General features: G+C 71.6%; 50 protein-coding genes and 1 pseudogene (1 of these 51 cut by a window edge). 17 read left to right on the top strand and 34 right to left on the bottom strand.

Annotation, left to right across the window (positions count from 1 at the left end):
- The 6 genes from AQI95_RS15885 to pulA all read left to right on the top strand — a co-directional run.
- Window positions 1–92: the 3' end of an extracellular solute-binding protein gene (locus AQI95_RS15885; RefSeq protein ID WP_067123364.1), read on the top strand. Its footprint begins 1183 nt before the window's first position; only the last 92 of its 1275 coding nucleotides appear in the window; its start codon lies off the left edge, out of view; it ends in the stop codon at window positions 90–92.
- Between the two features lie 97 nt (window positions 93–189).
- Window positions 190–1194, top strand: coding sequence for a carbohydrate ABC transporter permease (locus AQI95_RS15880; RefSeq protein ID WP_067123362.1), 1005 nt, complete (start codon window positions 190–192; stop codon window positions 1192–1194).
- Window positions 1195–1213: 19 nt separating this feature from the next.
- A complete protein-coding gene (locus AQI95_RS15875; protein WP_067123360.1) occupies window positions 1214–2119 on the top strand; it encodes a sugar ABC transporter permease in 906 nt (301 codons plus the stop codon).
- Between the two features lie 174 nt (window positions 2120–2293).
- Window positions 2294–3979, top strand: a complete 1686-nt coding sequence (locus tag AQI95_RS15870; protein ID WP_067123358.1) for a glycoside hydrolase family 13 protein — start codon at window positions 2294–2296, stop codon at window positions 3977–3979.
- Between the two features lie 155 nt (window positions 3980–4134).
- Complete coding sequence (locus AQI95_RS15865; RefSeq protein WP_208614186.1) at window positions 4135–5508, top strand: alpha-amylase; 1374 nt, start codon at window positions 4135–4137, stop codon at window positions 5506–5508.
- Window positions 5509–5864: 356 nt separating this feature from the next.
- Window positions 5865–11246 (top strand): pullulanase-type alpha-1,6-glucosidase, encoded by a 5382-nt coding sequence (pulA, locus tag AQI95_RS15860; protein WP_067123356.1) that lies wholly within the window; start codon window positions 5865–5867, stop codon window positions 11244–11246.
- Window positions 11247–11259: 13 nt separating this feature from the next.
- On the opposite strand, the gene AQI95_RS15855 is transcribed toward pulA, so the two are convergent.
- The 4 genes from AQI95_RS15855 to AQI95_RS15840 all read right to left on the bottom strand — a co-directional run bounded on the left by AQI95_RS15855 (window position 11260) and on the right by AQI95_RS15840 (window position 15915).
- Window positions 11260–11949 carry a TetR/AcrR family transcriptional regulator gene (locus AQI95_RS15855; protein WP_107121658.1) on the bottom strand — a complete coding sequence of 230 codons (690 nt, stop codon included), beginning with the start codon at window positions 11947–11949 and terminating at the stop codon, window positions 11260–11262.
- Window positions 11950–11985: 36 nt separating this feature from the next.
- Window positions 11986–13008, bottom strand: coding sequence for a PDR/VanB family oxidoreductase (locus AQI95_RS15850; protein ID WP_067123352.1), 1023 nt, complete (start codon window positions 13006–13008; stop codon window positions 11986–11988).
- Window positions 13008–13886, bottom strand: a complete 879-nt coding sequence (locus tag AQI95_RS15845; RefSeq protein WP_067123351.1) for a metal-dependent hydrolase — start codon at window positions 13884–13886, stop codon at window positions 13008–13010. The genes AQI95_RS15850 and AQI95_RS15845 overlap by 1 nt, the downstream gene beginning before the upstream one ends.
- A gap of 109 nt (window positions 13887–13995) precedes the next feature.
- Window positions 13996–15915, bottom strand: a complete 1920-nt coding sequence (locus AQI95_RS15840) for a hypothetical protein (RefSeq protein ID WP_067123349.1) — start codon at window positions 15913–15915, stop codon at window positions 13996–13998.
- Between the two features lie 182 nt (window positions 15916–16097).
- On the opposite strand from AQI95_RS15840, the gene AQI95_RS15835 reads away from it, so the two are divergent.
- A complete protein-coding gene (locus tag AQI95_RS15835) occupies window positions 16098–16499 on the top strand; it encodes a hypothetical protein (protein ID WP_067123347.1) in 402 nt (133 codons plus the stop codon).
- A gap of 94 nt (window positions 16500–16593) precedes the next feature.
- Here the strand turns inward: AQI95_RS15835 and AQI95_RS15830 are convergent, their stop codons facing one another.
- The 9 genes from AQI95_RS15830 to AQI95_RS15795 form a co-directional block, all read right to left on the bottom strand.
- Window positions 16594–18117 carry a DUF1996 domain-containing protein gene (locus AQI95_RS15830; RefSeq protein WP_067123345.1) on the bottom strand — a complete coding sequence of 508 codons (1524 nt, stop codon included), beginning with the start codon at window positions 18115–18117 and terminating at the stop codon, window positions 16594–16596.
- A gap of 149 nt (window positions 18118–18266) precedes the next feature.
- Entirely contained in the window at window positions 18267–18920 is a 654-nt protein-coding gene (locus AQI95_RS15825) for a LuxR C-terminal-related transcriptional regulator (protein WP_067123343.1), read from the bottom strand.
- Window positions 18905–20179 carry a sensor histidine kinase gene (locus AQI95_RS15820; RefSeq protein ID WP_067123341.1) on the bottom strand — a complete coding sequence of 425 codons (1275 nt, stop codon included), beginning with the start codon at window positions 20177–20179 and terminating at the stop codon, window positions 18905–18907. Before AQI95_RS15820 ends, AQI95_RS15825 begins: the two co-directional genes overlap by 16 nt.
- 31 nt (window positions 20180–20210) lie before the next feature.
- A complete protein-coding gene (locus AQI95_RS15815) occupies window positions 20211–21299 on the bottom strand; it encodes an NAD-dependent epimerase/dehydratase family protein (protein ID WP_208614185.1) in 1089 nt (362 codons plus the stop codon).
- A gap of 68 nt (window positions 21300–21367) precedes the next feature.
- Complete coding sequence (locus tag AQI95_RS15810; RefSeq protein WP_067123339.1) at window positions 21368–21988, bottom strand: winged helix-turn-helix domain-containing protein; 621 nt, start codon at window positions 21986–21988, stop codon at window positions 21368–21370.
- Between the two features lie 120 nt (window positions 21989–22108).
- On the bottom strand, window positions 22109–22231 hold the full coding sequence (locus AQI95_RS49825) for a hypothetical protein (RefSeq protein ID WP_023551297.1): 123 nt from the start codon (window positions 22229–22231) through the stop codon (window positions 22109–22111).
- A gap of 270 nt (window positions 22232–22501) precedes the next feature.
- On the bottom strand, window positions 22502–23533 hold the full coding sequence (gene glnII / locus AQI95_RS15805) for a glutamine synthetase (protein WP_067123337.1): 1032 nt from the start codon (window positions 23531–23533) through the stop codon (window positions 22502–22504).
- A gap of 264 nt (window positions 23534–23797) precedes the next feature.
- The gene (locus AQI95_RS15800) at window positions 23798–24496 is read right to left on the bottom strand and encodes an RlpA-like double-psi beta-barrel domain-containing protein (protein WP_067123335.1); all 699 of its coding nucleotides are present in this window, start codon (window positions 24494–24496) and stop codon (window positions 23798–23800) included.
- Window positions 24497–24616: 120 nt separating this feature from the next.
- Window positions 24617–24985 (bottom strand): ArsC/Spx/MgsR family protein, encoded by a 369-nt coding sequence (locus AQI95_RS15795; RefSeq protein WP_067123333.1) that lies wholly within the window; start codon window positions 24983–24985, stop codon window positions 24617–24619.
- Window positions 24986–25150: 165 nt separating this feature from the next.
- On the opposite strand from AQI95_RS15795, the gene AQI95_RS15790 reads away from it, so the two are divergent.
- Window positions 25151–25465, top strand: a complete 315-nt coding sequence (locus tag AQI95_RS15790; protein ID WP_067123331.1) for a hypothetical protein — start codon at window positions 25151–25153, stop codon at window positions 25463–25465.
- 66 nt (window positions 25466–25531) lie between these two features.
- Here AQI95_RS15790 and AQI95_RS15785 read toward each other — a convergent pair whose 3' ends face one another.
- The gene (locus AQI95_RS15785) at window positions 25532–26290 is read right to left on the bottom strand and encodes an alpha/beta hydrolase (protein WP_067123329.1); all 759 of its coding nucleotides are present in this window, start codon (window positions 26288–26290) and stop codon (window positions 25532–25534) included.
- A 139-nt stretch (window positions 26291–26429) separates the two neighbouring features.
- Here AQI95_RS15785 and AQI95_RS15780 point away from each other — a divergent pair, with 139 nt between their 5' ends.
- Window positions 26430–26705 carry a hypothetical protein gene (locus AQI95_RS15780; protein WP_067123328.1) on the top strand — a complete coding sequence of 92 codons (276 nt, stop codon included), beginning with the start codon at window positions 26430–26432 and terminating at the stop codon, window positions 26703–26705.
- Window positions 26706–26721: 16 nt separating this feature from the next.
- On the opposite strand, the gene pspAB is transcribed toward AQI95_RS15780, so the two are convergent.
- From pspAB to AQI95_RS15760, 4 genes are all read right to left on the bottom strand, one after another.
- A complete protein-coding gene (pspAB, locus tag AQI95_RS15775; protein WP_067123326.1) occupies window positions 26722–27342 on the bottom strand; it encodes a PspA-associated protein PspAB in 621 nt (206 codons plus the stop codon).
- A 32-nt stretch (window positions 27343–27374) separates the two neighbouring features.
- Entirely contained in the window at window positions 27375–28295 is a 921-nt protein-coding gene (gene htpX, locus AQI95_RS15770; protein WP_067123324.1) for a zinc metalloprotease HtpX, read from the bottom strand.
- A 151-nt stretch (window positions 28296–28446) separates the two neighbouring features.
- Window positions 28447–28701, bottom strand: coding sequence for an SCO2583/SCO2584 N-terminal domain-containing protein (locus AQI95_RS15765; protein ID WP_067123322.1), 255 nt, complete (start codon window positions 28699–28701; stop codon window positions 28447–28449).
- Between the two features lie 125 nt (window positions 28702–28826).
- A complete protein-coding gene (locus AQI95_RS15760; protein ID WP_067123320.1) occupies window positions 28827–29417 on the bottom strand; it encodes a cysteine hydrolase family protein in 591 nt (196 codons plus the stop codon).
- A 107-nt stretch (window positions 29418–29524) separates the two neighbouring features.
- Here AQI95_RS15760 and AQI95_RS15755 point away from each other — a divergent pair, with 107 nt between their 5' ends.
- Complete coding sequence (locus AQI95_RS15755; protein ID WP_067124035.1) at window positions 29525–30514, top strand: GlxA family transcriptional regulator; 990 nt, start codon at window positions 29525–29527, stop codon at window positions 30512–30514.
- Between the two features lie 68 nt (window positions 30515–30582).
- On the opposite strand, the gene glnA is transcribed toward AQI95_RS15755, so the two are convergent.
- Window positions 30583–31992: a type I glutamate--ammonia ligase gene (gene glnA / locus AQI95_RS15750; RefSeq protein WP_067123318.1), complete on the bottom strand. Its 1410-nt coding sequence runs from the start codon at window positions 31990–31992 to the stop codon at window positions 30583–30585.
- Window positions 31993–32202: 210 nt separating this feature from the next.
- Between glnA and AQI95_RS15745 the strand changes: the two genes are divergently transcribed.
- Together AQI95_RS15745 and AQI95_RS15740 are read left to right on the top strand one after the other, a co-directional pair.
- A complete protein-coding gene (locus tag AQI95_RS15745; RefSeq protein WP_067123316.1) occupies window positions 32203–32670 on the top strand; it encodes an RDD family protein in 468 nt (155 codons plus the stop codon).
- A 257-nt stretch (window positions 32671–32927) separates the two neighbouring features.
- Window positions 32928–33428: a flavin reductase family protein gene (locus tag AQI95_RS15740; protein ID WP_279617005.1), complete on the top strand. Its 501-nt coding sequence runs from the start codon at window positions 32928–32930 to the stop codon at window positions 33426–33428.
- Between the two features lie 52 nt (window positions 33429–33480).
- Here AQI95_RS15740 and AQI95_RS15735 read toward each other — a convergent pair whose 3' ends face one another.
- The 4 genes from AQI95_RS15735 to lipB all read right to left on the bottom strand — a co-directional run bounded on the left by AQI95_RS15735 (window position 33481) and on the right by lipB (window position 36549).
- Complete coding sequence (locus tag AQI95_RS15735) at window positions 33481–34170, bottom strand: DUF4191 domain-containing protein (RefSeq protein ID WP_067123314.1); 690 nt, start codon at window positions 34168–34170, stop codon at window positions 33481–33483.
- Window positions 34171–34238: 68 nt separating this feature from the next.
- Window positions 34239–34436 carry an SCO2195 family GlnR-regulated protein gene (locus AQI95_RS15730; protein ID WP_067123313.1) on the bottom strand — a complete coding sequence of 66 codons (198 nt, stop codon included), beginning with the start codon at window positions 34434–34436 and terminating at the stop codon, window positions 34239–34241.
- A gap of 216 nt (window positions 34437–34652) precedes the next feature.
- Entirely contained in the window at window positions 34653–35618 is a 966-nt protein-coding gene (gene lipA / locus AQI95_RS15725) for a lipoyl synthase (RefSeq protein ID WP_067123312.1), read from the bottom strand.
- 133 nt (window positions 35619–35751) lie between these two features.
- Complete coding sequence (gene lipB / locus AQI95_RS15720) at window positions 35752–36549, bottom strand: lipoyl(octanoyl) transferase LipB (RefSeq protein ID WP_067123311.1); 798 nt, start codon at window positions 36547–36549, stop codon at window positions 35752–35754.
- Between the two features lie 247 nt (window positions 36550–36796).
- Between lipB and AQI95_RS15715 the strand changes: the two genes are divergently transcribed.
- Window positions 36797–38266: an NsdA family TPR-like regulatory protein gene (locus AQI95_RS15715; protein ID WP_067123309.1), complete on the top strand. Its 1470-nt coding sequence runs from the start codon at window positions 36797–36799 to the stop codon at window positions 38264–38266.
- A 70-nt stretch (window positions 38267–38336) separates the two neighbouring features.
- Here the strand turns inward: AQI95_RS15715 and AQI95_RS15710 are convergent, their stop codons facing one another.
- Window positions 38337–39701 carry an NAD(P)/FAD-dependent oxidoreductase gene (locus tag AQI95_RS15710; protein ID WP_067123307.1) on the bottom strand — a complete coding sequence of 455 codons (1365 nt, stop codon included), beginning with the start codon at window positions 39699–39701 and terminating at the stop codon, window positions 38337–38339.
- Window positions 39702–39905: 204 nt separating this feature from the next.
- A complete protein-coding gene (locus tag AQI95_RS15705) occupies window positions 39906–40799 on the bottom strand; it encodes a TIGR01777 family oxidoreductase (protein ID WP_067123305.1) in 894 nt (297 codons plus the stop codon).
- A 65-nt stretch (window positions 40800–40864) separates the two neighbouring features.
- Here AQI95_RS15705 and AQI95_RS15700 point away from each other — a divergent pair, with 65 nt between their 5' ends.
- The gene (locus tag AQI95_RS15700; protein ID WP_067123302.1) at window positions 40865–41344 is read left to right on the top strand and encodes a GNAT family N-acetyltransferase; all 480 of its coding nucleotides are present in this window, start codon (window positions 40865–40867) and stop codon (window positions 41342–41344) included.
- A gap of 12 nt (window positions 41345–41356) precedes the next feature.
- Here the strand turns inward: AQI95_RS15700 and AQI95_RS15695 are convergent, their stop codons facing one another.
- Window positions 41357–42541, bottom strand: a complete 1185-nt coding sequence (locus tag AQI95_RS15695) for a MarP family serine protease (protein WP_067123299.1) — start codon at window positions 42539–42541, stop codon at window positions 41357–41359.
- Between the two features lie 446 nt (window positions 42542–42987).
- Between AQI95_RS15695 and AQI95_RS44875 the strand changes: the two are divergent.
- Window positions 42988–43719, top strand: a pseudogene (locus AQI95_RS44875) (peptidoglycan recognition protein family protein); the annotation flags it as partial.
- A gap of 294 nt (window positions 43720–44013) precedes the next feature.
- The gene (locus AQI95_RS15685; RefSeq protein WP_067123296.1) at window positions 44014–44247 is read left to right on the top strand and encodes a hypothetical protein; all 234 of its coding nucleotides are present in this window, start codon (window positions 44014–44016) and stop codon (window positions 44245–44247) included.
- An 11-nt stretch (window positions 44248–44258) separates the two neighbouring features.
- Here AQI95_RS15685 and AQI95_RS15680 read toward each other — a convergent pair whose 3' ends face one another.
- Window positions 44259–44777, bottom strand: a complete 519-nt coding sequence (locus AQI95_RS15680; protein WP_067123294.1) for a DUF4240 domain-containing protein — start codon at window positions 44775–44777, stop codon at window positions 44259–44261.
- 66 nt (window positions 44778–44843) lie between these two features.
- A complete protein-coding gene (locus tag AQI95_RS15675) occupies window positions 44844–45830 on the bottom strand; it encodes a helix-turn-helix transcriptional regulator (RefSeq protein WP_067123291.1) in 987 nt (328 codons plus the stop codon).
- 95 nt (window positions 45831–45925) lie between these two features.
- On the opposite strand from AQI95_RS15675, the gene AQI95_RS15670 reads away from it, so the two are divergent.
- A complete protein-coding gene (locus AQI95_RS15670) occupies window positions 45926–47455 on the top strand; it encodes a serine/threonine-protein kinase (RefSeq protein WP_067123287.1) in 1530 nt (509 codons plus the stop codon).
- Window positions 47456–47524: 69 nt separating this feature from the next.
- Here AQI95_RS15670 and aceE read toward each other — a convergent pair whose 3' ends face one another.
- From aceE to AQI95_RS15640, 6 genes are all read right to left on the bottom strand, one after another.
- Window positions 47525–50227, bottom strand: a complete 2703-nt coding sequence (aceE, locus tag AQI95_RS15665) for a pyruvate dehydrogenase (acetyl-transferring), homodimeric type (protein ID WP_067123283.1) — start codon at window positions 50225–50227, stop codon at window positions 47525–47527.
- Window positions 50228–50496: 269 nt separating this feature from the next.
- A complete protein-coding gene (locus tag AQI95_RS15660) occupies window positions 50497–51120 on the bottom strand; it encodes a GntR family transcriptional regulator (RefSeq protein WP_067123280.1) in 624 nt (207 codons plus the stop codon).
- A 208-nt stretch (window positions 51121–51328) separates the two neighbouring features.
- Window positions 51329–53098, bottom strand: a complete 1770-nt coding sequence (gene sucB / locus AQI95_RS15655) for a 2-oxoglutarate dehydrogenase, E2 component, dihydrolipoamide succinyltransferase (RefSeq protein WP_067123277.1) — start codon at window positions 53096–53098, stop codon at window positions 51329–51331.
- Window positions 53099–53158: 60 nt separating this feature from the next.
- The gene (lpdA, locus tag AQI95_RS15650) at window positions 53159–54547 is read right to left on the bottom strand and encodes a dihydrolipoyl dehydrogenase (protein ID WP_067123274.1); all 1389 of its coding nucleotides are present in this window, start codon (window positions 54545–54547) and stop codon (window positions 53159–53161) included.
- Window positions 54548–54814: 267 nt separating this feature from the next.
- Complete coding sequence (locus tag AQI95_RS15645; RefSeq protein ID WP_067123272.1) at window positions 54815–56350, bottom strand: leucyl aminopeptidase; 1536 nt, start codon at window positions 56348–56350, stop codon at window positions 54815–54817.
- Window positions 56351–56777: 427 nt separating this feature from the next.
- Complete coding sequence (locus AQI95_RS15640; protein ID WP_067123269.1) at window positions 56778–57386, bottom strand: RDD family protein; 609 nt, start codon at window positions 57384–57386, stop codon at window positions 56778–56780.
- Window positions 57387–57671 lie beyond the last annotated feature (285 nt).

Below are 57671 nucleotides of genomic sequence, written 5' to 3'. Positions count from 1 at the left end.
CCAAGATCGCCGGCGGCAAGGAGTCCCTCGACAAGGGCCTGGGCAACGCCGAGGTGGCCATCGCCAAGCTGGTCCCCGACTTCAGCAAGTGAGCCCGCGTGGCCGTCGGAACCTCTCTGAGGGGGGAAGGTTCCGACGGCCGCCGGCCTGTGCCCAGGCCCGCCCCCTGAACTCCCGAAGGTGTCGAACATGACAGTCGCCATCGACCGCGCCACCGGCAGCCGCCGCGGTGACCGCGCGCCGCGGCCCGGCCTGGGCCAGCGCATCAGACACGGATTCCAGAAGCACTGGTACGCCTACGCGATGATCGCGCCGGTCGTCGTCGTGCTCGGCGTCATCGTGGGCTATCCGCTGCTGCGCGGTGTCTACCTGACCCTCACCGACGCCAACAGCCTCAACTCGGCGCGCACCATCGGCGTCAACCACATCGACGCCACGTACAAGTTCATCGGGTTCGGCAACTACAAGGACATCCTGTTCGGCCCGCTGGCCTACGACCGGTTCTGGTCGCACTTCCTGTGGACCGTCTTCTGGACGGTCGCCTGCGTCGCCCTGCACTACACCATCGGCCTGGGCCTCGCGCTCATGCTCAACCAGAAGCTGCGCGGGCGCACCTTCTACCGCCTGCTGCTGGTCCTGCCCTGGGCCGTGCCGACCTTCGTCACCGTCTTCTCCTGGCGGATCATGCTCGCCGACTCCGGCGCGCTCAACCAGTTCCTCGGCGCGCTCCACCTGCCCCAGCCGCAGTGGCTGGAGGACACCTTCTGGCAGCGCTTCGCCGCGATCATGGTCAACACCTGGTGCGGCGTGCCGTTCATGATGCTCTCCCTGCTCGGCGGCCTGCAGTCCATCGACTCCACGCTCTACGAGGCCGCCGAGATGGACGGCGCGAGCGCCTGGCAGCGCTTCCGGCACGTCACCCTGCCCGGACTGCGCTCGGTCAGCTCCACCGTCGTACTGCTCGGCGTCATCTGGACCTTCAACCAGTTCGCCATCATCTTCCTGCTGTTCGGCCCCACCGGCGCGCCCGACGCCCAGATCCTCGTCACCTGGGCCTACTACCTGGGCTTCGGACAGCAGCCGCGCGACTTCGCCCAGTCCGCCGCGTACGGCGTCCTGCTGCTGTCGATCCTCACCGTCTTCACCTCCTTCTACTTCCGCTGGCTGAAGCGCAATGACCAGCTCGCCGTCTGACGCCGCAGGAGCTGCCGCCATGAGCACCACGACCCTTGAGAAGTCCGAGGCCGGGCCCGCATCCGCCGCACGGACCGCGCGCCCTGCCCGCCGGCGCGGCGAACGCGGCCGGCTCGGCGTCGCCCTGCTGCACGGCGGCCTCGCCCTCGCGAGCCTGATCGCGCTGGCCCCGGTGGCCTGGCTGGTCTTCCTCTCGCTCGGCCCGGACAAGGACGACTACCTGCACCCGGGCAAGATCCTGGGCAAGCTCACCTTCTCCAACTACAGCTTCGTGCTGGAGCACACGGCCTTCTTCGACTGGTTCAAGTCGACGATGATCGTGGCCCTCGGCACCACCTTCATCGGTGTCTTCGTCGCGGCCACCACCGGCTACGCCGTCTCGCGCATGCGCTTTCCCGGCTACAAGTCGCTGATGTGGGTCCTGCTGCTCACCCAGGCCTTCCCGATCGCCATCCTGATCGTGCCGATGTACGAGATCTTCAGCGAGCTGGGCCTCATCGACACCTACTGGTCGCTGATCATCATCAACTGCACCACGGCCGTGCCCTACAGCGCCTGGCTGCTCAAGGGGTACTTCGACACCATCCCCTTCGAGATAGACGAGGCCGGACGCGTCGACGGGCTCACCCCCTTCGGCACCTTCTTCCGGCTGATCCTGCCGCTGGCCCGACCGGGCCTGGCCGTGGCCGCCTTCTACAACTTCATCACCGCCGTGGCCGAGGTCGCCTTCGCGACGACCTTCATGCTCGACGACTCGAAGTACACCTTCGCCGTCGGTCTGCAGACCTTCGTCAGCGAGCACGACGCCCAGTGGAACTACATGGCCGCCACCGCGGTGCTGATCGCGATACCCGTGTCCGTCTTCTTCTACCTCGTGCAGAAGAACCTCGTCACCGGTCTGACCGCCGGTGGCACCAAGGGCTGACCCCCTCTCCCGCACAAGGGCTCCCGCGCGCCGGTGCGCGCGGGTAGGCGGCCGCGGTGCGTATCCGACCCCGCTGTCACCGCGGCCGCCTCGCACACCCCCCGGTCCCGGCATCCGTCGCCGTACCAACGCCCACGCGCCCATGACCCGATTCCCTTCAAGATCAAGGACGCCATGAGCCAGCAGCACCCCGCCGCACCGGCCCCCCACTCCACCGCAGCCGCCGTGGCCGACCGCCGCGACTGGTGGCGGGACGCGGTCATCTACCAGGTCTATCCGCGCAGCTTCGCCGACAGCGACGGCGACGGCATGGGCGACCTGGAAGGCATCCGCGCCCGCTTGCCGTACCTGCGCGACCTCGGTGTCGACGCCGTGTGGCTCAGCCCCTTCTACGCCTCCCCGCAGGCCGACGCCGGTTACGACGTCGCCGACTACCGCGCCGTCGACCCGATGTTCGGCAATCTGCTCGACGCCGACGCGCTGATCCGCGACGCCCACGGGCTGGGGCTCAGGATCATCGTCGATCTCGTCCCGAACCACTCCTCGGACCAGCACGAGTGGTTCCGGCGCGCCCTCGCCGAGGGCCCCGGCTCCCCGCTGCGGGAGCGCTACCACTTCCGCCCCGGCAAGGGGGAGGACGGCGAACTCCCGCCCAACGACTGGGAGTCCATCTTCGGCGGCCCGGCCTGGACGCGGGTCACCGAACCGGACGGCACGCCTGGGGGAGAGTGGTACCTGCACCTCTTCGCCCCCGAGCAGCCCGACTTCAACTGGGAACACCCGGCGGTCGGCGACGAGTTCCGCTCGATCCTGCGCTTCTGGCTGGACATGGGCGTCGACGGCTTCCGCATCGACGTGGCCCACGGACTGGTGAAGGCCGACGGCCTGCCCGACCTCGGCGCGCACGACCAGCTGAAACTGCTGGGCAACGATGTCATGCCGTTCTTCGACCAGGACGGTGTGCACGCGATCTACCGGCAGTGGCGCCGCATCCTGGACGAGTATTCGGGCGAGCGCATCTTCGTGGCCGAGGCCTGGACCCCGACCGTCGAGCGCACCGCGAACTACGTCCGCCCCGACGAGCTCCACCAGGCCTTCAACTTCCAGTACCTGAGCACGGCGTGGGACGCGAAGGAGCTGCGCGAGGTCGTCGACCGCACCCTTGAGGCCATGCGCCCGGTCGGCGCCCCCGCCACCTGGGTGCTGTCCAACCACGACGTCACCCGGCACGCCACCCGCTTCGCCAACCCGCCCGGCCTCGGCACCCAGATCCGCAGCGCGGGCGACCGCGCCCTGGGTCTGCGCCGCGCCCGCGCCGCCACCCTGCTCATGCTGGCCCTGCCCGGCTCGGCGTACCTCTACCAGGGCGAGGAGCTGGGCCTGCCGGACGTCGTGGACCTGCCCGACGAGGTGCGCCAGGACCCGGCGTACTTCCGCGGCGCCGGCCAGGACGGCTTCCGCGACGGCTGCCGGGTGCCGATCCCGTGGACCCGGGAGGGCTCGTCGTACGGCTTCGGCAGCGGCGGCAGCTGGCTTCCGCAGCCGCAGGGCTGGGGGGAGCTGAGCGTCGAGGCGCAGACGGGTGTCCCCGGCTCGACGCTGGAGCTGTACCGCTCGGCGCTGAGCGTCCGGCGGACGCGGCCCGACCTCGGCGCGGGCGAGTCGGTGCAGTGGCTGCGCGCGCCCGAGGGCGTCCTGGCCTTCCGGCGCGGGGAGTTCGTGTGCGTCGCGAACACCACGGGAGAGCAGGTGACGACACCGCCGTACGGCCGGGTGCTGCTGGCCAGTGGTGAGCTGGCCGAGTCCGACGGTGGGACGAAGGTGCCCGCCGACACGACGGTGTGGTTCACCGCGATCTGACGACCCGTCGAGAAGTTCTTGCATCAACTTCACAACGGCCCGCTGCCTTTCAGGCAGCGGGCCTTTAACATCTGCGTCACCGCAAGTTTGCTGAAACCTTGCAGCAAGCGCCTTCAGCGGTCTCCCCAAGCCTTCAACGTCGAAGGAACCCCCACATGGCACGCAGAACCCTCTCCGGGGCGGTCGCCCTCACGGCCGCCGCCCTTGTCATGACCCCAACCACCGCGGACGCCTCCCCGCCCGGCACCAAGGACGTCACCGCCGTACTCTTCGAGTGGAACTACGCCTCGGTGGCCCGCGAGTGCACCACCACCCTCGGTCCCGCCGGCTACGGCTATGTCCAGGTCTCCCCGCCCGCCGAGCACATACAGGGCTCGCAGTGGTGGACCTCGTACCAGCCGGTGTCGTACAAGATCGCGGGCCGGCTCGGCGACCGCACCGCCTTCAAGAACATGATCGACACCTGCCACGCGGCCGGCCTGAAGGTCGTCGTCGACACGGTCGTCAACCACATGTCGGCGGGCAGCGGCACCGGCACCGGCGGCTCGTCGTACACGAAGTACGACTACCCGGGCCTGTACTCGTACCCCGACTTCGACGACTGCACCTCGCAGGTCACCAACTACCAGGACCGCTGGAACGTCCAGCACTGCGAACTCGTCGGCCTGGCCGACCTGGACACCGGTGAGGAGTACGTCCGCAAGACCATCGCGGGCTACCTGAACGACCTGCTCTCCCTGGGTGCCGACGGATTCCGCATCGACGCCGCCAAGCACATCCCGGCGGAGGACCTGGCGAACATCAAGTCCCGCCTGACGAATCCTTCCGCCTACTGGAAGCAGGAGGTCATCTACGGCGCGAACGAGGCCGTCCAGCCGTCCGAGTACACCGGCAACGGAGACGTCCAGGAATTCCGCTACGCCTACGACCTCAAGCGCGTCTTCACCTCCGAGAAGCTGGCGTACCTGAACAACTTCGGCGAGGGCTGGGGCTACCTCGCCGGCTCGGTGGCCGGCGTCTTCGTCGACAACCACGACACGGAGCGAAACGGCTCGACGCTGAACTACAAGGACGGCGCCGACTACACCCTGGCCAACGTCTTCATGCTGGCCTGGCCCTACGGCGCCCCGGACATCAACTCCGGCTACGAGTGGTCCGACGCGGACGCCGGCCCGCCGAACAACGGCCAGGTGGCCGCCTGCTGGCAGGACGGCTGGAAGTGCCAGCACGCCTGGCCGGAGATCAAGTCCATGGTCGCCTTCCGCAACGCGACCCGCGGTCAGCCGGTGGGCAACTGGTGGGACGACGGGAGCAACGCGATCGCGTTCGGCCGGGGGAGCAAGGGCTATGTGGCGATCAACCACGAGTCCTCGTCCCTGACCCGCACGTACCAGACGTCGCTGGCCGCAGGGACGTACTGCGATGTTCAGAGCAGCACGACGGTGGCGGTGAACTCCAGCGGGCAGTTCACCGCCACCCTGGGCTCGAACACGGCGCTCGCGATCTACGCGGGCAGGTCGAGCTGCTGAGCCGGGAGCACTGCTTCCAGGTCTCGCTCGTCGTGTAGCCGGACGAACCGCCCGTCGTGTACGAGCGGTTCGTGCCGGACTCCCAGGTCACGTTCCCGGAGGCGGGTGCCCGCCGCCGCCGCGCTCGCGCTGCGGCGGAGGAGACCCGGGGGGCGGTGTCTGCTCATGATGCGGCGCCGGGAGAAGGGGAAGCGTTCAACAACCCGTGACCGTGCGGCAGTCGAGAAGAGCACGTCAAGATTGACGTTGAAACTTCTTGCTATGAGTTTCAAGACTCTTGCTGTCATGCTTTCGTCGGGGATACGGTCGCGCGGGGTCGGACCCAAGAGAGCCGTATTCGCTAGGAGTTACCGCCTGTGCCCGTGATACCGAGAGCGAGACGGGCCGCGGCAGTCACCGCCGTAGCCCTCGCCGCCGCCCTGATCCAGCCACTCGCGGCACACGCCGCGCCCACCCCGCCCGCGCCTCCCCCGGACGCGGCCCTCGCCGCCCAGCCCGCCCGGCACGACGACACCCGCGAACAGTTCTACTTCGTCATGCCGGACCGTTTCGCCGACGGCGACACGTCCAACGACCGGGGCGGACTGACCGGCTCCCGCCTCAGCACCGGCTACGACCCCACCGACAAGGGCTTCTACCAGGGCGGCGACCTCAAGGGCCTGACGAAGAGGCTGGACTACATCAAGGGCCTCGGCACCACCGCCATCTGGATGGCCCCCATCTTCAAGAACCGGCCCGTCCAGGGCACGGGCACCAACGCCTCGGCCGGCTACCACGGCTACTGGATCACCGACTTCACCCAGGTCGACCCGCACTTCGGCACCAACCAGGACCTCACGACCCTCATCGCCCGAGCCCACGCCAAGGGCATGAAGGTCTTCTTCGACGTCATCACCAACCACACCGCCGACGTCGTGGACCACGCCGAGAAGTCGTCCGACTACCTCTCCAAGGGCGCCTTCCCGTACCTGACCAAGGACGGCAGGCCCTTCGACGACGCCGACTACGCCGACGGCGGCAAGAGGTTCCCGGCCGTCTCCGACGCCTCCTTCCCGTACACCCCGCGGGTCACCGGCCGCAGCAAGGTCCCGGCCTGGCTCGACGATCCGACGATGTACCACAACCGGGGCGACTCGACGTTCGCCGGAGAGTCCGCCACCTACGGCGACTTCTCCGGCCTGGACGACCTGTGGACCGAGCGTCCCGAGGTCGTCCGGGGCATGGAGAAGATCTACGAGCGGTGGGTGAAGGACTTCGCCGTCGACGGCTTCCGGATCGACACCGTCAAGAACGTGAACATGGAGTTCTGGACGCAGTGGGCGACCGCGCTCGACGCGTACGCAGCCGCGCACGGGCGGAAGAACTTCTTCATGTTCGGCGAGACCTACTCCGCCGACACCTCGGTCACCTCCGCGTACGTCACCCGGGGCCGCCTCGACGCCACCCTCGACTTCCCCTTCCAGGACGCGGCCCGCGCCTACGCCTCCCAGGGCGCCGGCGCCCACAGGCTCGCGAGCGTCTTCGGCGACGACTGGAAGTACACCACCGACAAGGCCAACGCCTACGAGCAGGTCACCTTCCTCGGCAACCACGACATGGGCCGCATCGGGTACTTCCTCAAGCAGGACAACCCCGAGGCGAGCGACGCCGAGCTGCTGAAGAAGGACAGGCTCGCCAACGAGGTGATGTTCCTCAGCCGGGGCAACCCGGTCGTCTACTACGGCGACGAGCAGGGCTTCACCGGCTCCGGCGGCGACAAGGACGCCCGCCAGACCATGTTCGCCTCCAAGGTCGCCGACTACCTGGACGACGACGAGATCGGCACCGACCGCACCCACGCCAGTGACTCCTACGACACCGGTGCCCCGCTCTACCGGGACATCGCCGACCTCTCCCGACTCCGCAGGGCCAACCCGGCCCTGACCGACGGCGTGCAGAGCGAGCGCTACGCGGCCGACGGCGCCGACGTGTACGCCTTCACCCGGACCGACGCGCGCACCGGCCAGGAGTACGTCGTCGCCCTCAACAACGCCACCGCGGCGAGGACGGCGGCCTTCGCGACCGGGTCCGCCGGCATGGCGTACCGGGGCGTCTACGGCACCACGGACACCGTGCGCAGCGACGGCGACCGGAACGTCACCGTCACCGTCCCGGCCGAGTCCGCCGTCGTCTACAAGGCCACCGGCCCGCTCGGCCGGCCGACGGCCGAGCCGACGCTCACCCTCCACGCCCCGGCCGCCGGAGCCACCGGCACGGTACAGATCACCGCGGACAGCGGCGGCGGACAGCTCGACCGGGTCGTCTTCGCCGCCCAGGTCGGCAACGGCACGTGGCAGGTGCTCGGCTCCGCCGACCACGCCCCGTACAAGGTCACCCAGACCCTCGGCGCGGGCGTACCCGCCGGGACCGCCCTGCGCTACAAGGCCGTCGTCGTCGACTCCGCCGGACGCACCGCGTCCGCCACGGCGAGCAGCACCACCGGCACCCCGCCCGCACCCCGAACCCCCACGGCCTCCGCCCGGGGCTACGCGATCGTCCACTACAAGCGCACCGACGGCGACTACGGCGACTGGGGCCTGTACGCCTGGGGCGACATCGCCGACGGCGAGGCCACCACCTGGCCGGCCGGACATCCCTTCGTCGGCCGGGACGCCTGGGGCGCCTTCGCCTACGTCAAGCTCAAGCCCGGCGCCTCGAACGTCGGTTTCCTGGTCGTCGACAAGGACGGCGACAAGGACGTCTCCACCGACCGGAGCATCGACGTCACCAGGACGGGTGAGGTCTGGGTCGAGCAGGGCAAGCCCGAGGTACTGACCCAGCGGCCCGACCGTCCCGCCCAGGACAGGACCAAGGCCGTCATCCACTACCACCGCACGGACGGGAACTACGCCGGCTGGGGCCTGCACGTCTGGGCGGGTGCCGCGCACCCCACCGACTGGTCGAAGCCGCTGGAGCCGGTGAAGACTGATGCCTATGGCGCGGTCTTCGAGGTGCCGCTCACCGCGGGTGCCACCAGCCTCAGCTACATCGTCCACAAGGGCGACGAGAAGGACCTGCCCGCCGACCAGTCCCTCGACCTCACGGCCGACGGCTACGAGGTGTGGCTGTTGAACGGCCAGGACGGGCATCTGCTCCCGCAGCCCACGGCCGACGCCGCCGCCCTCGACCTGACCACCTCCAAGGCGATCTGGATCGACCGCGACACCGTCGCCTGGAACGGCGTCGACGGCGCCGCCTCCACCCAGCTGCTCTCCTCCCACGACGGCTCGATCACCGTCAAGGACGGGACGCTGACCAGCGACGACGAGCGCTGGCTGCGCCTGGGCAGGACCACGCTCACCGACGCCCAGAAGGCGAGGTTCCCCCACCTGAAGGACTACACCGCCTGGCGTGTGGACCCGCGTGACCGGGATCGGGTGCGCACGGCGCTCACCGGCCAGCTCGTCGCCTCCCAGCGGGCCGCCGACGGCGCCGTGCTGGCGGCGACCGGCGTACAGATCGCCGGCGCCCTGGACGACCTCTACCCCCGTGCCACGCAGGCCGCGCTCGGCCCGGTGTTCCACGACGGGAAGCCGACGCTGTCCGTCTGGGCGCCGACGGCGCAGAGCGTGGCGCTCGACCTGGACGGCGCCACCGTGGCCATGCACCGCGACGCCGCCTCGGGCGTCTGGTCGGTCACCGGTCCCGCCTCCTGGAAGGGCAAGCCGTACCGGTACGTCGTGAAGGTCTGGGCGCCCAGCGTCCGCAAGCTGGTCGTCAACAAGGTCACCGACCCCTACTCGGTGGCCCTCACCGCCGACTCCGGGCGCAGCCTCGTCGTCGACCTGGACGACAGGTCCCTCGCCCCGAGCGGCTGGTCGGGCCTGCGCAAGCCCCGGGCCGTACCGCTGAAGGACGCGCAGATCCAGGAGCTGCACATCCGGGACTTCTCGGTCGCGGACAAGACCGTCCCGGCGCGCGACCAGGGCACCTATCTGGCCTTCACCGACAAGAACAGCGACGGCAGCAGGCACCTGAGGGCGCTCGCCGGGTCCGGCACCTCGTACGTGCACCTGCTGCCCGCCTTCGACTTCGCCACCGTGCCCGAGAAGAAGGCAGACCGGGCGAGCCCCGACTGCGACCTGGCGTCCTACCCGGCCGACTCCGACCGGCAGCAGGCCTGCGTGGCGAAGACCGCCGCGCGGGACGCCTACAACTGGGGCTACGACCCGTACCACTACACGGTCCCCGAGGGCTCGTACGCCACCGACCCGGACGGCACCGCCCGTACCGTCGAGTTCCGCAGGATGGTCCAGGCGCTGAACGAGGACGGCCTCAGGGTCGTCATGGACGTCGTCTACAACCACACCGCCGCGAGCGGCCAGGCCGACACCTCCGTGCTCGACAGGATCGTGCCCGGCTACTACCAGCGGCTCCTCGCCGACGGCAGCGTGGCCGACAGCACCTGCTGCTCCAACACCGCGCCGGAGAACGCGATGATGGGCAAGCTCGTCGTGGACTCGATCGTCACCTGGGCCAAGGAGTACAAGGTCGACGGGTTCCGCTTCGACCTCATGGGCCACCACCCGAAGGCCAACATCCTCGCGGTGCGCAAGGCGCTCGACGCGCTGACCGTGAAGAAGGACGGCGTCGACGGCAAGAAGATCATCCTGTACGGCGAGGGCTGGAACTTCGGCGAGGTCGCGAACGACGCGCGGTTCGTGCAGGCCACGCAGGCGAACATGGCCGGCACCGGCATCGCCACCTTCTCCGACCGGGCGCGGGACGCGGTACGCGGCGGCAGCCCCTTCGACTCCGACCCCGGCGTCCAGGGCTTCGCGTCCGGCCTCTACACCGACCCCAACACGTCCTCCGCCAACGGCACTTCCGCCGAGCAGAAGGCGCGGCTGCTGCACTACCAGGACCTGATCAAGGTCGGTCTGACCGGCAATCTGAAGTCCTTCGCCTTCACCGACACCGACGGCAAGGAGGTCACCGGCGCCGGCATCGACTACAACGGCTCGCCCGCCGGCTACGCGGACGCCCCCGGCGACGCCCTCGCCTATGCGGACGCGCACGACAACGAGTCGCTGTTCGACGCCCTGGCCTACAAGCTGCCCGCGAGGACGAGCGCGTCCGACCGGGCCCGGATGCAGGTCCTCGCGATGGCCACGGCCGGCCTCTCGCAGGGGCCGTCCCTGTCCCAGGCGGGCACCGACCTGCTGCGCTCCAAGTCCCTGGACCGCAACTCCTTCGACAGCGGCGACTGGTTCAACGCCATCCACTGGGACTGCGCCGACGGCAACGGCTTCGGGCGCGGCCTGCCCATGGCGGCCGACAACCGGTCCACGTGGGAGTACGCGAGGCCCCTGCTGACCACGGTGAAGGTGGACTGCGATCAGATCACCGGCGCCTCGGCGGCCTACCGGGATCTGCTGAGGATCCGTACGACGGAGAAGGCGTTCTCGCTCGGTACGGCCGCGCAGGTGCAGGGCGAGCTGTCCTTCCCGCTGTCGGGCAAGGACGAGACACCGGGGGTGATCACCATGTGCCTCGGTGACCTGGTCGTCGTCTTCAACGCGACCCCGCAGCGGCAGGAGCAGACGGTCGGCGCGCTCGCCGGCACGCGCTACCGGCTGCACCCGGTACAGGCCTCCGGCGCCGACCCGGTGGTGAAGACCTCGGCCTACACCGTCGGCACGGGAACGTTCGCCGTCCCGGCACGGACGGTCGCGGTCTTCGCGAAGGCCGACCGGTAGTGGTCGACGGGACCTAGGAACCGAGGGCGATGAGCCGGCCGAGCAGGTCCGCCAAGGGGCCGTCGGTCGGCTCGTCCTTGACCATCTTCTTCAGCAGGGCCGCCATGTCCTCGTCGTAGGCGGCGCTGACCGCGGCCAGCGCGGCGAAGTCGTGCACCAGTTGGATCTCCAGCTCGGCGCGCGGGACGCGTCGGCCGTTCAGCCAGATCAGGGCCGTCGACTCGGCGAGCGAGATCCAGGAGCGGACGACCAGTTCCAGCCGCGGGGGCGCCTCCACGATGCCCAGGTGCGACAGCATCTGCTCATAGGCGGCCTGCCGCACCGCGTCGATGAGGGCGTTGGTGGCCGAAGACCCCACGGCCGGTCCGCCGCGCATCAACGCGGCGAAGCCGGGCCCGTGTTCGTCCACGAAATCGAAGAAGCGGCGCATCACCCGCAGCAGCCGGGCGCCCAGCGGGCCCTCCTGCGGCTCGGCGAAGCGGTTCGCGAGATCCTCCGAGGCACGCTTCAAAGCGGCTTCGTACAGGCTGAGTTTGCCGGGGAAGTAGTGGTACACCAGCGGGCGGGAGATGCCCGCCGCCGTCGCTATCTCGTCGATGGAGACCTCGTCGGGCGAACGTCGGCTGAACAGGTCGAGGGCGACGCCGATCAGCTGCTGCCGCCGCTCCTCGACGCCCAATCTGCGGCGAACCCCGGTACTCATGCGAACACCCTACCGATCGAATTCGGCCGCAGGTGATCACATGTCGAGCACCAGACGATCGCCCCGGGCCCGCGACACGCAGATCAGCATGGAATCGGCACGCTCCGCGTCCGTCAGCAGCTCGTCCCGGTGCTCGATCTCCCCGGCCAGCACCCGCTGTTGGCAGGTCCCGCAGAACCCCTGCTCGCAGGAGTAGGCGGCGTCCGGCAGTGCCCGGCGTACGGCGGCCAGCACGGTGGAGTCGGCCGGTACGGTCAACGTCTGTCCGCTGCGCCGCAGTTCGACCTCGAAGGCGGTGTTGCCGTCGGACGACGTACGTGGCGCGAACCGTTCGAGGCGGACGTCGGGAAAGCGTGCCGTGACGGCTGCCATGAGCCCCTCGGGGCCGCAGGCGTAGACGACGGCCCCCTCACCGACCTCCAGCGCATCGAGATCGGGCCGCCCCTCCACGACGGTCACCCGGTCGCCGCCCAGTTTCTCCACCTCCTCCAGGAACGGCATCGAGGCTCTGCCGCGTCCCGCGTACAGCAGCCGCCACTCGGCGTTCTCCGGAAGGGCCCGCAGCATCGGCAGGAGCGGCGTGATCCCGATCCCCCCGGCGACGAAGACGTACGAATCAGCCTCGACCAGCGCAAAACGGTTCCGCGGCCCCCGCACCTCCAGTTCCATGCCCTCCGTCACCTGCTCGTGCAGCTCGCGTGAGCCGCCCCGCCCGTTCTCGACCAGCCGGGTCGCGACGGTGTACGAGGAGGTGTCCTCGGGGTCGCCGCACAGCGAGTACTGCCGCACGAGCCCCGACGGCAGGACGAGGTCGAGATGCGCGCCGGGTTCCCAGCGCGGCAGGTCACGTCCCTCCAGGCGGAGCCGGACGACCCCGTCGGCCACCGTCTCGTGCGAGGTGACCAGCAGCCGCAGCGCCCGCGAGCGCGGCCGGCCCGAGGTGGGCTCCTCCAGCGCGGGCATCGGCCACAGCGGCGAGACCTGGATGCGGCGGCGCAGCGCCTGCCGGGTCAGCAGGGCGGCGCCCGCGAGGAGCGCGACGGTACGCAGCTTCGGCATCAGGCGGACCTCTTCTCCGCCGCCGTCGCCGCGGGGGAGGCGGCGAGGTAGGCGACGGCCTGCTCGGTGTCGCCCTCCTGCGAGGGGTGGTAGTCGCGGCTCAGATAGCGGGGGATGGACCTGACCATGTCCCCGGTCGTGGGGAGCAGGCCCTGCCTACCGCGGACGTGGAAGTCCTTGAAGCTCGCCTTGCCGTCGATCAGGGTCGGGTCGTTCTCCATGAAGAACCGCGTCCCGCGCTGCCACAGGAACACCAGCGCCGAGAACGCCGTGGCCCAGGTCCGCACCCGTCGGCTGTAGCTGCCGTCGACATGCATGAACAGCTCGAAGGCGACCGAGCGGTGCTCGACCTCCTCCGCGCCGTGCCAGCGCAGCAGGTCCAGCATGGTCGGGTCGGCGCCGCGGCGGTCGAGTTCCCCGGCGTTGAGCACCCAGTTGCCGAGGAACGCGGTGTAGTGCTCGATGGCCGCGATGAGCGCGACCCGCTCCATCAGCCACCACCGGCGCGGCCTGCCCGGCGGCAGCGTCCGGTCACCGAGCAGCTTCTCGAAGAACCAGTCGACCTGGGCGGTGTACGGCGTCGGATCGAGCCCCTGCTCACGCAGGTGCGGCAGCACCTCGTCATGGGCCTGGGAGTGCATCGCCTCCTGGCCGATGAACCCGATGACGTCCTCGCGCAGCCGCTCGTCGCGGATGTACGGCAGCACCTGCTTGTACACATGCACGAACCACCGCTCACCGGCGGGCAGCAGCAGGTGCAGCACATTGATGGTGTGCGTGGTGAACGGGTCCTCCGGCACCCAGTGCAGCGGCGTGCCGTCCCAGGAGAAGGACACCTTGCGTGCCTTGAGCGGCACCCGGGCCTGCGTGTTAGACATGGCGTCAATGTACTGGCGAGTAGTGCCGCTGAGAACCCCTGCGGCAGAGCTTGTTTACGCAGATGTCAGCAACCGCTCGTCCGGGGACGCCTCCCAGGTCCGACACCCGCTAGTGCAACCCGCTGACCGCCCGTCCGTCCGTCAGGGTGCCCTTCAGTGCGGCCCGCGCCCCCTGCCGGGCCCGCGCCACCAGGAACTGGCCCTGCGCGGCGGCGGTGACCCCGCCTCCCGCCTGGATCGTCGCCGTGTCCTTGTCGCCCGCCGCCAGCAGATACCAGTGCCCGGCCGCGGACTTCCACAGCACCCCGGCGAGCGCATGGGGATCCCGCGGACCGCAGGACCGCGCGTCCGTGCCCTTGGCGACCACCGCCGCCACCCGCCCGCCCGGCGTGCGGAACTGGGCCAGCGCGCCCGTACCGTCGCCGCGCCAGGTCTCGGCCCTGGTGCACATCCACTCGGCCGCCCCGCTGCCGTCGGGCAGCGGCTGCTCGGCGAACGTCCAGGCGTTGACGCTGCGCACCCCGACGGAGCGCTCCGCCGCCAGCGAGCAGGCGAACGGCGCCCAGGCCGTCCGCCCGGCGGCGTCGGACACCTCGCCGGCCGAGCCGGGCGGGCCGGCCGTGAGATGGGCCGGCATCAACTCGCCGAGATCGGTGGTGAGTTCGGTGCCCCAGGCGCCGGTCAGCTGCAGCACCGTCCAGGAGGTGCAGCTGCCGGAGCGCAGCGCGGGGCTGGCCAGCGGTGCGGTGATGCCGTCGGTGACCGTCAGCGGGGTCGCGCCCGCGTCCGGCTTCATCAGGTCCCGGGAGGCCGCCTTCTTCACCCAGGGCGCGGTCAGGTACTGGACATTGCCGTCGGAGCGGCCCAGCACCAGCGCGCTCGCCTCGGCGTCGCCCGCGCCGTCGGCACGGGCGAAGTCGAGGGCCGCGCCCTGGGTGCCGTCGACCGGCTCGGCGTACCGGACGATGCGCAGACCGTCGTAGAGCACCACCACGCGGCCGTTGTCGACCTGGCCCGCGTACAGCAGCTGGGGCGGGCCGGCCGGGCCGCCGGTCTCGGTGCCGGGGGTGGCCGAGACATGGACCGCCGCGCCGGGACGCGCCCACACGGCGAGGGCGCGGCGCAGCAGGTCCGTGTCGCCGGCGAGCGGGCCGCGCGTGGGCCAGGCGGAGAAGTCGGTACGGGCGGCGGACTGCCAGGCGGTGGGGGAGACCCGGACCAGCCGGCCGGGGTCGAGGGCGGCCTCGGCGGCCGGGTTCCCCGCGTACACGGGCGCGGCGGCGCCGTCGGGGCCCCAGCCGTCACCGGGCAGGGCGACCAGCGCCCCGCACACCGCGAGCGCCGCGGCAGCAGCCAGTGCGGCCTTGCCGTGCTGGCGGCGGCGCATCAGATCGGTGGGCCGGGCCTGGAGCAGGCAGGGGTCGAACTCGGGGGAGGCGAGCAGCGCGGGCTCGTTGGGCACGCCGCACGCCGCGGCCAGCGCGCCGCCCACGTCGTCGACCTCGGCGGCCGTCAGCAGCTCCCGGATCTCGGTGTCGGACAGCTGCTCCAGGCCACGCAGCACATAGGCGGCGCGGGCCGGCCCGGACAGGGCGGACAGCCGCTGGTCCAGGGCGAGTTCGTCGGCACCGCCCGAGCGCGGGAACAGCCGAAGGCCCCACACCTGGGGCAGCAGCGGCGGCAGCTGGGAGAGCCGGGGCAGGCCCTTGCGGGGCCGGGTCGCCTCCAGGGCCGTGCACAGGACCCGCTCGCGCAGATAGGCGTACCCGAGGTCGCCCTGCTCGCCGGAGACCTGGGCCGGGATCACGGACTGCCGCGTCCGCCCCCTGGGCAGGGAGCGCTGGGCGAGGGAGTGCGCGGTCAGCACCCGGCGGCTGCGGCCGAGGCCGGGTGGCAGCACCAGGTAGGCGATCCGGACCAGCCGTGGATAGTGCTCGACGAGCGCGGCCTCGGCCTGCTCGACGTCGACGGGACCGGGGTGTCCGGTGGAGGCGGGTGCGTGACGCTGGGCTACATCCTGTGACTGCACGTCCGGGAAAACGAGCGGGCCGGAGGTTGGTCACCACCGGATGGGTGATTCATCCGTCCGGTTCAGTGGTCGGCCCGGCCGTCGTTGCCGTGCGCAACTGCCGTCGCCTTTGAGCGTGGGGCGGTCCGCAGCCGTATCCGAAGGAGCTGAGGCATGCTGGGCCCACAGGACCGGAGGAACAGATGAGGGCGACACGACTGCTGCCGGCCGCCGCGGCCGTACTGGCGCTGGCGGGCTGCGGCGCGGGCGCGGACACCAAGGCGGTCCCGCCCGCCGCGACCGGCAGCCTGGAGAGCCTGGCCGCCGAGGTGAAGTGCAGGCCGAACATGCAGATCGACTCCGACGAGGTCCGCCAGGCCATCTGCCGGAACACGGACGGCAGGTTCGTCTTCGCCACCTTCGCCACCGACCGCGGCCAGCGCGAGTGGATCAACGACGCGAAGGACTACGGCGGTTACTACCTCGTCGGCCGCAAGTGGGTGGCCGTCGGTGACGACGGCGTCGTCAAGGCGCTGCGCGGCACGCTCGGCGGGGACGTGGAGACGGGCACGAACCACGCCGCCCATTCCGCGCACGGCGGCTGAGGCCGGCGCGGGCACGGGAAAGGCCGGTGACGGGAGGGGGGCTCCGTCACCGGCCTCGTTCCGTGGCCCGTGTCAGGTGGTCACGCTCGGGTGGTCACGCGCAGTTCCGGCCGCTGTTGATGCAGTTTGCGATCCTGTTGGCCAGGCCGCCGCTCGTGACGCTGATGAAGTCGTCGTGGTCGGTGATCGGCTTGTGCAGCTGTTCCGGGAAGCCGTCGACCGCGTACGCGTTCTTCACCTGGCCGTTCTGGACGACCGGCTGCGGCACGTTGTAGACCAGGCGCATCGTCAGCTGCGGGATCGCCTTGAAGCCGTTCGGGCAGACACCGCTCGCGGGGTCGGGGAAGGCCACGTGCGTGCGGTGGTTGGCGCTGTCGATGTTCTGGCCGTCCCAGCAGTTCTGGAAGGCGAACGTGCGCACCACCTTGCTGCCCTGCGGACAGATCGGGTACTGCGTGGTCAGCTGCACCTTGTTCTCGAAGCCGGTGCAGCTCCAGTGCGCGTTGGCGTTGGCCGTGCCGTTGGTGAAGGCCTTGGCGTCACCGGTGATGATCCGCAGGAACTGCGGCATCGCGACGACCTTGCTCGCCGGGCTGCCGACGTACTTGATCTGCGCCTGCTGGGCCACCAGGATCCGGCCGACGTTGAGGTCCTTGCCGCCGCCGTCCGCGTTCGCGTCCTTCTCCTGGGTGCCGTCCTGCAGACGGATGACCGGCCAGTAGTACGCCGACAGGTCGTTGCGGTTCTGGCAGCTGCTGCCGCCCTGCAGGAACGTCTGGTTGCTGGAGAACGCGTTGACCTTCTGGTTGCCGACGTAGTCGTGCACATGGTGGGCACCGTTGGTCACACCGGGCGCGACGATCACGTTGTCGCTGTTGTGGTTCTGGTTCGCGTTCACGCCGCAGCGCGTGGTGAACGTGCCCGTCGAGGCGTTGCCCGTGTTCTGCGGCTTGCCCTGGACGTTCGGGGCGACCCGGGTGATGTCCACGAAGTCCGCCGCGGCCGGGCCGTCGCCGCCTTGGCCTCCGTTGTTGCCCTGCTGCTGACCGCCCTGCTGCTGGCCACCGCCGTTCTGCTGCTGGCCGCCACCGTTCTGCTGCTGGCCACCGCCGTTCTGCTGCCCCCCGGCGGTGGTCTGGTCGGCGGTCTGCGCGGTACAGGCGGCGAGCTGCTGCAGCGAGGTGTCGAAGGACCCGCCGACCCGCTGGACGTCGATCCGGATCCGGTCGATCGTCGCGGCCCGCTTCTCCTTGAGGGGGCCGACGATCGCGTTCTGCACGAAGCTCGGATCCTTGGCCTGCGCGTTCCGGGTGGAGGCGAGCCGGGCGTAGGCCTCGGTGATCTGCTTGTCGAGGTTCGCCAGCTCCGTCGCCACGCCCTGGCGGGCCCGCCAGGGCACGTTCGTCAGCTTCTGGCCGACGTCCGGGCAGGAGACCGTCGCGACCTGCGCCGTCGCGGCCTTCGTCTGGTTGCCTCCCCACGTCTGGTTGTTCGACTCGTGCGCCGAGGCGTAGAAGTTCGCCCAGATCAGCCCGCCCCCACCGAGCGCTAGGGCCGCCGATGCGGCTATGGCCTTGGTGGCCAGCGGCGTACGGCGTTTTCGTGTGTTGCGTCCCATGGAACTCCTCTGACTTCCTTGCGGGGCAGCATCGAGGCGCCCGACAGGAGTGAAGCGGCGCCCATCCATACGGACGCCGCCTCAGAGGTGTTCACCCGTTTCACAAATTCCTCGCAGAAACAGGGGAGTTGGCAGGTCGGCGGTGCCGGTCAGCGATCCCGGTCGAGATGGGCGAGGACCGCGAGGACTCGCCGGTTGTCGTCGTCCGACACCTCCAGGCCCAGCTTGGCGAAGATGTTGGAGGTGTGCTTGGCGATGGCCCGTTCCGTCACCACCAGCTGGGCCGCGATGCCCGCGTTGGACCGGCCCTGCGCCATCAGCTCCAGCACCTCCAGCTCGCGCGGGGTCAGACCCGCGAGCGGCCGGTCGCCGGCCGCCCGCCGCGACAGCAGCTGCTGGATGACCTGCGGGTCCATCGCCGTACCGCCGGCCGCGACCCGCCGCACGGCGTCGATGAACTGCTCGGCGTCGAAGACCCGGTCCTTCAGCAGGTAGCCGATCCCGCCGGTGCCGTCCGCGAGCAGCTCGCGCGCGTACAGCTGCTCCACGTGCTGGGAGAGCACCAGCACCGGCAGCCCCGGCCGCGCCCTGCGGGCCGCGAGCGCGCACTGCAGGCCCTCGTCGGTGTGCGTGGGCGGCAGCCGTACGTCGACCACGGCCACGTCGGGCTCCAACTCGGCCAGCGCACGGGTGAGTTCGGGTCCGGTCTCGACGGCGGCGGCGACCTCGAAGCCGAAGGCCTGAAGCATCCGGACCAGCCCGTCGCGCAACAGGAAGAGGTCTTCGGCTAGGACAACGCGCACGGGATCTCCATCGTCACCAGGGTGGGGCCGCCGACGGGGCTGCTGACGGCCAGGACGCCGTCGAATGTACCGAGCCGGCGCACGACCCCGGCGAGGCCCGACCCCGTGCCGATCACCGCGCCGCCCTTGCCGTTGTCGGTGACCGTGATCCGCAGCCGGCCCTCGGCGTGGTGCACATCGACCCGGACCCGGTCGGCGCCGGAGTGCTTGACGGCGTTGGTGAGCACCTCGCTGACCGCGAAGTACGCCGCCGACTCGACCGGCGCGTCCGCGCGGCCGGGCAGCTCCACGCCCACCTCGGCCGGCAGCGGCAGACGCAGCGCCAGCGCCCGTACGGCGTCGCCGAGCCCGCGTTCGGCGAGGACCGGCGGATGGATGCCGCGCACCAGGTCGCGCAGTTCCTCCAGCGCCTCGACGGAGTTCCGGCGGGCCTGGGCGAGCAGCTGCTTGGCCTGCGCGGGGTCGTGCTCCACCAGCATCTCGATGGTGCCGAGGTCCATGCCCATGGCGACCAGCCGGGCCTGCGCCCCGTCGTGCAGGTCCCGCTCGATGCGGCGCAGCTCGGCGGCCGAGGTGTCCACGGCGTCGCGCCGGGTCTCGGTCAGCACCCGGACCCGCTCGGCGAGTTCCGCGTCGCCGCCGAGCACGGCCCGGGTGAGCTGGAAGTGCGCGGTCAGCAGGCGCGGGGCCAGCCGCCCGGCCACGGCGAGGAGCACGGCGGCGAGCAGGGCCGCGACGAGGGCGGTCCCTTCGCCGGTGACCGGCACGAAGAGGTACCAGTAGGCGTCGCCCGAGGCCGGTACGTACGCCCGCCACAGCCCGGCGGGCAGCATGAATCCCTCGACGGGGTAGAACACCAGCAGGGCCGGGAGCAACGCGGTGGCGAAGCCCGCGGTGATGTCCACCGGCAGCCAGAGCACGTCCCGCCGGACCTGCGGGTCCCTCAGCAGCGCGAAGGTGCGCGTCCAGGGACCCGCGCCCTCGGGGAGCGGCTGGTACGCCGCCGGGATCCGTATCCCGCACCACTGCGCCGCGAGCCTGCGGCGGGCGTCCGCCAGCGCCCGTACACCGGTCAGTACCGCCGGCGTGGTGACGAGCCCGACACCGAGCGGGACGAGCGCGACGGAGAGGAGGGTCAGGACCAGGAACGCCACCCCGCAGGGCAGCACCACCAGGGTCAGCACCAGCCCCTGCACGGCGGCCAGCAGCACTTCCCGGGCCCGGCTGCGCAGGCCGCGGCTCTTCGTGTCGGTGTTCATGCCGCCAGTCTCGCCGAGCCGCCCGCGCGCGTCAGTCGTCCGAGGCCGCCTCTTGGGGGGTGGTGCCAGGTACACCCCCGGCCGCGCCGTCGACCGCGGATGGGCGCGCGCCGCCCGCCTCGGCCAGCACCTTCGCCTCCACCCGCGGATCGAGACCGGGGGCCGTCCGGTCCGGCCGCAGCGGGGCGGCGCCGCCGATCTGCGTCAGCCAGCGCCAGGTGTCCGCGACGGTCCTCGCGGGCGGACGGCACACCAGTCCGGTGGCCAGCGCCCGCGACACGTCGGTGCGATGGGCGCAGTCGTGCAGCTCACTGTCCGGCGGCGTCCACACCGGCAGCTGGGTCCATGGTTCGATCCCGGCGGCCAGGATCGCCTCCGGGGCGGTCCAGCGCAGCTCCGCGTCCGCGCCGGTGACCCGGACGCACAGGTCGAGCAGCTCGCCCATGGTGCTGTGACCCGGCGGGCCGATCAGGTCGTAGGGCCCGCTCAGCCCCCGCTCCACCGCGCCGAGCAGCCAGCCGGCCAGATCGCGGGCGTCGATGAACTGCACCGGCAGCTCGCGCGGCCCGGGAGCCAGTACCGGGCCGCCGCGGGCGATCCGGGTCAGCCACCAGGGCAGCCGGCCCACGTTCTCGTGCGGGCCGAGGATCAGCCCGGCCCGCACCAGCAGCGAGCCCTCCTCGCCGAAGTCCTCGACGGCGGCCAGCTCGCCACCCCGCTTGTCCTGCGCGTACTCGGTCTGCCCGGCGTCGGCGAAGGCCCCCTCGACCAACGCCCCGGCCGAGCCGTCCCCGCCCAGCGAAGGCCAGGGCCAGCGGTACACCGACCGGCTGGAGACGTACACGTACCGCGCGGCACGGCCCCGCAGCAGCCGTGCCGCGGCGAGCACGGCACGCGGTGCGGCCGACCAGGTGTCGACCACGGCGTCCCAGCCGCCCGGGTCGGCGGCGAGGGCGGCGAGGCCGTCGGGAGCGGTGCGGTCGCCGTGCAACGACCGCACCCCGCAGGGGGGTCGGTTCCGTCCCCGGTGGAAGACGGTCACCTCCCAGCCGCGCGCCACCGCGGCCTCGGCGACCGCCCGCCCCACGAACTCCGTACCGCCCAGCACCAGAAGTCTCATACCGGTGATCGTGCCCGCTCGGGGCGCGCGAGGGCAGGGGACTCTGCCGAGGGCAGAGCGGCGGAGGGTCAGCGGCCGGTGGGCGGGGTGTACTTGTAGCCGACCCGGCGCACCGTCTGGATCGTCCGGCGGTGCTCGGCGCCCAGCTTGCGGCGCAGCCGGGCGACGTGCACGTCGACGGTGCGGCCGTCGCCGACATGGCCGTAGCCCCACACCGTGGTGACCAGCTGGTCGCGGGTGTGCACCCGGTGCGGATGCGCGACCAGGTGGGCGAGCAGCTCGAACTCCAGGTAGGTGAGGTCGAGTTCACGGCCGTCGACGCTGGCGGTGCGGCGCGCGGAGTCGATCCGCACCAGCCGCTCGGTGTCCGTGCCGATGCCCGCGGGCGTGCCCGCGTCGGTGCCCGTGACCGTGGCGGCGATCGCGTCCGGGGCCGCCTCGGGCTGGTCCGGCACCGCGACAGGCAGGAACGGCGGCCGCTGGTCGGCCGGGACGAGCACCAGATAGCCGACCATCGGCGGTCGGCCGGGGAGCGCGGGCAGGGTGTGCGGCGGCGCGGGCAGCCAGGTGGCGCCCGGCGGCAGGATGTCCGCGACGTCGGCCACCTCGTCCCGGTCGACGGCGCGCAGCCGGTGCCGGGCGGGGGAGGTCAGCGGGGAGGTGGAGGAGAAGGAACGAGAGGTCGCCATGAGAGGTCAGCTCTTTCGCGCAGGGAGTTCGCCGGTCGGGGCGACGGCCGCGATTCGTGGTCGGGGCGCGTCGGAGGACGTACGTCGCTGTGCGCTGGCCGAAGGCCGGGGGTTACGGCTTCAGAGGGCCCGCGCGTTCGTCGCGCGGCAACACACCCGGTCGAAGTCGTGGTGCTGACGGGAGGGCCAGAAGGGCTCGAGGTCATGGCGACCCGTCGCGGTGATCTTCTGGAAGCTGGCCATGGGCCCATTGAAGCAGACACCGGCGCCGAGCAGGACCCTTCTCTCACTGCTTGGACGCTTCCTTGGCGTGAAGTTGACGTTGCGGCCGTCCCGGCGCGGCACATACGCCCCTGATCAGCGGCTTCCACCGGTCGGCCGATCCGGTGCGTCGTCTCGCCATGCGGACAAGGGGTGTTGAGCCGAGCGCCGGCGCGGAGAACGGCAGGTGTGCGGCGGACGCGACAGGGGCGCCCGCCGTCACGGCGGGCGCCCCTGTCGCGACGGGACGGATCAGACCTGGCCGGCCTTCTCCAGCGCGGAGCAGCAGGTGTCCACCAGCAGACGGGTCACCACGTAGGGGTCGACGTTGGCGTTCGGGCGGCGGTCCTCGATGTAGCCCTTGCCGTCCTTCTCGACCTGCCACGGGATGCGGACCGAGGCGCCGCGGTCGGAGACGCCGTAGGTGTACTGGTCCCACGGGGCGGTCTCGTGCAGGCCGGTGAGGCGCTCGTCGATGCCGGCGCCGTAGTTCTTGACGTGGTCCAGCGGCTTGGAGCCCTCGCCGAGCGACTCGCACGCGGTGATGATCGCGTCGTAGCCCTCGCGCATCGCCCTGGTGGAGAAGTTGGTGTGCGCGCCCGCGCCGTTCCAGTCGCCCTTGACCGGCTTCGGGTCCAGGGTCGCGGAGACGCCGAAGTCCTCGGCGGTGCGGTACAGCAGCCAGCGGGCCACCCACATCTGGTCGGAGACCTCCAGCGGGGCGAGCGGGCCGACCTGGAACTCCCACTGGCCCGGCATGACCTCGGCGTTGATGCCGGAGAGGCCCAGGCCCGCCTTCAGGCAGTTGTCCAGGTGGGCCTCGACGACGTCGCGGCCGAAGATCTCGTCGGCGCCGACACCGCAGTAGTAGCCGCCCTGCGGGGCCGGGAAGCCGCCCTCGGGGAAGCCGAGCGGGCGGGTGCCGTCGAAGAAGGTGTACTCCTGCTCGATGCCGAAGATCGGCTCCTGCGCGGCGAACCGCTCGGCGACCTCGGCGAGCGCGGCCCGCGTGTTGGACGGGTGCGGGGTCAGGTCCGTGTCGAGGACCTCGCACAGCACCAGGATGTCGTCGCCGCCGCGGATCGGGTCCGGGCAGCTGAAGACCGGCTTGAGCACGCAGTCCGAGGAGTGGCCCTCCGCCTGGTTGGTGGAGGAGCCGTCGAAGCCCCAGATCGGAAGCGCGTCGAGACCGGCCGGGGCACCCGTGATGACCTTCGTCTTGGATCGGAGCTTGGCCGTCGGCGCGGTGCCGTCGATCCAGATGTACTCGGCCTTGAAGGTCACGGGGCCACTTCCTTCGGGGGTGGTCGGGCGCACTCGGTGCGGGTGTTGCGGCGCTACGGCACCGGGGCGCCGTGTCGATCTGCCCGGCAGCCTGGCAACAGGCGATTTCCCGTCCGTTGCTCTTGTGTGAACCCCGTGTTACCTGGCGGTTGTGTGGTGCGCCTCACGCGGCACGCCCTCGGCGGCGGTCCCGGTGGCGGCGGCGCCGTCCCGAGCGCCCGGCCGGCCGGCGACCGCCACCCCCGTGCGGTCGCCGGCCGGGTCTCACCCCACCTTCTCGATCAGCGCACGGCGGATGAGGAACTTGCCGGGCTCGCGGACCTGTTCGAAGGCCGCGTTGTTCAGCAGCACGCAGCTGCCGGACACCGAGGTGACCTTCACCGTCGTGGACTTCCTGTTGTCCAGGTTGGTGACCTTCAGGGTCGTACCCGCCGGGAACTGGCCGCTGGAGGCGGCCGGGGCACCGCCCTCGCCGGAGAGCGTGACCGTGGAGCCCTTGCAGACCTGCTGGCCGGAGCCCGCCGCGGCACCACCGGCGTTGCCCGCCGCGGCACCACCGGCGTTTCCGTTCCCGGTGGCGTTCCCGGTGGCGCCGGTCTGCGAGGGCTGTGCGCTCGGCTGCCCCGCCTGGGAGTCCTGAGCCGACTCCCCAACGGTGCATCCGGCGGCCTTCTGCTGGACCTTGATCTGGGCGATGACCGCCTGCCGGTTGGCGATCCGGGCCGCCGACTGGGAGTCCGGGGCGGCCTGCTGCCCGGCGATGAAGCGCTCGTTGTTGCCGAGCGCGGTGGCGAATCCCTGGCAGACGGTCGAGTCCCCGGCGGAGAGGGTCTTCGCACCCTGCGCGGGCTGCGCGGCGTTGGACGTCGTGGCCAGCGCGAAGGCTCCGCCGCCCGCCACCGCCGCGGCACTGGCGAGCAGCGCGATCTTCTTCTTCGTGCCGAGAGTTCTCCTGCGCGACATGCGCGCCTCCTGAAGAGGTAGGGGGAGCGTACGCCGCTATGTACGAGATGCCGAACAGGGTGACTCAGCTGTCGCAGGAGTCGGTGAAGTAACCTGCGTCACAACGGACTTGAGTGCCGCTCAGCCCTTGTTGTGTGCGAGGGCCTCCCGTACGGCGTCCTCGGAGCGGGCGACCAGGGCCGTTCCGTCGTCGGCGGTGATGATCGGCCGCTGGATCAGCTTGGGGTGCTCGGCGAGCGCGGCGATCCACCGGTCGCGGGAGCCCTCCTCCCGCGGCCAGTCCTTGACCCCCAGTTCCCTGGCGATCGCCTCCTGGGTGCGGGTGATGTCCCAGGGTTCGAGACGCAGCCGGCCGAGCACGGCCCTGATCTCGTCCTCGCTCGGCACGTCCTCCAGATAGCGGCGGACGGTGTACTCGGCCCCCTCGGCGTCGAGCAGGCCGAGGGCGCTGCGGCACTTGGAGCAGGCCGGATTGATCCAGATTTCCATGCGGCCCACGGTACGCGAAAACTCCTTGGCACCCCCTGTCACGGAGGCCCCGAAAGCCCTTGTGGCCAGGGGCTTTTGTCAGTGGTGGGTCGTAGAATAGAAGCAGTGTTCGAGGGTGTCGCCGGACTGTCCGGCCGATGCCCTGACCGCGACAGGAGGATGCCTGTGCCCGCTGCCGCCCTGAAGCCGAAGCCGTTGCCCACCCAGTCCACCGCCCAGCACCCCGTGCTGTTCGACTCGCCCTACGAGCCCATGACGAAGCGGCCGCTGCCGGCCGGACGGCCGCGCGAGTGGTACGTCACCCACAACCGCCGGCTGAAGGCCATGCGCCTCGCCATAGCCCTGCTCGACTCCGGCGTCTACCAGCCGGCCCAGGCCCGCGACGAGAAGATCCGCAGCGCGGCGCAGGAGATCGGCATGCGCCCGCCGTCGGACACGACCTGTCACATGGTGCGCGCGTTCATGCGCTACAACCGCTGACACCGACACCGGTTCCGGCGCCGGCGCCGGGTGCCCCGTGCTCTCGGGGGCACCCGGCGTGCCCGTCTACGGCCGTGGCCGGGCCGCCGCGGCCGTCAGCGGCTCCTGCCCGCACGAGCCGTCCAGCACGAGGGCCGCGAACTCCCGCCGGTCCCCGGGGTGGTCATGGAACCACAGGCCCAACCGGTGCCCCGCGTCCGGAAGTTCGAAGCGGGAGTAGCGGGCCCGTGCCGACAGCGCCTCCTGTACGGCCTCGGTCACGGCCGGCGGGATGACCGCGTCGGTACCGGGGACCGCCAGTACCGCCCGGCCCGGGTACGCCCGCAGGGCCTTGAGCGCCAGCGAACTCCGCCAGCCGTCCGGCGTACGGATGATCTCGCTGAAACGGCCCTGACGGTTCTCGAACGCCACGTCCCAAGCCTCGGGCGCGTAGACGGCGGGCGAGCACAGACCGACGGCCGCCACCCGGGCGCCGTAGTGCCGTACGAGATCGGCGACCGTCTGGCCGCTCATGCTGAATCCGACCAGGACCAGCGGGCTGTCCGCCGGGGCGTGCGCGTCGAGCACCGCCACCGCCTGCTCGAACCGTCGGCGCAGGCTCAGCTCCGCGAGGGAGCCCGTGCTCTCGCCGTGGCCCGAGAAGTCGAACGCCAGGGCACGGCAGCCGCGCTCGGCGAACTCGGTGAGCAGGGGCAGCAGCCGCTCCTTGCTGCCGTTGCCCGCGCCGTGCAGCAGCACCGCCGTGGCCCGGCCCGGTGGTCCGGCGCTCACCCCGCTGAGCCGCTCGCCGTCGAAGTCGTAGGTGAAACCGGAGAGTTCGGTCATGGAGCCATTCACTCACGGCAGGCCGTCGCCGGACGGAAAACGGGGTGCGGGTGGGGTGGCGGCGTCCCTACGCTGAACAAACGGCACGAAGCCGACACACTCCACCCCAGCCACCCTCACCTCACGGAGGAGGTCCGTCATGCGTGGCATCGTCGCGTCCGGGACCGTCGTCCTGGTGATCCTCGGAATCGGAAACCATCTGTGGTGGCTCGCCGCCGTCGCGCTGCTGTACCTGTACGCGACGCGGGGGCGTCGCTCCCCGGGCACACCACCCCCCGGCGCGGGCACCCCGCCCCCGCCGGACAGCTACCGCGCCTACCGCGAGCGCCGGGACCGGCAGGCCCGGTGGGAGCGCCGCTACCGCCGTGAGCACCCCTTCGAGGCCCGCCGGCAGGAGCGTGAGAAGAGCAGGTGAGCGAGGGCGTCCCCGGTCACAGACCGGGGGCGCCCCACACCGGGAACCAGCGGCTCAGATCCTGCTCGATCCGCAGATCGTTCGTGAGCGCCGCCTTCACCTGCAGCTCCAGCGCGCTGTCGCGGCGCTCGGCGCCACCGGGCAGCGGGGCGAAGGGGTAGAACGAGGCGCGCTTGTAGAGGTAGACCAGTGCCAGCTTGCGGTCGGCGTCGTCGGTGAAGGCGGCCAGTGAGCAGAGCAGCTGCGGACCGAAGCCGTTGACCTCCATCGCGCTGTTCACCGCGTGCAGATCGTTGACCAGCTCCGGCAGCTGCTCCGGGCCGCGCGTGGAGACCAGCCAGGAGTAGCCGTAGTCGTCCCGCCGCAGCTCCACCGGCGGGCTTCCCCCGCTCCCGGCCTCGGCCGAGCGGGGGGAACTCCACCGCTCGGAGTCCGCGTCCAGCAGCGCCTGCACCTCGCGGCGGGTCTGCTCGAAGGCGGCCCCCTCCACGGTGGCGAAGCACACCGCCCCCGTCCCGGTCGGTGTGAAACCGGCCGCGGCCTGGAGGGTCACGGCCGCAGACGGCAGCGCGAAGAGCTGGTCGAGATCGGGCGCGACCGGTTTCGTACGGCCCAGCAGGATGTCCAGCAGCCCCAACGCTCAGCCCGCCTTCCGCAGTGCCATGGGGGTCAGCCCGCCTTTCCCGGAGTGGCGGCCTCGCCCAGCTCCGCCGAGATCCGGCCCAGCTGCTCCAGCCGCTGCTCCAGGGTCGGGTGCGTGGAGAAGAACCGCTCGATGCCGGGCTCCTTGCCGGTGGCCGGCGTGAAGTAGAAGGCGTTGAAGGCCTGGGCGGTGCGCAGATCCTTGGTCGGGATCCGGGCGATGTCGCCGGAGACCTTGGTGAGCGCCGACGCCAGCGCCGACGGTTGCCCGGTCAGATGCGCCGCCGCCCGGTCCGCCGCCAGCTCCCGGTACCGCGACAGTGCCCGGATCAACAGGAAGCTGATCGCGTACACCGCCGCGGACACGCCCAGGACGGCGGCGAACACGGCGGCCGTGTTCTGGTCCCGGCGCCCTCCGCCGAAGACCTGCGAGTAGAAGGCGAACCGGACGATCAGGCCCGCCAGCACGCCGAGGAAGGAGGCGACCGTGATCACGGCGACGTCCTTGTGCGCCACGTGCGACAGCTCGTGCGCCAGCACGCCCTCCAGCTCGGCCGGTTCCAGCCGGCGCAACAGGCCCGTGGTCACGCAGACCACGGCGTGGTCGGGATTGCGGCCGGTCGCGAACGCGTTCGGCATGTCCATCTCGGAGACGGCGACGACCGGCTTGGGCATGTCCGCGATGGCGCACAACCGGTCGACCACCGCGTGCAGCTCGGGATACTCCTCCCGCTCCACGACCCGTCCGTGCATCGCGAACATGGCGATCCGGTCGGAGAACCAGAACTGCGCCACGAACATCGCTCCGACCAGCACGACGACCAGCACCCAGGACTTCAGCAGCGTGATCAACGCGGCGATGAAGCCCACGTACAGCAGACCGAGCAGGAACAGCGTGAGTCCCATGCGCACGGTCAGCCGTCGATCGCTCCGGAAGCGGCTCTGCATCTTGCATCACCCCGCAGTCAGGCACTCGTCCCGCTGTCCAGTGTGCACCTGCCGACTCCCATGAAATGGTTGCGAACGGCCCTAGGCGCAGCAAAACGTGCCTGTGCGTCCCCGGCTGTCGCGCTGTGTCCCGGACCGTCCGGTACGCGTCCTAGCCGGCCGAGCTGTACTGCACCAGCCCGATCAGCACCATGATCGCGACCACACAGCCGAAGACCATGGCCGTCGACGCCCACGACGACCGGCGCGGCACCGGTTCGGCGTCGGCCCGGAAGGGCGCCGGGTTCGGCGGGTTGTCCTTCCAGCGCGCGGCGAGCATCCGGGCCCGGGCGGAGGGCTCCTTGTGCTCGGCGGAATTCGCCCAGCGGTGATCGAATTCCCGCTCCCAGTCGTCCTGCTCCGTCATCCCCGTTCAACCTCTCTCGTCCAGCACGGCAAGGAGGGATGATCCCCCGACATTAGGAAGTCCGGGAAGCGCAAAAGGTTGCCCGCCCCGTGGCCGGGGCGGGCGGATTCGGTCGGGGCGGCGGACTAGCCGAGGTCCGCCGTGGACGGGACGACGACGCCGTAGAGGTCCTCGATCGTCGCGAGCGCGCCGAGGTGGAGCTGCTCGGCGGAGACCTCCGCGACGGCGCTGCCCAGCGGCCGGGTCGCGCAGGCGTCGGCGACGACGGTGGGCCGGTTGCCGCGCAGGAAGGCGCCCTGGGCGGTGAAGACGACGCACATGTGGGTCATGAAGCCCGCGATGATCACGTCCTTGTTCCCGGCGGCGTCCACATGCGTGGCCAGATCGGTGTCGTGGAACGCGTTCGGGACCTGCTTGACGACCACCGCCTCGCCCTCGGCGGGCGCGACCTTCGGATGGATCTGGCCGATCTCCTCGCGGATGTCGTACGGAGTGCCCGCCCCGCCGTCGTTGACGACGTGGACGACCGTCGCGCCCGCGCGGCGCGCTCGGGCCAGCAGTTCGGCGCCCGCGTCCAGCGCGGCCTGCCAGCCCGCCAGCTCCATCACGCCGCGGGTGTAGGTGTTCTGGTAGTCGATGAGGATCAGGGTCGAGCCGGCGAGCGAGGCCGGGGTCTGGTCGAAGCCGTTGAGGTCACGCAGAGTCGTCGTAGCCATGCCTTCACGCTATGAGCGTCCGCCCCATGGCGGCAATGTCGTGTAACTTGCAGATCCGGACATCGGCCGGGGCGGAACCCGGGGCAGGCGGGAGAGTGGGGGCTGTGGTGAGCGGAGTGGAACGGTTCGTCGTCGTCCTTCTCTTCGAAGGCGTCGATCTGCTCGATGTCACCGGGCCGCCCGAGGTGTTCGCGCTGCTGCGCCGGGAGACGGACGACGCGGTCGGCTGCGAGGTCGTCCTGGCCGCCGAGACCATGGACCCCGTCACCACCGCGGCCGGGGTGCGGGTGCTGCCCGACGTCACCTTCGCCGAGGCCGCGCGGCGCCCCATCGACACCCTCCTCGTCCCCGGTGCGGTCGACGTCGACGACCGGCGCCGGGTGCGCGCCGTGACCGACGAGACCGTGGTCCGCTGGGTGCGCACGCTCGCCGGCCGGGCCCGGCGCGTCGCCTCCGTGTGCGTGGGCGCGCATCTGCTCGCCGCCGCCGGACTGCTCGACGGCAGGCGCGCCACGACCCACTGGTCGACCGCGCCCCAGCTGGCCGCCGAACACCCGGCCGTCCAGGTCGACGCCGACCCGATCTTCATCCGCGACGGCACGGTGTGGACCGGCGCGGGCATCACCGCCTGCCTCGATCTCTCGCTCGCCCTCGTCGCCGAGGACTTCGGCGAGGCCGTGGCGCTGCGCGTGGCCCGGCAGCTGGTGATGTACCTGAAGCGGCCGGGCGGCCAGAGCCAGTTCAGCGTCCCCATCGAGCCCGTCTCGACCACCCGGCGCATGGACGAGCTGCGCCGGCACATCGCCCAGCACGTCACCGGCCGGCTGACGGTCGCCGACCTCGCCGCCCACGCCCATGTCGGCGAGCGCCAGCTGACCCGGCTGTTCCGGACCGAACTGGGCACGACCCCCGCGTCGTACATCGAGTCGGCCCGGGTCGAGGTGGCCCGGGGCCGGCTGGAGACCACGGACGACACCCTCGACCGGGTGGCCTCTGCCTGCGGCTTCCACACGGTCGACACCCTGATCCGCGCCTTCCGGCGGCAGCTGGACACGACGCCCACCGAGTACCGCAGCCGCTTCCGGCACCGCGCCTGAACAGACCGAAGGCCCCCCGGAACGAGCCGAGGGGCCTTGGCGGGGCGTCGCCGGGACGCCGGGGTCGATCACACGTCGAAGTACAGCTCGAACTCGTGCGGGTGCGGACGCAGCTGGAGCGGAGCGATCTCGTTCGTGCGCTTGAAGTCGATCCAGGTCTCGATCAGGTCCGGCGTGAACACGTTGCCCTGGAGGAGGAACTCGTGGTCGGCCTCCAGCGAGTCGAGGACGGCCGGCAGCGAGGTCGGGACCTGGGCGACGTTCGCGTGCTCCTCGGGAGCCAGCTCGTAGAGGTCCTTGTCGATCGGCTCGGCCGGCTCGATCTTGTTCTTGATGCCGTCCAGACCCGCGAGCAGCAGGGCCGAGAAGGCCAGGTACGGGTTGCCGGAGGAGTCGGGCGCGCGGAACTCGACGCGCTTGGCCTTCGGGTTGGAGCCGGTGATCGGGATGCGCATGGCCGCGGAGCGGTTGCGCTGCGAGTACACCAGGTTGATCGGCGCCTCGAAGCCCGGCACCAGGCGGTGGTACGAGTTCACCGTCGGGTTGGTGAAGGCCAGCAGCGACGGGGCGTGCTTGAGGATGCCGCCGATGTAGTAGCGGGCGGTGTCCGACAGGCCCGCGTAGCCGGCCTCGTCGTAGAACAGCGGGTCGCCGTTGCTCCACAGCGACTGGTGCACGTGCATGCCCGAGCCGTTGTCACCGAAGATCGGCTTCGGCATGAAGGTCGCGGTCTTGCCGTTGCGCCAGGCCACGTTCTTCACGATGTACTTGAAGAGCTGCAGATCGTCGGCGGCGGCGAGCAGCGTGTTGAACTTGTAGTTGATCTCCGCCTGGCCGGCGGTGCCCACCTCGTGGTGCTGGCGCTCGACCTTCAGGCCGTTCTTCTCCAGCTCCAGGGAGATCTCGGCGCGCAGGTCGGCGAAGTGGTCGACCGGCGGGACCGGGAAGTAGCCGCCCTTGTAGCGGACCTTGTAACCGCGGTTGTCCTCGACGGCACCGGTGTTCCAGGCACCCGCCTCGGAGTCGATGTGGTAGAAGGACTCGTTCGCGCTGGTCTGGAAGCGGACGGAGTCGAAGACGTAGAACTCGGCCTCGGGGCCGAAGTACGCGGTGTCGGCGATGCCGGTCGACGCCAGGTACGCCTCCGCCTTCTTCGCCACGTTGCGCGGGTCGCGGGAGTACTGCTCGCCCGTGATCGGGTCGTGGATGAAGAAGTTGATGTTGAGGGTCTTGTCCCGGCGGAACGGGTCGACGCGGGCGGTGGACAGGTCGGCGCGCAGCGCCATGTCGGACTCGTGGATGGCCTGGAAACCGCGGATCGACGATCCGTCGAAGGCCAGCTCCTCGTCCGGGTCGAACGCGTCGACGGGCACCGTGAAGTGCTGCATGACGCCCGGCAGGTCGCAGAAGCGGACGTCGACGAACTTGACGTCCTCGTCCGCGATGAACTTCTTGGCCTCGTCGGCGTTCTGGAACATCCAGCTCCTCCTACTCCCGACCGTCCTCGCCGGGGTGGTAGATCGTTCGTGCGGCCAGTGCGGTGGCACACGCTGGTCTCGACCCTAGGGACGGGTGATTTCTCGGGCGTGACCCGTTTGTTTCGCAGAAGTTAACCGGCCACGGGTCCACCGTAGCCCCGACACACCCCTCGGCGTCGTGCGGGAAACCGGGCGCAGTACCGTGGACGGGTGGACAACAGGCAAGCACTCGGTTCGTGGCTCTCCGGGCCCCGCTCGGCCATGGAAGAGGCCGGTGCCGACTTCGGCTACCGGGGCGAGCAGCTCGGCCTTCCCGAGGAGGGGCCGAACTCCATCGCCCGGCCCGGCAGGCGGCTGGGCGCGCTCGCCGTGGACTGGGCGCTGTGCGTTCTGATCGCATACGGCCTGGTCACCGACGGCTACGGCCCCGCCACGAGCAACTGGGCGCTCGGTGTCTTCTTCGTCCTGAGCGCCCTGACCGTCGGCACGGTCGGCTTCACACCCGGCAAGCGCCTGTTCGGCATCCGGGTCGTGGCCCTGCGGACCGGCACGGTCAACCCACTGCGCTCGCTGCTGCGCACGATCCTGCTGTGCCTCGCCGTCCCCGCCCTGATCTGGGACCGTGACGGCCGCGGCCTGCACGACCGGCTGGCGCAGACCGTCGAAGTACGGATCTGACCGCCGAAGTACGGATCTGAGGGAGCTGGTCCGCCCGATCCGCCGTCGGGGTGCCTCTGCGTCGCCGACCGCGGGTCCGCCGCGGCTCGTCGCGACCGGTCAGCCCTCGCGGCCGGCCAGTGGTCCGGACGCCCCCCATCCGGTTGCCCGACACCCGCACCGACGGCATAGTCATGATCGGTGGCCGTGACGACCCGGACACGGTCTGTCGCCGCCCGCCAGGGCCCCGCCGGACTTCGGGACAGGTGGTACGCGGTATGACCGACACTCAGGATCTGATGGCGGCCGAGGTGACGCCCGAGCAGTTCCGGGACGCCATGGCGCGCTTTCCGTCGGGCGTGGTGGTCGTGACCGCCCGCTGCGAGGACGGCACCCCGCGCGGCTTCACGGCCAGCTCCTTCTGCTCGGTCTCCCTGGAGCCACCGCTGGTCCTGGTGTGTCTCGCGGACTCGGCCGACTCGGCCGCGGTCTTCGCCCGGTGCGACCACTTCGCGGTGAGCGTGCTGGCCCCGGAGCACCAGCCGCTCGCCATGCTGTTCGCCACCAAGGGCGCGGACAAGTTCTCCGACGCCCTGCTGCAGCCGAGCCCCACCGGCCTCCCGGCGGTGCGGCAGGCGCCGGTGCAGCTGGACTGCGCCGCATACGCGCGATACCCGGCCGGGGATCACACGATCCTGATCGGCCGGGTAACGGGAGTACGGCTGGGCGAGGGAGCCCCGGTGGTCTACTACGAGCGGACGTTCCGGCCGCTGGTCTGAGCGGCGGGCGACGGGACTGCGCGCAGCCTCGTCGCGGGGCTCCTGCGCGGCGTCAGCGCCCCTTGGGCATCCGCATGCCCTTGGGCATGGGGCCCTTCGGCAGCGGCATGTTGGTCATCAGGTCGCCCATGGCCCGCAGTCGGTCGTTGGTGGCCGTCACCTGGGGGCCGTTCAGCACGCGCGGGAACTTCAGCATGGTCGTGCGCAGCTTCTTCAGCTCGACCTGGCCCTCGCCGGTGCCGACGATCACGTCGTGCACGGGCACGTCCGCGACGATGCGGTTCATCTTCTTCTTCTCGGCGGCCAGCAGGCTCTTCACCCGGTTCGGGTTGCCCTCGGCGACCAGCACGATGCCGGCCTTGCCGACGGCCCGGTGCACCACGTCCTGGCTGCGGTTCATCGCCACCGCCGGAGTCGTCGTCCAGCCCCGGCCGATGTTGTCCAGCACCGCGGCCGCGGCGCCCGGCTGGCCCTCCATCTGGCCGAAGGCGGCACGCTCGGCCCGGCGGCCGAACACGATCGCCGTCGCCAGCAGGGCGATCAGCAGGCCGAAGATGCCCAGGTAGACGGGGTGGCCGAGCAGGAAACCGATCGCGAGGAAGACAGCGAGGGTGCCGATGCCGACGGCCCCGAGTACAAGACCGATCTTCTTGTCGGCCTTGCGGGTCATCTTGTACGTGAGAGCGATCTGCTTCAGTCGCCCTGCGCTCGCGGGGTCCACCGCGGATTCCTTCCTCGCCATGCCACGAAGTCTACGTGGCCCCGGGAGTGCGGACGACGGCAGTGCCCGCGGGGAAGGGACGGGGAGGGTCAGGAGCGGTCGGCGGCCTGATCCAGGAACCGCTGCGCCTCGACCCGGTCCTTGGCACGCCGGCGGTCCTCCAGTACGGAGGTCCACGCGTTGCGGCGGGCCGTGCGCTGCCCGCTGCTCATCAGCAGGGACTCGACGGCGCGCAGAGCGTCGGTGAAGGACGGGATGGCGGTGGCGCGAACGGGCGCGGCCTGCATGATCGAGGACCCCCTCGGGGCGGGTGGTGTACGAACCGTGATACCAGAGTCACTGATTGGTGTTACCAGGGCGTGTCCGACCGGTCAAACGCCAATGAAACCTTGATACAGAGGGTTGAAACGCTGACGCGGCCCTGATGTCCGCCCTCATCAGCGAGGACGGTCAGGACCGCGTCGTCTCGGCCTTTACTGGCCAGTAGCTACTTGTGCGTGAATTCACACAGCCTGCGTGGCGACATAGGCGCCGCGCTTCTCGATCGCCATCTGGTACAGACGCCCGGCACGGTACGAGGACCGCACCAGCGGGCCGGACATCACACCGGAGAAGCCGATCTGCTCGGCCTCCTCCTTCAGCTCCACGAACTCCTGCGGCTTCACCCAGCGCTCGACCGGGTGGTGCCGGACGGAGGGGCGCAGGTACTGGGTGATGGTGACCAGCTCGCAGCCGGCGTCGTGCAGCTGCTTGAGTGCCTCGCCGACCTCCTCGCGGGTCTCGCCCATGCCGAGGATCAGGTTCGACTTGGTCACCAGGCCGACGTCGCGGGCCTCGGTGATGACCTTCAGGGAGCGCTCGTAGCGGAAGCCGGGGCGGATCCGCTTGAAGATCCGCGGCACCGTCTCGACGTTGTGCGCGAAGACCTCGGGGCGGGAGTCGAACACCTCGGCCAGCTGCTCCGGGACGGCGTTGAAGTCGGGGGCCAGCAGCTCGACCTTGGTACGGCCGGCCTCGCGGTCCGCCGTCTGCCGGTGGATCTGGCGCACGGTCTCGGCGTACAGCCAGGCGCCGCCGTCCTCCAGGTCGTCGCGGGCGACACCGGTGATCGTGGCGTAGTTCAGGTCCATCGTGACCACGGACTCGCCGACGCGGCGCGGCTCGTCGCGGTCCAGGGCCTCGGGCTTGCCGGTGTCGATCTGGCAGAAGTCGCAGCGCCGGGTGCACTGGTCGCCGCCGATGAGGAAGGTCGCCTCGCGGTCCTCCCAGCACTCGTAGATGTTCGGGCAGCCGGCTTCCTGGCACACCGTGTGCAGGCCCTCGCTCTTCACGAGGTTCTGCATCTTCGTGTACTCGGGGCCCATTTTCGCCCGGGTCTTGATCCACTCGGGCTTGCGCTCGATGGGGGTCTGGCTGTTACGGACCTCCAGGCGCAGCATCTTGCGTCCGTCGGGTGCGACTGCGGACACGACCGGCTCCCTGTGACTTCGATTCTTCGGCGCACCCAAGGGTACGCCCGTACAAAATGCGCCCTGCCCCGGAGGCCAACCTCGCTGCCGCAGGGCACATTCCCGGCGGACCGGCTGGGCGGACCGCAGGGGATCAGGCGGAAGCCTTCTCGATCACCCGCGGCTTCAGCTCCGCGTTCTCCAGGACGTCCTTCAGGTGCCTCTCGACCACCGGCAGGACCTCCTCGATGGTGACGTCCCGGCCCAGCTCGCCCGTGAGCGAGGCCACGCCCGCGTCCCGGATCCCGCACGGGATGATCCGGTCGAACCACTTCATGTCGGGGTTCACGTTGAACGAGAAGCCGTGCATGGTGACGCCCTTGGCCACCCGGATGCCGATCTGGGCGATCTTGCGGTCCTCGCGGCGCTGGCCCGCGTTGGAGGGGGCGTACTCCGGGCCGTCGAGCCGGGGGTCGAACTCCTCGTCCTGCAGTCGCGGGTCGAAGTCCAGTGACAGTCCGCCGAGCGCGGGCCGCTGCTCGACCGGGTCGCCCAGCACCCACACACCGCTGCGGCCCTCGACCCGGGTGGTCTCCAGGCCGAACTCGGCGCAGGTGCGGATCAGCGCCTCCTCCAGGCGTCGCACGTGCGCGACCACGTCCACCGGGCGCGGGAGCTTCTGGATCGGGTAGCCCACCAGCTGCCCGGGGCCGTGCCAGGTGATCTTGCCGCCGCGGTCGACGTCGACGACCGGGGTGCCGTCCAGCGGGCGCTCGCTGTCCTCGGTGCGGCGGCCGGCCGTGTACACCGGCGGGTGCTCCAGGAGGATCACGGTGTCCGGGACCTCTTCGGCGAACCGGGCCGCGTGCACCCGGCGCTGCTCGTCCCAGGCCTCCTGGTACTCGACGGCATCCGCACCGAACCCCATGCGGACGAACCGCAACTCACTCACGGCAAGCGCCTCCCTCAGCGACCGAGCAATCGGTGTGTCAGGCACGTAACGCGCCCACGCCACTGTACGTCCGACCGGTGTACGTCAGCCCTGCGGGCGTTTCTCACACGATCGGATGAATGCCTGGCGGAATGTGTGATCGCCCACTCACTCTCCGCTACATTCGCGCCGTTCGTGAGGCCATAAGGGCTGCTCAAAGGGAAACCGGGCACTTCAGAGGCCCGGAAGGCAGGAGACCGCACAGCAGATGACGGACCGACCCGCGCAGCGCACCCCCAACCGCCAACTCGCCGCGCTCATCGCAGAAGCGGGGTTCTCCAACGCGGGTCTGGCCCGTCGCGTCGACCAGCTCGGCCTGGAGCACGGGCTGGACCTCAGATACGACAAGACGTCGGTGACCCGCTGGCTGCGCGGACAGCAGCCGCGAGGGACGACGCCCGCCCTCATCGCCGAGGTCTTCACCCGCCGGCTCGGACGCCGGCTGACAGCCCAGGATCTCGGTCTGGACGCCTGTGCGCCGGTGTACGCCGGGCTGGAGTTCGCGGCCACCCCGGAGGAGGCCGTCGACATCGTCAGCGGGCTGTGGCGCAAGGACTCCGGCAGCCACGCCGAGCTGCGCAAGATCGCGTTCACCCCGGCGGGGCTCGTCGTGCCCAGCCGGGACTGGCTGATCGGCAAGCCCGACGACAAGGTGGCCCGCGAACCGGCGGCCCGGGTGCCCCCGCAGGGCCGCCCCGCCCCGGCCAGGTCGCAGGGGCGGCCGACGCCGGTGCTCCTGCCCCGGGTGCGCGGGCACGCCGAGCGCGCCCCCGGCCACAAGGTGAGCAACGGCGACATCAACGCGCTGCGCTCGGTCGGCGAGCTGTTCCGCACCCTCGACGACCGCTTCGGCGGGGGCCACGCCCGCCAGGCCCTGGTGCGCTACCTGGAGCACGAGTGCGAGCCGATGCTCCGCGGCAGCTACGACGAGCAGACCGGCCGCCGGCTGTTCGGCGCCGCCGCCGACCTCACCCGGCTCGCGGGCTGGACGTCGTACGACATCGCCGCGCACGGGCTCGCCCAGCGCTACTTCGTGCAGGCCCTGCGGCTCGCCCAGGCGGCCGGCGACCGGGCGTACGGCTCCTACGTGCTGGTCACCATGAGCCGCCAGGCCGTCTACCTCGGCCACGGCAGGGAGGCCGTGCAGCTGGCCCGCGTCGCCCAGCAGGGCGCGGGAACCAGCGGCCCGCCGGTCGTGCAGGCGCTGCTGCACGCCTCCGAGGCACGGGCGCACGGCGTGCTCGGCGAGGTGCGGGCGTGCACCGCCGCGCTCGTGCGGGCCGAGCGCGCCCTGGAGGCGGCCCGGCCCGGGGACGAGGTGCCGTACTGGGCCAAGTTCTTCGACGAGGCGCAACTCGCCGACGAGTTCGGGCACTGCCACCGGGATCTGCAGCAGTTCCGGGCGGCGGCTCAGCACGCCGAACGCTCGCTGCAGCTGCGTGCGCCCTCCTACGCCCGCAGCCGGCTCTTCTGCCGGGTCGTCCTCGCCACGGCCCGGCTCGGCCTCGGCGAACTCGACCAGGCGTGCGTGCTGGCCGCGGAGGCCGCCGGGCAGGCGGTGGAGATGCGGTCCGTTCGTGCGGTCGAGTACGTGAAGGATTTCGAACGCCGGCTGGAGCCGTATCGCGACGCGGCACCGGTGCGGGGGTACCGGGAGAAGGTGGCGGCCCTGGGGTGAGCCCTACCGCCGCTTCGCGCCCATGGGGCGGGGCCGCGTCCCGATACGGCCCCGCACCCCTCCAGGGCGGCTACGCGGCCCTCGGCAGCGTCGCGGCCGGGTCCGCTCGGTTCATCGACCCCGCCGCGCCCAGGTCCGCCAGGATCGCCGCCGCGGCCCGGTGGGCCGAGTGCAGGGCCCCCTGGACCGTGCTGGTGTCGCGGTGGTCGCCGCAGACGTACAGGCCCGCCAGGAGGCGTACCGGGCGGCGCAGGTCGTGCGGGGGCCGCATCGCCGGGACCGCCTCCGGGGTGTGCTGCACGGCCAGGGTCTCCCAGCGGCGCGTCGAGGTGCGGTAGAGCCGGGAGAGGTGGATGCGGACCGCGGTGTCGACCCCCTCGGGCGGTGTGCCGAGGACCGTCGAGGAGATCAGCAGCCGGCCGACCGGCGCACGGCTCGGATCCACGTTGCTGACCACCGCCGTGTGCGCCACCGGCCCGCCGCGGTCGGCGTCGAGCAGCAGCGAGGTGCCCGAGGAGAAGGCCGCCGCAGGGTCGTCGGTGGTGTGGTGGACCACGGTCACGGGGTGGAAGTCCGGCACCCTGAGGCCCGGCAGCAGCTCCGCCGCGGCCCGCGCGTCCGTCGCGAGCAGCACCGCCCGGCAGTGGATCTCGCCGTGCTCGGCGGTGGTCACCGTGGTCGTGGACACCGAGGTGACCCGTACCCCGGTGTGCACGGTTCCGGGCGGCAGCGCCCGCGCCAGCAGTTCCGGCAGTACGTCCGCGCCGCCCTCCGGCACACACAGCCGGCCGCTCGCGAAGGAGCGCAGCGCGAGGTCGGCGCACCTGCTGGAGGTGGTCAGCTCCGGGTCGCACAGCAGGGTGGCGAGCAGCGGGCGCAGAAAGCCGTCGATCGTGCGGGCCGGCAGTCCGCGCCGGGCGAGAGCCTGGCCCGCGGGCATCTCGGGACGGGCGAGGACGCGTTCGACGGGGGTGGCGGCGATCCGGCCGAGCGCGGCGCCGAGCCGGGCCTGGTCGACCGCGCCGCCCACCGGCGCGGCGACCCGGCCGGGGACGGCGGCGGGCCCCCTGGGGGCGCTCGCGAGGGCGCGCACCACATGGAGTGCGCCCCGTGCGCTCCCCCCGGTCGCCGGCGCGCCCGCGCGGTGCGTGCGTCCGTCGCGGTGCAGCAGGACGCCGGGCGCGAAGGTGCGCAGGACCAGGGAGTCCAGGCCCGGGGTGGTGCGGAGTTCGGGGTAGGACGTGGACAGCAGCTGTCCGATGCGGTCGAGCCGGAAGCCGTCGACCTTCTCCGTCGACATGCGGCCGCCGACGTACGGGGCGGCCTCCAGGACTGCGGTCGAGACTCCTGCGCTGGTCAGCCGATGGGCCGCCGAGAGACCGGCGATTCCGGCTCCCACGATGACGACGTCCACCTGGTACGCGGGCTCAAGCACGAGGCCCCTCCTGTGGTTGCGCGGCCGGTGGAGACGTCATGCCCCCAACTGGCTCCGGGGATACCCGAGTTCGGCTCGAGGTTAGGTCCGCGATCGGTCACAAACAGTCGCGCATCGACAGAGCACGGTCGCATAGAGGTCGCATGCGGTCACAAGAGGTCGCAGGACATCTCTCGCGTACGTCGGACCGTGGCATCGGGTGCCTCAGGCCGCCCGGATCGCCTCGTCGATCCCCGCGAGCGCGAACCGGAACCCCGACTCCAACAGCCGCTTCGGCACCACCCGTTGGCTGCCCAGCACATCCCCGGCCAGCTCGCCCAGCACCGCCCGCAGCACCGGCGCCGGCACCGGGAAGGGGGCCGGTCGGTGCAGCACCCGCGCCATCGCCGCCGTGATCTCACGGTTCGTCAGCGGCTCGGGTGCCGTCAGATTGAACGGCCCGGACAGGTTCTCGCCGTCGATGAGATGCCGGATCGCGGCGACCTCGTCGTGCAGCGCGATGTACGACCAGTACTGCCGTCCGTCGCCCAGCCGCCCCCCGAGCCCCGCGCGGAACAGCGGGAACAGCCGTCCCCAGGCTCCGCCGCCCCGGGCCACCACCAGCCCCGTCCGCACGAACACCGTCCGCACGCCCGCCTCCTGCGCGGGCGCCGCCGCCTCCTCCCACTCCACGCACAGCGAGGGCAGGAATCCGTCGCCCGGCGGCGCCTGCTCGTCCACCACCCGGTCGCCGGTGTCGCCGTAGATGCCGATCGCGCTGCCACTGACGAAGACCCGCGGCGGTTCGGGCAGCGCGGCCACCGCCTCCGCCAGCGCGGCCGTGCCCAGCACCCGGCTGTCCCTCAGCCGCCGCTTGTACGCCGCCGTCCAGCGCCGGTCGCCGATCCCGGCCCCGGCCAGATCGACCACCGCCGTACAGCCGGCGAGCCCCGCCGCATCCACGTACTGCCCCTCGGGGTCCCAGCAGACCTCGTCCGGCCCGGCCGCCGCCCGGCGCACCAGCCGTACCACCTCGTGCCCGTCCGCGGTCAGGGACCGCACCAGGGCGCTGCCGATGAGCCCGGACGCGCCGGCCACCGCGATTCGCGTACGTTCCATGGTCCCAGCATGCCCGTGCGAAAACCCCGTGGGGTGCCTGCGACGCCCGCCGTAGGGTGACCGTCATGCCAGAGCCGTACATACGCATCGCCGTGGCCGACGACGAGGAGGGCCTCGTGGTCCTCGACCGCGCCACCTGGTCCACCCTGCACGCCGTCTCGCCCCCGCCCGAGGCGCCGTTCTTCGACGAGCGCCATGTCCCGGCGGACTACCTGGTCGCCGAGACCGACGGGCGCCTCGTCGGCTACATCCGCCTGGCCGTCCCGACCCGGCTCGCCTCCAACGCGCACGTCCTGCAGATCCAGGGCCTCGCCGTCGCCGACGAGGCGCGCGGGCAGGGCCTCGGACGGGCGCTGATCCGGGCCGCCGTCGAGGAGGCGCGCGGTCGCGGGGCACGCCGGCTGAGCCTGCGCGTGCTCGGGCACAACGCGCCGGCCCGCGCGCTGTACGAGGCCGAGGGGTTCGCCGTCGAGGGTGTGCAGCCCGAGGAGTTCCTCCTCGACGGCGTCTACGTCGACGACATACTCATGGGCCGCAAGCTGTGACCGGGGCGAGGGTCAGGAACTGACCAACTGGCCCGTGTCCACCGGTGCCGTCGCCGTCGCCGCGCGCTGCGCGTCGCCCGCCACCTCGTCCGCCGTCAGCACGTACCCCGTCTCGGCGTCCGAGGTGGAGCGGGCGAAGACCACCCCGAACACCTTGCCGTTCGTGGTCAGCAGCGGGCCGCCGGAGTTGCCCGGCCGGACCGTGGACCGGATCGAGTAGATGTCCCGGGTGACCGTGGCGTCGCTGTAGATGTTCTGCCCGGTCGCCTGCACCCGGCTCGCCACCGTCGCCGCCTGCAGATTCAGGCCGCCGTCCTGCGGATAGCCCGCGACCACCGCCGAGTCGCCGCGCGTCGCGCTCGTGTCGAAGCGCAGCACCGGGGCGCGCAGGCCCGGCACATACAGCACCGCGACGTCCCGGTCGGGGTCGAAGAGCACCACCCGGGCCTCGTACGACGGGCCGACCCCGCCGATCCGGACGCTCGGGCGGTCGATGCCCGCCACCACATGGGCGTTGGTCATCACATGCTGCGCGGAGTAGACGAAACCGCTGCCCTCGCGGCCCTCGCTGCCCGACACGCCCTCGATCTTGACCGTGCTCAGCTTCGCGGCGTCCGTCGCCGACGCGGTGACGCTGTCGCCGGAGGGCCGGGCCACCCGGGCCGTCGACTCGTTCTCGAACGGGTTGAAGACCTGCGGGAAGCCCGCCTCGGTCAGCGCCGACGTGGCCCGCGAGAACCACGCGGGCGTGGTGTCCGGCATCGCCTGCTGCACCGCGCCCAGCAGCGTCGAGTTCCGTATCGCCGTCGTCAGCGTCTGGGACGGGGCCGCGCCCAGGACGCTCGCCGCCACCCAGGCCACGATCAGCACGGCGACCGAGTTCGCCGCCGCGCCCCCTATCCCGTCCACGACCCGCAGCGGACCGCGGTCCAGCTCGCCGCGCAGGCGCAGCGCCAGCCGGCCCGCCAGCTCGTGCCCCACCACCGCCGGCACCAGCACCGTCGACACCGCGAGCACGGTCGCCTGCGCCGTGCCGCGCTCCACCAGGCCGGTCACCCACGGCAGCACCCACACCCCGACGACGGCACCGCCGACGAACCCGGCCAGCGAGACACAGCCGGCCACCAGCCCGCGCCGGTATCCGGACGCCGCGTAGACGATGATCACCAGCGCAAGCACCAGGTCGAGCAGGTCCACGGAGCCGCCTTTCTCTCGGACCCCTCAGTACGAACGGGTCGGGGCCGGTGATCAGTCACCCACCCACACAGGAGCGCGGTCACCGGGCGGCGAACCGGCCACGTATGTGTGTACCCCCAGAAACGTCCCGGACCGGGACGATGGTTCCGCCAGGTGGCACAGCGCACATCGCGGGCACGGCCCGGCGGCCCGAGAGTGGGATCATGTTCGCCGTCCGAAGAACACTGGAGAAGCCCGGGTCCCCGCAGACACCGAGGACACCGGAGACCGAGGCGGGGAGGGCCCCGCGGACGTCGGGGACCCCCGAGAGACCGGCGCCGGGCGCACCGGATATACCAGATATATCGGGTGCCTCGGGCATATCGGAGATCCCGGGGAACGCTCGGACTCCCCAAGCACCGGGTACCCGCAGCCGCTTCGCCCCGCGCGTACCCGGGGCGCTGCTGATCCTGCTGGGCGTGCTGCCCGGCCTGGTGGCGATCGTCGCGCTCGGCCTGTGCGCCGGCGGCGCCGAGCACACCGGCGTGGCCCGCCCCGACGGGCCGGTTCCGGCCCGTGCCCCGGCCGTCCACCGCGCCGACCGGCCGCACATCCTGCCCCGCTCCGTCTGGCTGGGCATCGCCGGGCGCCCCCAGCCGCCCCCGCGCTACGACGACAAAGTGGTCGCCGTCTTCCTCCACCACACCGACTCGCCGGGCGGATACGCCTGCGCCGACGCCCCGAGCATCATCCGCCACCTGTACGCCGGCCAGACCGATGTGCGCCACTGGGACGACATCGGCTACAACTTCCTCGTCGACCGCTGCGGCACCATCTACGAGGGCCGCGCCGGAGGCGTCGAGCGGGCCGTCACCGGCGCCCACACCCAGGGCTTCAACCACGGCACCGCCGGGATCGCCGCGATCGGCACCTTCACCGCCGGCGTCCCCGTGCCCCGGGCCATGACCGACGCGATCGCCGCCCTGGTCGCCTGGAAGCTCGGCCTCGCCGACGTCGACCCGCGCGTGAGCGTCCGCCTGGTCTCCAGCAACAGCCGCAGCCGCTTCAAGGTCGGCACCATGGCCACCCTGCCCGCCCTGGCCGGCCACACCGACGGCTTCATGACCAGCTGTCCCGGCGCCGCCCTCACCGCCCGGCTCCCCGAGATCAGGGAGAAGGCCGCCCGTCTCCAGGGCCGGACCACCTCCGTGCCCTTCCTGGCCGGGACCACCCCCGTGCCCCTGCCGAGCCGGATCACCCCCGCGCCCCTCCAGCGCTGGATGACCCCCGTGCCCCTGCAGAGCCGGATCGCCCCCGCGCCCCCGCAGAGCGGGACCACCCCCGTGCCCCTCCTGGGCCGGACCGCTCCCTCGCCCTTCCTGAGCCCGTTCGCCCCCGCGCCGCCCACAGGAACCCCCTAGGCGCCACGCAGCTTTCCCCGAGCCCCGGGCCCTACGGTCGGGGACGACACCAGCAGTCCGGAGGTGGGCATCATGACCAGTAGTCGTACGCGTGCCGAGACCCCCGAGCGAGTGCGCCGGACGCGCAGCGCACACGGACCGTGGGCGGCGGTCCGCGCCGCCGCCACGGTCGTCCTCGGCCCGGCCGAGGCGGTCGCGTCCGCCCTCGACCAGGCCAACGCCGCGCCGCTGCGCCACACGGCGCGCTCCGGCCGGGCCCAGGCCCGGCTGCCGGCCGGCGCCACCCGCAGGCGCACGGCCGGCTGAACCGGGGCCGGCTACTCCCGGAACCGGTCCCACAGCCGGGGAAACCGTTCGGCGAGGGCCTGCTCGTTCTCGAAGGCCACCGGCGCGCCCGCCGGCTCGGCGGGCGCCGGAGCGATGCCCAGGTCCGGTGCGACGGTGCCGGTCAGCTGCTCGTAGGCCTCGTCCGCCGCATAACCCAGTTCCTCGCCGTCGCCGTCGATCTCCTCGTCGAACTCGCCGAGCAGCTCGGCCAGCGAGTCCGGCTCGTGCAGGGCGCCCTCGTAGACCTCCCGGCCCTGGCCGATCAGCCAGCAGCGGAAGAAGTCGAAGGCGTCGTCGCTGGCCCCGTCCAGCAGCACCCAGGCGGCGCCCCACAGGTCCCAGCGGTAGGCGCGGTTGTAGCGGGCCTCGAAATGACGGGCGAAGTCCAGGACCAGCTCCGGGTCCAGCTGGAGCAGCCGGTCCACGAGCGCGTCGGCCTGTTCCTCGGGGTCGCCCTCGGCGGTCTCGCGCGTGGCGTCGATCAGCTCCCAGAACTCCGTCTCGTCCATCACGGCACCAGCATCGGGCCTCCGTCCGTGGGACGCACGCGGAGTGGGCCGGCGTGCGGCGGATCGTTATGCGGCGCCCGCGGGGCCGTACAGCGCCGCGAGCCGGGCGGCGTCCGCCGCGAACCGCTCCCGCAGGCTCTGCGGAGCCAGTACCTCGGCCTCCGCCCCGAGCGCCGTCAGCTGCGCGTAGGCGACCTCCTCGGACTCCACCGGCACCGTCACCGTCAACCAGCCCACCCCGTCCGGCTCGCCCGGCCCGCTCAGCGCGGCACGCGCCGACACCGGCTCGACGGCGTACCGCAGCCGGCGCACGCCCTGCGGGGACAGCCGTACGACGACCTCGGTGCTCAGGATCGAGCGCGCGAACCGCTCGGCCTGCTCGGCCCAGTGGCCGGGCAGATCGAAGTCCGAATCACGGGCGAACCGTTCCTCCAGGGGATCCACGGCGCTGAACCGGTCGATCCGATAGGTCCGGAAGGAGCCGCCGTCCGCCGCCCGCGCGCACAGGTACCAGACGCCCGCCTTCAGCACGAGCCCGTACGGCTCCAGCAGCCGCTCGACCTCCTGCGCGCCCCGCCGGTACCGGGCGGTGACCCGGCGGTCGTCCCACACCGCCTGTGCGACCACCGGCAGCAGCGCGGGCGTCTTCGGCTCCTGGAACCAGGCGGGCGCGTCCAGGTGGAACCGCCGGGCGGCGCTGTCCGGGGCGTCGCGCAGCGACGGCAGCAGCGCCGCGGCGACCTTCAGCCGGGCCGCGGACGCGGCGTCCTCCAGTCCCATCTCCCGGAGCGCCCCCGGCACCCCGCTCAGGAACAGCGCTTCCGCCTCGCTCCTGGCCAGCCCCGTCAGTCGCGTCCGGTACCCGCCGACCAGCCGGTAGCCGCCGGCCCGGCCCCGGTCCGCGTAGACCGGCACCCCCGCCTCCGACAGCGCCTGCGCGTCGCGGGTGACCGTCCGCTCCGACACCTCCAGCTCCCGCGCGAGTTCGGCGGCGGTCATGGACGGCCGGGACTGCAGAAGGAGCACCATCTTGATGAGCCGGGCCGCACGCATGCCGTCAGCCTGCCACGAAGCCTGCCGGCCCGGCGGTGATCTCCTAGGCTTGGGGCACCTCTTGAGGCACCTGGGGAACGGGGAAGGGGCGGGGCATGCGGGGGGAGATCCTCGACGGCCGGTACGAACTGGTCGAACGGCTGGGCCGAGGCGGCATGGGGCAGGTGTGGGCGGCCCGGGACGCGCGGATGCAGCGGGACGTGGCGGTCAAGCTCGTCACCGCGCTGCCGCGGATCGGCGAGCACGAGACCTTTCTGCGGTTCCGCCGCGAGATCAGGTCGGCGGCACGGCTGCCCGGCCGGTACACCGTCATCGCCCATGACTGCGGCGAGGCCGTCCTGGACGGCGAACGCGTGCTCTACATGGTGATGGAGCGGCTGACCGGGCGGACCCTCGCCGACGCCGTCGCGCAGGAACGACCCTCCTGGCAGCGGGCCGTCGCCTGGACCCGGCAGGTCGCCGCCGCGCTGGACGCCGCGCACCGGCAGGGCATCGTGCACCGGGACATCAAGCCGGAGAACGTCATGTTCGACGCCGACGGCGACCTGAAGGTGCTGGACTTCGGCATCGCCAAGTTCCTCGGCGACACCGTGCTCGTCAGCGGCCTCACCGGCACGGGCGTCGCCATCGGCAGCCTGCTGTACATGTCACCGGAGCAGGCGCGCGGCGAACGCACCGTGGATCACCGCACCGACCTGTACTCCCTGGGCTGCCTGCTCTACTTCATGCTCACCGGCAAGCCCCCGCTCGTCGCCGACAACGCGTACGCGCAGCTGGCTCTGCTGATCGACGGCGAGATCGAGCCACCGCACCGGCTGAACCCCGCCATACCGTCGGAACTGAGCGACTTCGTCGTCGACCTGCTGGCGCGGGACCCCGAGGACCGGCCGGCCTCCGCACGCTCGGTCGCGGACCGGCTGGCCCGCGTGGCCGGGCCGGCCGGACCGCCCGCATCGGCCCCCTCCGCCCACAGGACCCTCGCCTCGGCCCGGGCCGAGGCCGACGAGGCACGCAGGTCGGCCGAGGAGGCCGCCGCCCAGGTGATGACGATGACGGAGGAGGCGGCCGCTCGGATACGCGCCCAAACCGAGCAGGACGTCATCGCGATGCGCGCGGCGGCGGACCAGTACGCCCAGCGCAGGCGTGAGACGGCGGACGCCCTCTTTGAGGAGACCCGGGCCAAGGCCGCGCAGGCCGCCGCCGACTTCGAGACGGGCCTGGCCCAGCGCCGCGAGCGGTCCGAGCGGGATCTGGCCACGCGGCAGCAGAGGGCGGAGAAACGGCTCGCGGAGATCGAGGAGAGGGCCGAGCAGCTGAGCCTGGAGGCCGAGAAGCTCCGCACCGACGCCGAACGCCGGGCCCGGCAGACGGTGGCGGCGGCCACCCGGCAGGCCGAGTCCGTCCTCGCCGAGGCGGAGGAGAAAGCCGACCGCATCCTCCCGAACCACGCGCTGACCGGACTGCGCGACACCGTGGCCGCGATCATCGCCGACAGCAGGTTCACCCCGGTCGGCGGGCTGGTCGAGAAGCGCGCCACCATCCTGCGCCAGCTGACCGAACTGCACACGGCGCTGTCCGGCTTCGAGGAGCCCCCGAGCGGCCGGGAATCGTCCCCGCAGGGATGACGAAACGCCGTCGCGGCGGAGGTGGCAGCCACCTCCGCCGCGACGGCGCTCGGTCGGTCGGGCGGGCTCTTACAGCCCGTACTTCTCCCGGGCCTCCTTGACCGCGGTGGCCTTCACCTCGCCGCGCCGGGCGAGCTGGGCCAGGGCCGCGACGACGATCGACTCGGCGTCGACGCCGAAGTGGCGGCGGGCGGCCTCACGGGTGTCCGACAGACCGAAGCCGTCGGCGCCCAGCGAGGACCAGTCCTGCTCGACCCACTGTGCGATCTGGTCAGGGACCTGGCGCATGTAGTCGGACACCGCGAGGACCGGACCCTCGGCGCCCTGCAGCGCCTGGCGGACGAACGGCACGCGCTCCTCGCCGCGCAGCAGGGCCGCGTCGGCCTCCAGCGCGTCGCGGCGCAGCTCCGACCAGGAGGTCGCGGACCACACGTCGGCGGCCACGCCCCACTCCTCGGCGAGCAGCCGCTGCGCCTGGAGGGTCCAGTGGATCGCCGTACCGGAGCCCAGCAGCTGGATGCGCGGGGCGTTGGCGGCCGGGGACAGACCGGCGGACTCCACCGTGTTGAAGCGGTACAGGCCCTTGACGATGCCCTCGTCGATGCCGAGGCCCTGCGGCTTGGCGGGCTGCGGCATCGGCTCGTTGTAGACCGTCAGGTAGTAGAAGACGTTCTGGTCCTCGCCCGGCTTGGCCTCGCCGTACATCCGGCGCAGACCCTCACGGACGATCACCGCGATCTCGTAGGCGAAGGCGGGGTCGTACGTCAGCGCGGCCGGGTTGGTGGCGGCGATGACCGGGGAGTGGCCGTCCGCGTGCTGCAGGCCCTCACCGGTGAGGGTCGTACGGCCGGCGGTCGCGCCGACGAGGAAGCCGCGGCCGAGCTGGTCGCCGAGCTGCCACATCTGGTCGGCGGTGCGCTGCCAGCCGAACATCGAGTAGAAGATGTAGAACGGGATCATCGCCTCGCCGTGCGTCGCGTACGCGGTGGACGCGGCGATGAAGTCGGCCATCGAACCGGCCTCGGTGATCCCCTCGTTGAGGATCTGGCCGTTCTTGGCCTCCTTGTAGTACATCAGCTGGTCGCGGTCGACCGGCTCGTACGTCTGGCCCTTGGGGGAGTAGATCCCGAGCGAGGGGAACAGCGACTCCATACCGAAGGTGCGCGCCTCGTCGGGGACGATCGGCACCCAGCGCCTGCCCGTCTCCTTGTCGCGGACCAGGTCCTTGACCAGGCGGACGAAGGCCATCGTCGTCGCCACGTTCTGCGAGCCGGAGCCCTTGTCGAAGGAGGCGAAGGCCTTCTCGGCCGGGGCCGGCAGCGGGGCCAGCGCGTGCGTACGGCGGGCCGGGGCGGGGCCGCCGAGGGCCGCGCGGCGCTCCTGGAGGTAGCGGACCTCGGGGGAGTCGGCGCCCGGGTGGCCGTAGGGGACCACGCCGTCGACGAAGTCGCTGTCCTTGATCGGCAGGCCGAGCAGGTCGCGCATCGTCTTGAACTCGTCCACCGTCAGCTTCTTCATCTGGTGGTTGGCGTTCTTCGACGCGAAGCCCTCGCCGAGGGTGTGGCCCTTGACCGTCTGGGCCAGGATCACGGTCGGCGCGCCCTTGTGCTCGACGGCGGCCTTGTACGCGGCGTAGACCTTGCGGGCCTCGTGGCCGCCGCGCGAGAGGTGGAAGCACTCGAGGATCTTGTCGTCGCTCAGCAGCTTCGCCATCTCGGCGAGCGCCGGGTCCTTGCCGAAGAAGTCGGCGCGGATGTAGGCGGCGTCACGGGTCTGGTACGTCTGGACCTGCGCGTCCGGTACCTCGCGCAGGCGGCGTACCAGCGCGCCCGTGGTGTCGAGGGCGAACAGCTCGTCCCAGGCGGAGCCCCAGAGCGACTTGACGACGTTCCAGCCGGCGCCGCGGAACTGGGCCTCCAGCTCCTGCACGATCTTGAAGTTGGCGCGGACCGGACCGTCGAGGCGCTGCAGGTTGCAGTTGATGACGAAGGTCAGGTTGTCGAGGCCCTCGCGGGAGGCGAGCGCGAGTGCGGCCGTCGACTCCGGCTCGTCCATCTCGCCGTCGCCGAGGAACGCCCACACGTGCGAGGCGGAGACGTCCTTGATGCCGCGGTTGGTGAGGTAGCGGTTGAAGCGCGCCTGGTAGATGGCGGAGAGCGGGCCGAGGCCCATCGACACCGTCGGGAACTCCCACAGCCAGGGCAGCCGGCGCGGGTGCGGGTACGACGGCAGGCCGTTGCCGCCGGCCTCCTGGCGGAAGTTGTCCAGGTGCGCCTCGTTCAGGCGGCCGTCGAGGAAGGCGCGGGCGTAGATACCGGGGGAGGCGTGGCCCTGGATGTACAGCTGGTCGCCGGAGCCGTCGCCCTCCTTGCCCTTGAAGAAGTGGTTGAAGCCGGTCTCGTACAGCCACGCGGCGGAGGCGAAGGTGGCGATGTGGCCGCCGACGCCGTGCTTGCTGCCCCGGGTCACCATCGCGGCCGCGTTCCAGCGGTTCCAGGCGGTGATCCGGGCCTCCATCTCCGGGTCACCGGGCAGGCCCGGCTCCGCGGAGGTGGGGATGGTGTTGACGTAGTCGGTCTCGAGGAGCTTCGGCAGCGCGATGCCGCCCGCCTCGGCGCGCTCCAGCGTGCGCCGCATCAGGTACGCGGCGCGGTGCGGCCCGGCCTCCCGGGCGACGGCGTCGAGGGAGGCCTGCCATTCGGCGGTCTCCTCCGGGTCGCGGTCGGGGAGCTGGTCGAGCGCGCTCGGCTGGATGGCGTTGGGGTCGGTCATGTCGCCGCCTTCCTCAGTCGAAGGGGGTTCCCTCATCGGTAAGGGTTCGGGGGTGCCCTAGGTCTTTGGCAGGACAGGGCGTGGACTTCGGTGGAAGTCCGTCGGTGACTGTAACTCCCTGATCGATGATCGATCAAAGGGTTGAGGGCGAAAACCTCTTGATTTGGAGAAAGTAGGCACCCGGTGCCTTCGAGGGAGACACCGGGTGCCGTAGTTTGGTGGCGTTTTCGCAGGTGAGCAGGGTTGTGCTCGGGTGGTCGCGCAGGCTCTCAGGCGCGCGGCGCGCACCCCAGGACATGTGCCTTCACCAGTTCCGCGATCCGCGGATCCCGGCGCTTGAACGCCTGCACCAGCTCCTCGTGCTCCTCCGCGTACGACTGCTGGACCGTGCCCAGCCAGCGGATGGACAGCGCCGTGAAGACCTCGATGCCGAGCCCTTCCCAGGTGTGCAGGAGCACCGAGTTGTGCGCGGCGCGCACGAGTTCGCGGTGGAAGCCGACCGTGTGGCGGACCTGGGCGGTGCCGTCGGTGTTGCGGTCGGCCTCGTACAGGGCCAGGACGTGCGGCTCCAGGGCCGAGCAGTCCTGCGCGAGGCGGTCGGCCGCCAGCTCCGCCGCGATGGCCTCCAGACCGGCGCGGACCGGGTAGCTCTCCTCCAGGTCGGCCGCGGTCAGGTTGCGGACCCTGACGCCCTTGTTCGGCGCGGACTCGATGAGCCGGAGGGACTCCAGCTCGCGCAGGGCCTCACGGACCGGGGTCTGGCTGACCTCCAGCTCGGTGGCGATACGGCGCTCCACGATGCGCTCGCCCGGCTGCCAGCGCCCGCTGACGATTCCTTCCACGATGTGCTCGCGGATCTGTTCGCGCAGCGAGTGGACGACGGGCGCGGTCATGGAGGCTCCTTAGGGAGGGCTGACGTTTAGACAATACGGCGGGTTCGCTCCGTGGGTGGGGCGCGCGGCGGTGCTTTTGCGCAGGTGAGACGAGGCTTACACGCAACGTGCGCCGACAAACACGACACCCCGCCCGGAAAGCTCCGGACGGGGTGTCGTACACGCACAAGGCCCAAGGACCTGCGGGACCGGCCCGCAGGCCGGCGGGTCACAGACCCAGCTCGACCTCGAACTCGCCCGCCTCCAGGATCGCCTTGACCGCCGTCAGGTAACGGGCCGCGTCGGCGCCGTCGACCAGGCGGTGGTCGTAGGAGAGGGTCAGGTAGGTCATGTCGCGGACGCCGATGACCGTGCCCTCCTCGGTCTCGATGACGGCCGGACGCTTGACCGTGGCACCGATGCCGAGGATCGCGACCTGGTTCGGCGGCACGATGATCGTGTCGAACAGCGCGCCGCGCGAGCCGGTGTTGGAGATGGTGAAGGTCGCGCCGGACAGCTCGTCCGGAGTGATCTTGTTGGCGCGGACCTTGCCCGCAAGGTCGGCCGTGGCCTTGGAGATGCCCGCGATGTTGAGGTCGCCGGCGCCCTTGATGACCGGGGTCATCAGGCCCTTCTCGGAGTCCACCGCGATACCGATGTTCTCGGTGTCGAAGTAGGTGATCGTGCCCTCGGCCTCGTTGATCCGGGCGTTGATGACCGGGTGGGCCTTCAGCGCCTGGGCGGCGGCCTTGACGAAGAACGGCATCGGGGAGAGCTTGACGCCCTCGCGGGCCGCGAAGCCGTCCTTCGCCTTGGCGCGCAGCTTCATCAGACGGGTGACATCGACCTCGACGACCGACGACAGCTGGGCCTGCTCGTGCAGCGCCTTGACCATGTTGTCGCCGATGACCTTGCGGATGCGGGTCATCTTGACGGTCTGGCCGCGCAGCGGGGAGACCTCCAGCGCCGGGGCCTTCTTCGCGGCGGCCGGGGCGGCGGCAGCGGCCGGAGCCGGAGCGGTGGCGGCGGCCTTCGCGGCCTCGGCGGCGGCGATGACGTCCTGCTTGCGGATACGGCCGCCGACGCCGGTGCCCTTGACGGCGGCCAGGTCGACGCCGTTCTCGGCGGCGAGCTTGCGCACCAGCGGGGTCACGTAGGCGCCCTCGTCGGTCGCCTGGGTGGCGGTCGGGGAGGACGGCGCGGTGGCCGGGACGACCGGAGCCGGGGCGGGCGCCGGGGCCGCGGGCGCGACCGGGGCGGCAGCGGCGGGCACGGCCGGAGCCGGAGCCGGGGCGACCGGGGCCGCGGGGGCGACCGGGGCCGGGGCGGCGGCGACGGGCGCCGGGGCCGGGGCGGCCGGAGCCGGAGCGGCGGCCGGGGCGGCACCCGGGGCACCGATGACAGCGAGCTTGGCGCCGACCTCGGCGGTCTCGTCCTCGCCGACCACGATCTCCAGGAGCACGCCGGAGGCGGGCGCCGGGATCTCGGTGTCGACCTTGTCCGTGGAGACCTCGAGCAGCGGCTCGTCGGCCTCGACGGAGTCGCCGACCGACTTCAGCCAGCGGGTGACGGTGCCCTCGGTGACGGACTCACCGAGCGCGGGCAGGACCACGTCCGTGCCGGTGGCGCCACCGGCCGGGGCGGCCGGGGCGGCGGCGGGGGCGGCCGGGGCCTCGGCGACCGGGGCCGGGGCGGCGACCGGGGCGGCCGGAGCCGGGGCCTCGGCAGCGGCGGGGGCCGGGGCGGCCGCGGGGGCGCCGGTGCCGTCGTCGATCACGGCCAGCTCGGCGCCGACCTCGACGGTCTCGTCCTCGGCGACCTTGATGGAGGCCAGCACGCCGGAGGCCGGCGAGGGGATCTCGGTGTCGACCTTGTCCGTCGAGACCTCGAGCAGCGGCTCGTCGGCCTCGACGCGCTCGCCCTCGGCCTTCAGCCAGCGGGTGACAGTGCCCTCGGTGACGCTCTCACCGAGCGCCGGAAGGGTTACGGAAACCGCCATGGTTTCGGTTGCTCCTAACGAATTGCGGAAGTCTTGTCGTCGCGCCCGTTGACCGAAGGCTCAGTCGTGGGAGTGCAGGGGCTTGCCGGCGAGCGCCAGGTGCGCCTCGCCCATCGCCTCGTTCTGCGTCGGGTGGGCGTGGATGAGCTGGGCGACCTCGGCCGGCAGCGCCTCCCAGTTGTAGATCAGCTGGGCTTCGCCGACCTGCTCACCCATGCGGTCGCCGACCATGTGGACGCCGACCACGGCACCGTCCTTGACCTGGACGAGCTTGATCTCGCCCGCGGTGTTCAGGATCTTGCTCTTGCCGTTGCCCGCCAGGTTGTACTTCAGAGCGACGACCTTGTCCGCGCCGTAGATCTCCTTGGCCTTGGCCTCGGTGATGCCGACGGAGGCGACCTCCGGGTGGCAGTACGTCACCCGCGGCACACCGTCGTAGTCGACCGGGACGACCTTCAGACCGGCCAGACGCTCCGCCACCAGGATGCCCTCGGCGAAGCCGACGTGCGCGAGCTGGAGCGTCGGGACCAGGTCACCGACGGCGGAGATGGTCGGGACGTTGGTGCGCATGTACTCGTCGACGAGGACGTAGCCGCGGTCCATGGCGACCCCGGCCTCCTCGTAGCCCAGGCCCTGCGAGACCGGCCCGCGTCCGACGGCGACGAGGAGGACCTCGGCCTCGAACTCCTTGCCGTCGACGAGGGTGACCTTCACGCCGTCCTGGGTGTACTCGGCCTTCTGGAAGAAGGTGCCGAGGTTGAACTTGATGCCGCGCTTGCGGAACGCGCGCTCAAGAAGCTTGGAAGAGTTCTCGTCCTCGACCGGGACGAGGTGCTTCAGGCCCTCGATGACCGTGACGTCCGAGCCGAAGGACTTCCACGCCGAGGCGAACTCGACGCCGATGACACCGCCGCCCAGGATGATCGCGGACTTCGGCACGCGGTCCAGGACGAGGGCGTGGTCGGAGGAGATGATGCGGTTGCCGTCGATCTCCAGGCCCGGCAGCGACTTCGGCACGGAGCCGGTCGCCAGCAGGACGTGGCGGCCCTGGATGCGCTGGCCGTTCACATCGACGGAGGTGGCGGACGACAGCCGGCCCTCACCCTCGATGTAGGTCACCTTGCGGGACGCGATCAGGCCCTGCAGACCCTTGTACAGGCCGGCGATGACGCCGTCCTTGTACTTGTGGACGGCCGGGACGTCGATGCCCTCGAAGGTCGCCTTGACGCCGAACTGCTCGCTCTCGCGGGCCTGGTCGGCGATCTCGCCCGCGTGCAGCAGGGCCTTGGTGGGGATGCAACCCCGGTGCAGGCAGGTGCCGCCGACCTTGTCCTTCTCGATCAGGGCGACGTCCAGGCCCAGCTGCGCCCCGCGCAGGGCCGCGGCGTAACCACCGCTACCACCGCCGAGGATCACTAGGTCGAAAACGGTGCTGGCGTCGTTCGCCACGTCACGTCCTCCATGCATGTGCGCCGTAGGCCGGTCGTCGATGACCGGCGGGCGGCTGGTGTCCGGCCGCTTGATGCTTCGGCCCTTCGGTGGGGGCCCTGTCCTGCCGGGCTCCATCTTTGCACTTGTTCGAGGCGTACGAGACGCCGGGCTGGACTGTGAGACACCCCACTAGAGCGCCCGAAGGGGCGCGGGGAACTGTGCGACCAGCCCCCACGCCCCTGTGGCCGCCCCGAGAACAGGGCGGTCCGAGCCGTTGGGCGAAGGTCAGCCCAGCTCGCCCGCGGCGGTCAGTTCCGCCAGCCGGACCAGCGTCCGCACCGCCGAGCCCGTACCGCCCTTGGGCGTGTACCCGAACGGCCCGCCCTCGTTGAACGCCGGGCCGGCGATGTCGAGGTGCGCCCAGGTGATCCCCTCGCCCACGAACTCGCGCAGGAAGAGACCGGCGACCAGCCCGCCGCCCATCCGCTCGCCCATGTTCGCGATGTCGGCGACCTGGGACTCCATGCCCTTGCGCAGGTGCTCCGGCAGCGGCATCGGCCAGGCCGGCTCGCCGACCTCCTCCGCCGCCTCGTGCACGGTGGAGCGGAACGCGTCGTCGTTGGCCATGACACCGAACGTCCGGCTGCCGAGCGCCAGCATCATGGCGCCGGTGAGGGTCGCGACGTCCACGATCGCGTCCGGCTTCTCCTGCGAGGCCGCCCACAGCGCGTCGGCGAGCACCAGCCGGCCCTCGGCGTCGGTGTTGAGGACCTCGACGGTCTTGCCGCTGAACATGCGCAGTACGTCACCGGGGCGGGTGGCGCTGCCCGACGGCATGTTCTCGGCCAGCGCGAGCCAGCCGGTGACGTTGACCTCCAGGCCGAGGCGGGCGGCGGCGACGACCGCGGCGAACACCGCGGCGGCACCGCTCATGTCGCACTTCATCGTCTCGTTGTGACCGGCCGGCTTCAGCGAGATGCCGCCCGAGTCGTAGGTGATGCCCTTGCCGACGAACGCGAGGTGCTTGTCGGCCTTCGGGTGCGTGTACGACAGCTTGACCAGGCGCGGAGCCGCGGCCGAGCCGCCGCCGACGCCGAGGATGCCGCCGTAGCCGCCCTTGGTCAGGGCCTTCTCGTCGAGCACCTGCACCTTGAGGCCGTGCTCCTTGGCCGCGGCCTGCGCCTCGGCGGCGAACGCCGCCGGGTCGAGGTCGTTCGGCGGCATGTTGATCAGGTCGCGGGAGCGGTTCAGCTCCTCGGCGACCGCGACGGCGCGGGCGAGGGCCCCCTTGTGGGCGGCGTCGCGCGGCTTGCCGCCGAGCAGCGCGGCCTCGGCCAGCGGCGCCTTGCCGTTCTTGGCCCGCGCGTCCTTGGCGCTGTCCTTGTAGACGTCGAAGGAGTACGCGCCGAGCAGGACGCCCTCGCCGATCGCGCCGACGGCGCCCGGACCGTCGATCGGCAGCGCGAACGCGGCCTTCTTCGAGCCGGCGAGCGCACGGGCGGCCACGCCGGCGGCCTTGCGCAGCGCCTCGGCGTCGTAGCCCTCGTCCTCGCTCTTGGCGTCCGGCTCCGCGCCCAGGCCGACCGCCACGACGATCGGGGCCTTGAAGCCGGCCGGCGCGGGCAGCTTCGTCAGCTCGCCCTCGGCACCCGAGGCGCCGAGGGTCTCCAGGACGCCGGCCAGCTTGCCGTCGTACGCCTTGTCCACGGCCTCGGCGCCCGGCGCCACGACGGGGCCCTTGGTGCCCTTGGCGACACCGATCACGATCGCGTCGGCCCGCAGGCCGGGCGCCGCAGAGGTGCTGAGAGTCAGAGCAGTCACGGTGGTGAATTCTCGCTTCCGATGTATTGCGATCCTCGATCGCCCTGTAGGGCCATCGCCGTCAGCAGGGTGGGTGGGCCCGAGAGCCGACCCTAGGTCCATACCTGGGCACAGGTGGCAACCGGGGCCTTCACCCTGTCGGCGAACACCCGGGACGAGACTACGCGCGTGTGCGCCCTCGCTCATTCCTACGGGCGTTCACCTGTGTGTGGCGTCGTGGCCATTTCCGTCTGCTGTACGTCGGCGAACGCGCCATGGTCGTCGCGCTCCGGCGGGCCGGGCGTGCACCGGCTCGTGCGCGGTCGGCCGACTCGCCGGGGCTGCCGGGGAGTCCGCCGGGGGCCAGGGTGTCGTCCCGGCCAAGTGGGCGCCGGAATCGACGAGTTCGGCGCCATGGGCGGGGCGCCGCCGGGCACGGCGCGGGCGCTCACCCCTGGGGCACGTCGCCCGCCGGGCCGGACCGCGCCCCCTGGAGCGCGCCCACCACGGAGGTGCCGGCCAGCCGGTCGGCGAGGGAGCGGCGGCCGGGGAAGAACACCGTCAGCGCGTTGACCAGGAACAGCACCACCGCGACGGCCCACACCAGCGCCGACAGCGCGAACTGCCCCTCGATCAGCAGCACACAGGCCAGTGCGTACACCGCGACGTCGGCGGTGGTGGTGACGACGGCCCGGCGCAGGGTGTGCCGGGGCATCCGCGGGGTGACCCGCAGGCCGAGCAGGCCCTTGCCGAGGGTTCGGCCGAGCAGGGCGAGACAGGCCCACTGGTAGAGGAACGTGACGACGACGAGCGCGCCGAAGGCCTCCTCCACGTCCAGCACGATCTTGTCCCACAGCGACAGGCCGAGGTGCTCGGAGGCGCCGAGGACGTCACCGCGCGAACTGACCAGGTCGAGGCCCCCCTTCGTGGCCAGCGAAGGCACGTCCGTCACCAGGGCGCAGATGCGGTGGAAGGTGAGGATCGCGAGCAGCGTGGCTGCCGTCACGACCAGCGCGAAATCTATGGACCAGGCCAGGCTGCGGCGCAGTTTGAGCACGGATGTCCCCCGAATCACTACTGTCTTGTCCGTGTACGGGCGAAGATCCTAGCCGCCGTCGACCGGGGCACCGGCGACCGGCGAGCAGGGCACTAGGGCCTGTCGGATGGGTCCTGCCGGGCACGCGGGGTCTGGCACGCACTCCCCCAGAGGGGGTGCCCCCAGCCGCGTTGTCGTCACTCGCCGACGCTCCCCCACGCTCGACTGCGCTCGCGCGGGGGGACCCCCACCGTCGACTCCCTCCTCCGCCTTGCGATCGCACGCACCAGACCCCGCTCAGCCGCA

This window comes from Streptomyces yokosukanensis, from assembly GCF_001514035.1.
Taxonomy (GTDB): Bacteria; Actinomycetota; Actinomycetes; order Streptomycetales; family Streptomycetaceae; genus Streptomyces; species Streptomyces yokosukanensis.
The sequence above is the reverse complement of the archived record's forward strand: the minus strand, read 5'-3'. Positions and strand labels throughout refer to the sequence as shown.

Coding starts and splice junctions, on each gene's coding strand:
- AQI95_RS15880 (WP_067123362.1), top strand. CDS start 190: ATGACAGTCGCCATCGACCGCGCCACCGGCAGCCGCCGCGGTGACCGC.
- AQI95_RS15875 (WP_067123360.1), top strand. CDS start 1,214: ATGAGCACCACGACCCTTGAGAAGTCCGAGGCCGGGCCCGCATCCGCC.
- AQI95_RS15870 (WP_067123358.1), top strand. CDS start 2,294: ATGAGCCAGCAGCACCCCGCCGCACCGGCCCCCCACTCCACCGCAGCC.
- AQI95_RS15865 (WP_208614186.1), top strand. CDS start 4,135: ATGGCACGCAGAACCCTCTCCGGGGCGGTCGCCCTCACGGCCGCCGCC.
- AQI95_RS15855 (WP_107121658.1), bottom strand. CDS start 11,949: ATGAGTACCGGGGTTCGCCGCAGATTGGGCGTCGAGGAGCGGCGGCAG.
- AQI95_RS15850 (WP_067123352.1), bottom strand. CDS start 13,008: ATGCCGAAGCTGCGTACCGTCGCGCTCCTCGCGGGCGCCGCCCTGCTG.
- AQI95_RS15845 (WP_067123351.1), bottom strand. CDS start 13,886: ATGTCTAACACGCAGGCCCGGGTGCCGCTCAAGGCACGCAAGGTGTCC.
- AQI95_RS15835 (WP_067123347.1), top strand. CDS start 16,098: ATGAGGGCGACACGACTGCTGCCGGCCGCCGCGGCCGTACTGGCGCTG.
- AQI95_RS15830 (WP_067123345.1), bottom strand. CDS start 18,117: ATGGGACGCAACACACGAAAACGCCGTACGCCGCTGGCCACCAAGGCC.
- AQI95_RS15820 (WP_067123341.1), bottom strand. CDS start 20,179: ATGAACACCGACACGAAGAGCCGCGGCCTGCGCAGCCGGGCCCGGGAA.
- AQI95_RS15815 (WP_208614185.1), bottom strand. CDS start 21,299: ATGAGACTTCTGGTGCTGGGCGGTACGGAGTTCGTGGGGCGGGCGGTC.
- AQI95_RS15810 (WP_067123339.1), bottom strand. CDS start 21,988: ATGGCGACCTCTCGTTCCTTCTCCTCCACCTCCCCGCTGACCTCCCCC.
- AQI95_RS49825 (WP_023551297.1), bottom strand. CDS start 22,231: ATGGCCAGCTTCCAGAAGATCACCGCGACGGGTCGCCATGACCTCGAG.
- AQI95_RS15800 (WP_067123335.1), bottom strand. CDS start 24,496: ATGTCGCGCAGGAGAACTCTCGGCACGAAGAAGAAGATCGCGCTGCTC.
- AQI95_RS15795 (WP_067123333.1), bottom strand. CDS start 24,985: ATGGAAATCTGGATCAATCCGGCCTGCTCCAAGTGCCGCAGCGCCCTC.
- AQI95_RS15785 (WP_067123329.1), bottom strand. CDS start 26,290: ATGACCGAACTCTCCGGTTTCACCTACGACTTCGACGGCGAGCGGCTC.
- AQI95_RS15780 (WP_067123328.1), top strand. CDS start 26,430: ATGCGTGGCATCGTCGCGTCCGGGACCGTCGTCCTGGTGATCCTCGGA.
- htpX (WP_067123324.1), bottom strand. CDS start 28,295: ATGCAGAGCCGCTTCCGGAGCGATCGACGGCTGACCGTGCGCATGGGA.
- AQI95_RS15765 (WP_067123322.1), bottom strand. CDS start 28,701: ATGACGGAGCAGGACGACTGGGAGCGGGAATTCGATCACCGCTGGGCG.
- AQI95_RS15760 (WP_067123320.1), bottom strand. CDS start 29,417: ATGGCTACGACGACTCTGCGTGACCTCAACGGCTTCGACCAGACCCCG.
- glnA (WP_067123318.1), bottom strand. CDS start 31,992: ATGTTCCAGAACGCCGACGAGGCCAAGAAGTTCATCGCGGACGAGGAC.
- AQI95_RS15740 (WP_279617005.1), top strand. CDS start 32,928: ATGACCGACACTCAGGATCTGATGGCGGCCGAGGTGACGCCCGAGCAG.
- AQI95_RS15735 (WP_067123314.1), bottom strand. CDS start 34,170: ATGGCGAGGAAGGAATCCGCGGTGGACCCCGCGAGCGCAGGGCGACTG.
- AQI95_RS15730 (WP_067123313.1), bottom strand. CDS start 34,436: ATGCAGGCCGCGCCCGTTCGCGCCACCGCCATCCCGTCCTTCACCGAC.
- AQI95_RS15715 (WP_067123309.1), top strand. CDS start 36,797: ATGACGGACCGACCCGCGCAGCGCACCCCCAACCGCCAACTCGCCGCG.
- AQI95_RS15705 (WP_067123305.1), bottom strand. CDS start 40,799: ATGGAACGTACGCGAATCGCGGTGGCCGGCGCGTCCGGGCTCATCGGC.
- AQI95_RS15700 (WP_067123302.1), top strand. CDS start 40,865: ATGCCAGAGCCGTACATACGCATCGCCGTGGCCGACGACGAGGAGGGC.
- AQI95_RS15685 (WP_067123296.1), top strand. CDS start 44,014: ATGACCAGTAGTCGTACGCGTGCCGAGACCCCCGAGCGAGTGCGCCGG.
- AQI95_RS15680 (WP_067123294.1), bottom strand. CDS start 44,777: ATGGACGAGACGGAGTTCTGGGAGCTGATCGACGCCACGCGCGAGACC.
- AQI95_RS15675 (WP_067123291.1), bottom strand. CDS start 45,830: ATGCGTGCGGCCCGGCTCATCAAGATGGTGCTCCTTCTGCAGTCCCGG.
- AQI95_RS15670 (WP_067123287.1), top strand. CDS start 45,926: ATGCGGGGGGAGATCCTCGACGGCCGGTACGAACTGGTCGAACGGCTG.
- aceE (WP_067123283.1), bottom strand. CDS start 50,227: ATGACCGACCCCAACGCCATCCAGCCGAGCGCGCTCGACCAGCTCCCC.
- AQI95_RS15660 (WP_067123280.1), bottom strand. CDS start 51,120: ATGACCGCGCCCGTCGTCCACTCGCTGCGCGAACAGATCCGCGAGCAC.
- sucB (WP_067123277.1), bottom strand. CDS start 53,098: ATGGCGGTTTCCGTAACCCTTCCGGCGCTCGGTGAGAGCGTCACCGAG.